Here is a 44,328-nt window from a genome sequence, read left to right as displayed (position 1 = left end):
ATGGACGTTTATTGTTTGTGATGTATGGATTTTCAAGGTTTTATAATTATTTGTTACGGTTGTTGTTACGTTAGCCCTCTAAAAAGCTTACAAATTCATCTGGAGTTTGTTTTTCTTCCTCTTCCATTATGTGGGAGTAGATTTCTAGGGTTATGGTTGGGTCGGCGTGGCCTAGTCTTTCTTGAATATACTTTATCGATTTGCCCATTCTTAAAAGTATGGTTGCGTGGGTGTGGCGGAAGCCGTGGACTGTGATTTTGTGTAGGTTGTTTTTTTCTATTATTCTATTTAATATTTTTAGTGGGTAGGATCTTGTTATCATTTTACCGCTTCTTTCGAAGATATATTTTTTGTTTGTTTTCTTTAATTTTATTAGGGTATCGGTTGTTTCTCTATCTAAGGTTATTTTTCTTGTGTTTCCTGTTTTGGTGGTTGAAATTATTTGTTTGCCATCTTTGTCTCTTGAGATAGATTTGCTTATGGTTAGGGTATTGGTTTTGGTGTTTAGGTCTGTCCATTCTAGGGCTAGGGCTTCTCCTAGTCTCATGCCTGTGTGGGATAGGAGTCTAAAGAAGGCGTAGGTTTGGGGTTGTTGGGTTTCTTTGGTGATTTCTAGGAAGGTTTTGAGTTCTTCGGGTGTGTAGTAGTTTCTGTTTTCTATGGTTTTGATTTCTCTTTTTTGTTTTGGAATTTTGATTTTTGCAAAGGGGTTGGTTTCTATGGCATGGAGGTCTTTGGCGTAGTTTAAGACCGCTTTGGTGTATATATTTATACTGCTTATATTCTTGTATCTTTTAGAGGCGTCGATTATAAAGGTTTGGGCCTGTAGCTGGGTAAATTCTTTTAGGAGAATATCTCCGATATAGGGGGTTATCTGATTTTTAAATAATGATTTTATTTTATATACACTTTGGTCTTTGACGGTGGTTTGCCATGTTTCAAGCCATATTTCATAGGCATCATTAAATGTTTTTATTTTGATTTCTGGTTTGGTTGGAGTTTGGGTTCTTAGTTTTAGATAGGCGTTTTCGGCTTGTTTTTTGCTTTTAAAGCCCTGACGATTGGTTCTGATTTCTTTGCCTGTGAGAGGGTCTTTTCCTAGGTAAATGTTGAATTTGTAGTAGGTTTTACCATCTTTTGTATAGCTATAGATTTTCATGCTTGCTCCTTTCTTTTGATTATGGTACTCTTAAAGAGGACGGGGCTATTAATAAATCATTAAATGTCGTGTCTATAGGTTTTATAAAGCACCAGGGTTAGTCGCCTGGTGCTTTTTGTGTCAACAATTTTGTTACTTATTTAATCTTAATTAAATGCGTATTTGTCGTTTAAATATAAAAAATTTTTGCCGTCTTTTTTCTTTTTGTTAATAAAATAGCTTCTGTTTAAAATCCGGGTTAATGTCGTACTATCAATTTTTTCATTTAATTCTTTTCTAGCTTTTGTTTGTTCAACCCCCATATTATTGGAGATATATTCTATTACAGCATACATATTTTCAGGATAATGTTCTATCATATTCTTGATTCTTAACTCTAATTCTGGGCAATTATCATATACTCCTAAGCACTTTAAGTCTTCATAAAGTTTTTTGGCCTCTTTAACTTTGTTACACCTCATTAAAATATCAATGGTTTCTGATCTAATAGGCACGTTAGGAGGTATACTTTGATTAACTCTTTCCCAATACTTTAATACACCTTTTAATCCTTTAAAATTATCTTTAGAATTTTCTATATACAAGTTAATTTGATCAGCAGATGGATTTGTTTTTCTAAATTCTCTCATTCTATTAATTGAATCATAGTACAAGTTTAACGCTTCATTTTCTTCTTTGTTTGGGTAAAAGTCAGGATTCCACTCGTATAATTCTTCTGCCGATATGGTATATGATGGTTGCGACTCAACTATTTCTTCTTTAGAGCTAGACGAAACTTTTTTAGTTGTTGATGTGTTAAAAATATCCCGTATAGATGTTGTAGTTTCATGATAAACCTTGTTGTATGCAGCTTTCTCGGGATTTTTTAATATCCCCATTCCTTTCTTGCCATATCCTGGCTTTATAGCTTTATTTAAAGACCTTTTCATTTTGCCTGTTGTTTTGGCTTTTATCTTTCTTTTAAGGCTTGGCTTCCTGATTCCAAATTTCATATTTTCCTCCTATATGTTATAGTTGTAGTGTGTGAAGGCAGTCTATATATGTAGGCTGCTTTTTTATATTTTTCTTCTAATTTCTTTTACAACTCCCAAAATCCTTACTGGGTCGTCTCCTGGACCATAGGTCCTTGGAGCATAGTTGGCATTTATGGGCTTTAGGGTTATAGTGCCATTTTCATTTTTTATTACAGTTTTCAGAGTTGCCTCATAGCCATTTACATAAACGGCTGCGTCTGTTCCGCTTTCACAGTCGGGAGTTTTTTCTATTATTACGGTGTCGCCGTCTAAATATTTTGGATACATGGAGTCTCCGTCGACTCTTAGGCCTAGGTAGGTTTTGTTTTTGTCGTATTCTTTTAGGGATAGGTCTTCGGTATCGGATATGTCTTCTATAGCTTCTATGGGGATACCAGCAGGGATAGAGCCGTAGATGTTGATTGTGATGTAGTCCTTATTTTGGATTGGTTCTTTTTTTTCGGGCTCTCCTGTCAGCTCTGATATGCTAATACCATATATGCTTGCTAGCATTTTTAGTTTGGAATATGGAGGTTCATTTCTTCCTTGTTCATATGAACCATAGGCAGATGTTTTTATATTTAATTTTGGTGCTATTGTTTCTTGAGTGTACCCATTTAGTTTTCGGTAATATTTTAAGTTTTCGGTTAAATTTGTCATATTAATTACTTCCTTTTTTTGTATTTTACTACTTACAATGGTGTAATACCACCATTTAAAATGGTAATATATAAAGAAATACATTTAAAATACAAAAAAAGATTTGACAAATACCATTATAAATGGTATTATATAATTAACAAAACAAGAAAGGAGGATAACAAGTGAAGAAAAAGGAAAATAAAAAAGATGATATCTTAGTAAAAAGATTAGCCGTTGTAGCCACAACACTAACAATAATCGATAAATTACTAGATATCACCTTGAAAATATTAGATAGGTTAGGGCTTTAAGCCTTAACTGTCTATCACTTGTTTATTATATATGAAAGATTATGAGAAAGCAATAGAAAAGTTATTGAAGATTCTAATAATTGTTATAAGCTTGGATATAGTTTATAAGGTTATTGATATTTTTTTAAGATTTTTTTAAGAAGAAAGGAGGAAACGATGAGTAAAGAAGACAATAAAAAAGATGACCAACTCATAAAGTTAGCTCTTATAACTGCAGTAATCAGCTTGGTAGAAAAACTAATAGAGTTAGTCATCAAAATCATAGATATAGTTAGGGCTTAGCCCTACTATATCATAACTATACTCATCATAAGTAAATATGAAAGATGATAGAAAGAAAATTGAGCTTGTACTTAAGGCTATAATTGGATTGAATGTTATAAGTATTTTGTTAAGTTTGATTAATTTGTTTAGGTAAGGAGGTTGTATGAAGGCGGAAGATATTAAAAAATTCCTTGAATTCAGAAAAAAATTCACAAAAAGAGAGTGGTTTGAACTAAACAAAGCTGTCGGTGAACAAGAGAATAAAAGAGCCAACCAGATAATCTTGGATGGCTCTGATGTTAATGAGATTCTTGATAGACTTAATCGACACACAGACAATTCTATAAATATTAATATCAAAGAAGAAAAACTTTCTTCAGATGATAAAAATCTCATTTCAAATACAATTGATAATGTTATTCACTCAAAGAAATACCGATGATTTGGTCGTAAAAAATACTTATTATTGGTAAATTTATTTTGTTGCCAGATGTTATTATTTCAGCATTTTTAAGCGTTAAAAAGATGCTGATTTCACTATCAGGCTTCTCTTCGTCAAAGCTTTTTTTGATTGATTCATCCATTGATATAAAAACGGATTGTAAAGTAGTAGGATTTTCGTTGGAGTTATCAATTAAGTCACCTACAACTAAACCAAAAGATGTTAGAACAGCAATTCTATTATTTTTGAATATATCAATATCAGTTTTAAACATATTTACAAAAGCTTGGACTGTAAGAGATTTATCATCATTAAACATAAGAACACCTCCTTTCTTGCTATTATAATAATATTATACCACATATAGGGGGTGAGAAAGATATGGAAACTAGATATAGTATGTTGAAAGATTTGAGGAAGAAATATAAGCTTACTCAAAAGTTTATAGCTGAGCTTTTAGAAATAAGGACTAATGTTTATCAAGGATACGAGTATGGAGAAAGAGAGCTACCAGTTAAACACGCTAAGAGATTGGGAAGATTCTTTCAGTTTGATTGGTGGGAGCTTTATGAGGATTAGAAGGGGGTGATTGTTATAGCAGATAATAATATAAGAGTCCTTAGGGCTATGAAGAATGTTAGTCAGAAAGAATTAGCAAAGGCGGTAGGGGTTAGCCAGCAGACTATAAGTACTGCTGAAAATACTTCTAGGATGAGCCTTACTACTGCGAAGAAAATAGCTGATTACTTTGACGTAAAAATTGATGATATTTTTTTAAATAAAAATACCATTTTAAATGTTAATAACTAAGACACAACGTTTTAAATGCGATTATAAATGTTATTAGGAGGATTAATGAATGAATTAGCAAGCCTTAATCAGATTGTAGCTGAGATTAAATTTTTTGAAAATCAGGAATTCAATGAGAGAAAGGAAGAAATATGAATAAATGTTATTACATTGTAACTATAAAAATTAAAAAATATGAAAATAGGTTCGTAAGTAATAGGAAAACTATGTATTTAATTGATTTACAAGGGAGTATGTCTAAATCAATTGAAGATGCTATTTTGTTTTCAAATGATAGCTTAGCAGAAAATATTGCAGGCAAGATTGAGAAGTCCATAGAGGAAAACTCAGATTATATCTGTGCCTGCAATGTAGAAAAAGTAAGTATATTTGAAGCGGCTAATTTAGATATGATTTAGAACATTTTTATAGAAAGGAAGAGTGAATGAAAAGATTCTTAGAAAAGATAGAGGTTGATAAATTAATTGAAGATAATTTCAATTCTGTAGCTGAATTTTGTAGAGAACTTAATATTTCTAGATCACACTTTGATGGAATGATGAAAAGAGAAATAGCTTGTGGTAGAAAAACTCAAAATAAGTTAAAGAATTTGGTTGAAAGCTATGGAATTGATATTGAAGATTTGCTTGAACCTTTACCTATTATTATTGGAGATAAAAAGGTTAAGGAAATTATAATTTCTGATAATAAAAATAGGTTAATAGTTTCAATTAATTCTAATAGTGAGATAAGTGATGAAAATTACAGAGTAGAGTATATCCCATTTTCTTAATCTAAATTGTTATTTTTAGATTTATCAGGATTGGAAACAGGTGTTTCTATACCATTTATCAAACGAACATGATAATTTTCGTAATTGCCAGCTTTTATAGATCTAACGAAGTCTTGTCTTGTCATATATCTACCAGACTTTGTGTCTTTAAAGTTTAAATTTCTTCCGGTTGAAGATTGGTTTGTGGTTATTACTCTTTTCAATTGGCACCTCCTTTCTGGATAAAATGTTTAACAAATTAAGAGATATACTCTACTAGGAAAATTTTACCATCTTTGACTATAAAAAGCAATATATATAGTTATTATAATTTTATAACATACTATATATTGTGGTTTTTAAATTTATAAAGAAAGGAAAAATGAATGAAAGATTTAAAAATATTTGATAATGAAGAGTTTGGACAAGTAAGAACATCGATTATTGATGATGAACCGTATTTTGCACTCAATGATGTTTGTAGGGTACTGGAAATTGCTAATCCAAGAAACGTGAAGGCAAGATTGAATGGAGATGGCGTCCATACTATGGACGGTGTCGATTCTCTAGGAAGAAGAACAGATGTAACAATGATTAGCGAGTCAAACCTATACAAACTAGTCTTCCAAAGTAGAAAGCCAGAGGCAGAAAGATTTGCAGACTGGGTAACAAGCGAAGTCCTACCATCCATAAGAAAGCATGGGGCATATATGACGGACGGAGTAATAGAAAGAACTCTTACAGATCCTGACTATTTAATAATGCTAGCGACTAACCTCAAGGAAGAAAAAGCAAAGAGAGCATTAGCTGAGGCACAAATTGAAAGAAATAAGCCTAAGGTCCTATTTGCCGATACTGTATCTGCTTCTTCTAGGTCTTGCTTGATGGGCGAACTTGCTAAGATGATTAGTCAAGAAGCTATAAGGCAAGGCAGAATTAACGAAAAGATTGGGCAGAACAAGCTATTCTCCTGGATGAGAAACAACGGCTATTTATGTAAGTCAGGAGAAAGAAAAAATCAACCGTTACAGCAGTATGTAGAGCAAGGATTGTTTGAGATGAAGAAAGGTTCTTATGTTGATAGCAAGGGAGCTAATGTGATTACTACAACTACTAAAGTTACAGGAAAAGGACAAATATACTTTATAAACAAGTTTTTGGGATAGGAGGCAATATGAAAGTTTCAATAGCCGAGAGGGATTTTCTTAATAAGACGGAGATGGCGGCTTGGCTTGATATGAGTGTGAATACGCTCGATAAGATGGTAGAAGAGGGATTGCCTATATATAGGTGGTCTAGGAAAGTTTATTTTTTAAAAGATGATGTGAAAGAGTTTTTTAGAAAGAATTACATGCATGTTAACGAAATATAGGAGGAGTTTATGACACTAAGAATATTCGGGAGAAAGAAGACAAGTAAGAGAGCAAAAAGAGCAGATCTAAGAGTTATAGAGGGGGTGGATTTAAGAAGTCGTAAGAAGGAGCATAAGAAAATCTTAGGCTATAGAAGAGAAATGCTAATAAGTATTGATCCAGACAATAAAAAAGCCCTTAGCGTGAATTAAGGGACAAATTAAATAAGCTATACGAGGACTATACCTTATAGCTAATAAGGAGTAAAGATGAATTTTAAAAGAAGATGTGAGTTTACAAGAACTTTGAAGACTATAAAGTTAAATGATTTGAAATTTTTAAGAGATTGGCTAAAAAGCAAAGAAAGTGAAGCAGACCGAGAGGATAAGATGGAGCTTTTAGATATAGAGATACAAGGAAGAGAGAGTCTTTTGAGGAGGGCTGAGAGTTTATGAGAGTTAAGTTTACAAGGATCCTATATGTGGAGGATGAAGTTGATATCCCACTTCAAACAATCGAAGAAAATCATGATGGAGATATAGAGGGAGCTTTAAAGGCGAAATATATCGTTTCAGATAATTGCAAGATAAAGGATATCATCTTTGAGGATATCGAAGAGGGAAAGCTTGATGAAGATGACAAGGCTTACCTTAAAATGAGAGATGATGAAGCTAAGGAAGATGAGAGAATTTTAAAAGAGCAGTATTATAGGGGGCTTATGTAATGGAGAAGCTTGCTAATGTTTCGAAGCTTAGTCGTGAAGAATGGCTTGAGCTTAGGAAGAAAGGGATAGGCGGTTCTGATGCGGCGGCTGCTTGTGGGCTTAATAAGTGGAAGTCTAAAGCCCAGCTGTATTTTGAAAAGACAGGTCAAGTCGAAAAGGATATAGATAATGAGATTTTAAGGCAAGGAAGAGATCTAGAAGATTATGTGGCTAAGAGATTTACCGAAGCTACAGGTAAGAAGGTTAGAAGAAATAATTTTATGATGGTAGATACAGACCATCCTTATCTACTAGCTGATATAGATAGGGAGGTAGTCGGAGAGAATGCTATCCTAGAGTGCAAGACAACTAGTCCTTATGCTAAAGATAAGTGGGCGGATGGAGCTATTCCTATTAATTATGAGCTACAATGCCACCACTACATGATGGTAACTGGAGCAGAAAAGTGTTATATAGCATGCTTGATATTCTCAACAGACTTTATCATAAGAGAAATTCCAAGAGATGAAGAAGTTATCGAGATGTTAAAATCCCAAGAGGTTGATTTTTGGGAGAATTATGTGCTAAAGGGAGAGATCCCAGCACCAGATGGGACAAGTGAGTATGACCAAGCCCTAAAAGATAGGTTTAAGGGCGGTCTTGAGGAAGAGGTAAGCCTTGAAGTAGATAAGACAGACTATGAGGCTTATAAGGAGAGAAAAGACCTTATAAAGACACTAGAAGCCGATAATAAGGAGTTTGAGCAAAAAATAAAGCTCCAGTTAAAGGATAACAATTTTGGGGCTAATGACTTTTTGTCTGTATCATATAAGCCTTATACAAGTAACAGATTTGACAGTAATAAATTTAAGATAGATGAACCTGATTTATACGGAAAATATACAAAACAGTCAGAGTCTAGGAGATTTTATTTGAAGGAGATTGTGAAATGAAGATAGATTCATTAAAAATTAAGATGTTAATGCTACAAAAAGGCTTTAATATTTGCGGATTAGCCGAGGAAATGAAATCATCAAGGCAATGGTTGGGCGTGGTCTTAGAGCGTGGACACGCCACATTAAACTATATAAGCAAATTAGCCAAAGCCCTAGATGTAGACCCTAAAGAGATTGTAAAGTTGGAGGATTAAATGACTAACGCAAAGAACGCACTAAAGAAAAATACACAAAATAAGCCAGCTTTAAGCAAGCAGGATACTGTTAGAGGGCTTTTAATGAGCATGAAGGGGGAGATCCAAAACGCCCTACCAAGTTATTTGCCAGTTGAAAAGTTTGTTAGGACTGCCTTAACTGCAATTAATTCTAATCCTAAGCTTGCAAATTGTACTCAACAAAGCTTACTTGCAGCTATTATGAATTCTGCTCAATTGGGATTGGAATTTAACACTCCATTGGGTGAGGCTTATTTGATCCCTTACGGGTCTACTGTGAACTTTCAAATCGGGTACAAAGGACTTTTAAAATTAGCTTATAATACTGGGCAATTTAAGAGAATTACAGCAAGAGAAGTGAGAGGAAATGAAGACTTCGCTATAGATTACGGAACTGGCGAGATAAGCCACAAACCTTGCTTGACTGGTGATAGTGGAGAGGTTATAGGCTACTATGCTATTTATCAGACCAAGGACGGTGGTCAAGATGTATTTTATATGTCAAAGGCTGATGCAGAAAGATACGGCAAGACCTATTCTAAGAGTTTTTACTCAGGCCCATGGAAGACAGACTTCGACTCCATGGCCAAGAAGTCCTGCTTGATCCAAGTTCTTAAGTATGCTCCTAAGGCTATTGAGTCTCAAGGACTTATCCAAGCTATGAGCTTTGATAATGCTAATTTTACTGGTAGTCAAAAAACAGTTGACAACCACTATGATTTTGATGTGAATTATGAGGTCGTAGCAGAAGAGGAGCAAGAAGAGGCTCCAGCTAATGTTGACAAGGATCCAGGAGAGATTATCGAGGAGAAGAAAGACAGCAAGCAGGATGATTTTTTCGGAGATGATTTTGAGCCAGTCAAGGAGGTCTGATTGAGTGATAATAAGAGGTATTATTGGCTGAAATTGCCAGAAGATTTTTATGATGATGACACGATCCAATGGATAGAGGACCAGGAGAATGGAGCGGCTTATGTAAATTTTTACTTAAAGCTACTCCTAAAGAGCCTATCAGATGATGGTAGGCTTATAAGATATGTCGGTCAAAGGCTTATGCCTTATGATGTGAAGTCTCTTGCAAGATTGACTAATACTGATACTGATACTGTTAGGGTCGCCCTTGAGCTTTTTGTGAAGATTGGTCTTGTAGAAAGGCTTGAGACGGGGGAGCTTTATATGAATCAGATTGAGGAGATGATAGGCAAGGAAACAGAAGCGGCTAGAAGAAAGCGTAAATATAGAGCAAGAAGAGCTATCGAGGGCAATAAAAAAGCCTTACCTAATGGGACAATGTCCCAAGAATACAGGACACCGTCCAATCAATGTCCCACAGATAATAGAGATAAGATACAAGATACAGAGTTAGAGAAAGAGAATAGAGACTATAATAATAAGCCGGATTTTGGAAAAAATGAAAATCTAGTTATTGATTATTATTATAATTCGGTAAAAAACAACACCAATAAAAAGGATTTGAAGGAGATAGTCGAGGCAATAGAGACCTTTGGTTGGAGAAAGGTTTTTTACACTCTTATTTATTTGAAAGAAGACCAAAAATCTAATATAAGCGGTTTTAATTATGTGAAAACTGTACTTGAAAGCAAGAAATATGAAGATGATTTTGTAATTGATTATGTTGTTAATAGAGAGATTAAGAAAATGAGGAAAGGAATATGAATAAGGTTTTATTGATTGGCAGGCTTACTAAAGATCCTGACCTAAGATATACGACCAGCAATATGGCGACTTGTTCTTTTACTTTGGCAGTTGATAAGGGACTAAGCAGAGAGAAAAGAGAGGAGGCGGAGGCGAACAATCGCCCTACCGCTGATTTTCCAAGAATAGTAGTTTGGGGAAAGTTAGCTGAAAATGCTAGTGCATACCTAAGCAAAGGTAGTAAGTGTGCTATCGAGGGAAGGATCCAGACGGGTTCTTATCAAGATAGGGAAACAGGCAAGACTGTGTACACGACAGATATTATTGCAGATAAGGTTGAGTTCATAGATAGTCAAAATCGCACGCAGGGTAATGCAGGAGCGACAGAAAGAGATAATAGGGGCAATTACACCAGCAAGGGTGGAAATTATCATAGAGGGCAAAATGAGGACGATTTCTTTGGTGATGATTTTCAAGAGGTGCAAGATGATGGGAGGATATATGAATTTAGTTGTTAGTTTTGTTAATGGTCGAGAAAAGTATTTTAAGGTTGACGATTATTGTTTTGATGAAGAAATGGGGTACTTGGAATTAATTAGATGTGAGAAAACTGCTGGAATGATTAGTCTCAATCAAATTATTTGCTGGTATGTGGAGGATTGATGGCTTATAACAAGTACAAGAACAAGAAAACTATTGTCGACGGTATACCATTTGACAGCCTCAAGGAAGCCAGGAGATATCAGGAACTTAAGCTTTTAGTTAGGGGCGGAGTGATTAAGGATTTGGAATTGCAGCCAGTTTTCGAGCTGGTTCCAAGTCAAATTTATAGAGGTAAGACCATGAGGAAGGTTAGCTATATTGCTGATTTTATGTATAAGGACATTAAAAGGGATGTTACGGTGGTGGAAGATGTAAAAGGCTTCAAGACAGATGTATATAAAATCAAAATGAAGTTATTTTTGTATAAATATCCCGATTATGAGTTTAAGGAGATCAGATGAGAAAGCAAGTTATGCCAGTTTTGGAGATTGGGAAGTTTTATAAGATTCGTTTCAAGGATGTTAAGGCGAATAGTAAGTATAAGAAGGCAGATGAAGGAAGGCTAGTTTATCTTGATGATAGGTTGGCAGTTTTTGATAATGGCAGATATAGGGATTGTCAGATGGTTAAGAATTATAAGTGTGATTGGGAGGTGATGAGGGGATGACACCTCAAATGACAGAAACTTTGTTTTATTTTATGATAGCGTTTGTGTTTAAAATGGGTTTTGAAGATACTGATATGGAAAGAGTCAAAAATATATCAAAAGCTGTTGTTGCAGCGATTGCTTTTAAATTTATATATTTGGTATATTGGCAATGGCAATATCTAGGATAAGTGTTGAGTACAGTTGAGTAAAGTTGAGAAGGAGTTGAGAAGATGACTGAATTTTATTATGTGACAATATCATGCGAAGCTCAAGATTACTATGAAGTGATGGCTGATAGCGAAGAAGAAGCGAAAGAAAAAGCTTGGAAAATAGCTTTAAAAGCAATACCTAATGCAGACCACCCGATTATACACGCTGAAAGTCAATCAGAGAGAAGACAACAAGAGGAATTTCAAGAGTTTTTGGAACGGAAGAAAAACGAAGAAAGGGATTAAAAGATGTTAGAAAATGATTATTGTCCATATTGCAAGGCTGAACTAGAACCAGAAGATGTAGTGGAAGTTTGTGATATTACAGGAAACAAACAAGTGGAGTGTCCCAATTGTGGGAAGCATATAAGAGCGAGTTTTGAACCGAGATTATGTATGTCACTAACAAGCGAAGAATACTATCTAAGGCAATTAGAGCGTGAAAAAGAAAGCTATAAAAAAAGACTCAAATCAGAAGATGATCAAGAAGGTAAAGATTTTTATGAAATGATGATCAAGGAAGTAGACGAAAAAATAGCAGAAGCAAAAGCAAATATAGAAGAAAATAAAAATCAAGAATAGGAGAACAACAAATGATAAAAGAATTAGAAAAGAGAAATTTAACATTGAAAGACTTTAAAGAATTAGTGGAAAAATCAGATAACAAAAAAGCTAAAAGATTATTACCTTACATGTTAAGTGATGATTGTTCGGAAGAACAACTTAATAAGTTGGTAGAGTCATTTTTCAAATTAGAAGAAGAATCAAATTAAAGCTATCGAAAGCGATTGTGAAGCAGGGAGGCAGGAGAATTTATGAAGACTAAGGAATTTATAAAAAGAGTTGAAGAGTTAGGGTTTGAAGTTGAATCTATTGGACTGTTTTACCGAATTAAAAATAAAAACGATTTAGTAATCGCTGCAATATGCAAAAATGTATTGCTACAAATTAATACAAATTATCTTGGATGGGAGTTTGTTGATGAAGAGGATAAGACAAAACTGTTTAACCTGTTTTTCGATTATGCAAAGACGCCTATTGGGAATAGGGGGGAGAAAAAGTTTTATTTTGATTTGGCTAATTTTAAATTAGTGGAGGTGGAAGAATGAATTTTAGACCAGACCCAGCAGAATGGGAAAATAAAAAAATGACTGAACCATCGGTAGGTGGAGATTTTAGTCTAAAGACACTAGACGGTCTTAATTTAATAAATATGTATAGAGGTTATGATGTATTTTATGCTCATTGGATAGCTACTAATAGGCTGGGGAAATTAGAGGATGCCTTGACACTTAAAAAACAAGAAGATTGGCACGAAGATTATGGAGATTGTATTTGGTTTAGGAAAAATAAAGGATGTTTTGAACCTGTATATATAGGGGGTTGTCTTGATGATGATTTTCCAAAAGCTTATGCAGAATTTTTTATACAAGTACCTATTTTATTTGATGAGGATTTGGTGAAGGTAAAGGATGAGTAAAGGTCGAAAAACCAAGCTTAATTTTAAAGTATGGGACTCAAAATTTGACATTTGGGCTCATTTTATGATTATCGACAATATGCTTTTTGTGATGGAACCATTTACAGGCGTTTGGATTAGAGATGACGAACAGAAAAGATTTAAACTAAAACGTGCTAAAAAAGAGGTGGAAGAATGAAAATCACACTTTATTATGATGATTGTAGACACTATTCTGATGTTGATTATCCTTGTAAAACATTAACTGTTAAAGATTATGAAGAGCTTGGATTCCTTTTTTCTAATAAGTCAGAATATATAAGATGTGATAATGAAGGTGGACATCAAGTGTTATTGAAGAAAGATAGAATAATTGAAATTTGGATAGGAGAAGAGAATGAAGGATAAGAAATATCAAATCAACTTGACGGAAAAGCAACTTGTAATGATAAATGAACTAATCGAGGATAAATTTCAATTTGCTAGCGATATGAATGAGGTAGTAGAAGATGGAGTGGAACTTATGTCTTTAGCAGCCCATCTTAATTTTGAATTAGGTTTTAATCAAGGTTATGCAAAATCATTAGAGGTGGAAGAATGACCAAAAACAAAAGAGGCAGAATCTTAAAACTTGTAGAAAGAATTACTAAAAAGATAAACAGTTTAGGTTATGCGACACCTGGAGATGCTTGCGAGATTGTAGAAATGCTTGATAAATTAGAAGACTATTTAATGAATTATAAAGCTTATAATACAAAATTTAAGGAAGATATTAGGTATTTACGTTATCTAGCATGGTCTATTGCCGCCGCAGGAGCTGATAGGCAAAAATACTATGATGAAGAAACTATAAAAGATTTAGGCATTTTAAAAGACAAATTGTACGAATGGACTTCAAAAGAAATGGACGTAGAAGAATGAAAATAAGACTACTTAATCCGTACTACGAGGAAGAAATCGAAGTTGAAGAGAGTTTAGTTTATTTCAAGTGCTGTTATAGGAATGTTGAATTAGGAATTGTAGACTCCATAAAACTAACGCAAACAAAATGTTATGACAGCATGGGAGCAGAAAGGTCTTGTGGTACAAGAATGATATTAATAAGCCCTAAACTTTGGGCAAAGGTGGAGGTTATAGATGAGATATAATGCTATAGATTTTAAAGAGACATACGAAGATATCAAAGATAACATAGGAGGCGGTTTTAGAAATGGCAAACATAAGAATGCTACAAAGTACATTCTTGACTAGTACCCCACTTATAAAGGTTATTAGCGAAGGTGAAGAGCAAAGTCACATAGTAGGTAGCAATCCACACGATCAGTTTATACTAGGTAGAAACGGAGGCTTGCACTACTACAACCTACAGTGTTGCGAAAGTACAGAAGAATATGGTTGCTATAAATTTGACTTGAAAGAACCGGAAAATGATTATGAAGAAATAACATTTGACAAAGTCGACTTTATAGAACTAATGGATATAGATGCAAAAAGATTTGGTCTTAAAGATGATTCAAGATACATTTTACTTAAAAAGGAAATAGAAAAGTTATTTGAGTGTGCTATAGAAGATAGAGAAAATGAGAAACAGGAAATATTATATAAGGTTTTAAGCGAAGTTATCAAAGACTCAAAGGAAGTCGGATGAGATACTTATATGCAATGAAATTAAGGCCTTACTATTAGAGGGATATGAATATGGAAATTCAAGATAATCAACCTAGACTAACAAGTGGATATAAAAAGAGACTTAATAGAGATAAGATTGGTAACGTGTTACAGATTATAAAATTCTTAGATAGGTATGACTTGAGTCTAACAGTAACTGCGGAAGGAACATTAGTAGTATTTGATAAAGATATAGATGATGTATTAAGAATTGACTCATACGAAGATCAGTTTATAAGAGAAATGCTAGGAATGGGTGAAATGTGTTGGAGTGAGGAATGATTTATAAAGTATTAAAATCAGAATTATTTATAGCAGAAACAAAACTTTTAGGAAAATATCAGCTATGGGAAAATAAGGCACTGCATCCAACTCATATTTGCCATTCTAAAGCTTTTGGCACAAAAGAAGATATTGAATATGCAACGAGTAATCATTTTTGGTGTGGATTTAACGTTGAAAATCATGAGTTAAGGATTGAATGTAGTTCTTATGGTGGTATGTGCGGATTTGAATTTACTAAAGATACTTTGAAGGAAGAAGGTCTATCTAAGATAGATAGGGATTGTATAGAATATACTTTTAAATTTATCAACACCTTAAAAGAAAAAGGGATTATATGTGAAAATGAGTTATGAGATTGTAGAATCCGGAAGCTATACAATAAGAAAGGTTGTAGAAGCGAAAAGTAAAAAAGAAGCTAAACAGATAGTTGAGAATTGGAAATATGGAGATCAATTCCCTGATGAATTTAAGTTTGAAGAATGTTTTGGTACGATAAAGAAATTAGGAAATGAAGGTTATAGATGATTAATCAAAGAAATGTAGAAAGATTATATCAATTAATTATAGAAGATGATGAGCGGTTATGTGGGAGTCAATGGGAAGATTTGGTTGTATGTGAGTATGACACACCGCAAAGTATACTTAATCAGTTTATAAATATATTTTTAAACAATACTTTTAGAGAATTTGATGAAGATATTGATGCATTTGTTTCAGTTGCTAACCGAGAAGAAAGAAAAGAAGCTTTGATTAAGTTTTTTGAAACTGTTGTTAAGGATTTGAAAGAGGATAAGGAATGAATTTTGAACAATTACAAGATAAGGTTTTAAGCTGGGCAGATGATAAGGACTTGCTTCATGCTGAAAATGCAGAAAAACAATTTATGAAATTTATAGAAGAGGTGTTTGAGTTTAAGACGGAGTTTGATTATTTGGTGAGGATAGGTGAAGACCCATCAGAGTGTTATTCTGATTATGAGCAGATAGAAACCCAAGAAAATATGAAACTTGAAATGGGAGATATTTTTGTTACCCTCATTATCCTTTGTGAACAGCTTGGGATTGACCCTGTGGATTGTTTAGGGATAGGCTGGTTAAGAAGATTGATTGTATTAATGCAGATTATGTGCAGCGGTTGGATATTAAGGGTAATTTCAAGATGATTGAGAAGTGAAGGGGGGTGGTTGTTTTGGATTATGATAAGTTAAGGTCGGCTAATAAGGATAAGGAGAGGATTTATATCGTTAAGTCAAGACTCAGGAATTATGGGCAAGATTTAGCAATTAAGGAGGCTATAGAGGCTAAGATTTCAATGTTAGAGGATAGCTTGTCAATTGGTGCTTCTTGGTCTTCTTCCGATGCGGTTAAGGGCGGAGGAAGCAAGCAAGAGGATAAGATGGTGGGCGTTTTTGATGATGTGGTGAGTCTTAGACGCACTCTTATGCAGATTGATTTGGATACTAGGGCTATTTCTTTTGCGATAAAAGGTCTTTCTAAGGAGGAGTTGTTTATTGTTAAGAATATGTGGATGACGGAGAGTAAGGCGGAGGCTATGAGTTTTCAGGAGGTGGCGGATAGGCTCCATTATAGCAAGAGTACGGTCAGAAGAATGAGTGATAGGGCATTGCTCTACATATATAAGAGGTTGTATTTAATTGAGGGGCCTGATGTAGATGTGAGGTAGGCTGGCACGATTTTGGCACGATTCTGGCACACTTGAAGCCTTTATATATGGTATTATAGTAGTGTGTTTAATTGGGGGACACCTCTGATTTATTTGTTTTACATAAAAGGGCAGGCTATAAGGCTTGCCTTTTTGTGTATAAAGCTTTTATCTAAGCTGCCATGCAAATCCTTTCGTATAACTTCATAGTTCTTTCTTTAATTTTATATTTCTACGGCGTGATGATTGTTCTCACGTGCATGGCGGTTTGGATAAGGGTTTTAAGTAAATGTTTTGAAAGCGAGGTGATGTGCTTTGAAGAAATTGACAATTAAACAGAAGAAGTTTGCTGATGAGTACATCAAGACTGGGAATGCTACCGAGGCATATAAGAAAGCTGGTTATAAGTATAGTAGCGATAATATGGCTAGCGTTGAGGCTCATAAATTACTAAGAAATCCTAAGGTAAAAGCTTATATTGATAAAAAATTATCAGAGTTAGAAGCTGAGACCATTGCTGAATCAAAAGAGGTCCTGCAGTACCTAACTGCTGTTTTAAGAGGTGAAACCCACGATGAGGTTTATTATAAGACTGAGTTTGGAGGAGAAGCCCTGGGACAAGTAAAGGTTCAGAACAAAGATAGGCTAAAAGCAGCTGAACTTCTTATGAGAAGATTTGGGCTTAATGCTTCTGACCTAGAAAAAGAAAAACAACAAACTCAAATCGAGAAAACTAAAACTGAAATACAGATTATGAAAGGTATATCAGAAGAAATTGAGGACCTTGAAGATATAGATAGGATGATTTATGGAGACGATTAAGAAAAGAAGGACAATTCCCTTCAGGTTTTCCAAAAAACATGTTGACTATATCAGAAGTTGTAAAAATAATACTTATAACATCGCAGAAGGGGCTGTAAGAGCTGGTAAGACTGTTGATAATGTTTATGCCTTCAGCCATGAATTAAGGACGACCAAGGACAGGTTGCATCTTGCTACAGGGTCAACTGCTGCAAATGCCAAGTTAAATATTGGAGATGCCAATGGTTTTGGTCTTGAATATATTTTCCGTGGTCAATGCAGATGGGGGAAACATAAGGGTAATGAAGCCTTAATTATCAAAGGTCCTTATACAAAATTTAGAGAGAGGATAGTCATATTTGCTGGTGCTGCCAAAGCTGATTCCTATAAAAAGATACGTGGTAATTCCTTCGGTATGTGGATAGCTACAGAGATAAACTTACACCACAAGGATTCAATCAAGGAAGCCTTTAACCGTACAGCAGCAGCTAAAAGACGTAAGTTCTTTTGGGATTTAAACCCTTCAAGTCCTAATCATTTTATTTATGCCGATCACATAGATAAGTACCAGAATATGATTGATGAGGGAATAGATTTTGGTGGATATAATTATAAGCACTTTACTATTGATGATAATATCAATATTTCCGACCAAAGAAAGAAGGAGATAAAACTCCAGTATGATCCTAATTCAGTTTGGTACAAAAGAGATATACTAGGTCTTAGGGTAGTTGCTGAGGGTCTTATTTATAAGCAATTTGCTGATAATCCAGACGATTATTTAATAAAAGAAAAACCTCACGAATTACAGATGATACAGATTGGAGTGGACTTTGGTGGTAATAATTCAAAGCACGCTTTTATTTGTTGCGGTATTAGTCGAGGTTTTAAAAAGGTCTATGCTTTAAGGTCTGAGAGATTAGAACCTGATAAGCCAACAGACTTATATAATCAACTTATAGACTTTGTAAGGGTTATCCAATCTACTTATGGAAACGTCGACCTCATATATGCAGATAGTGCTGAACAAGTTTTAATTAAGGGTATGCAAAAAGCCCTACTTGATGCAAATTTAAATATAAAGATTAAGAACTCTATCAAGAATCCAATCAATGACAGGATAAGGCTTGTCAATACTTTGATTGCCTCTGATAGATTTTTTTATACCAAAGATTGTAAGAGCCTTGGAGAGGCTTTATCTACTGCAGTATGGAAGGAAGAGGAAATGGAAGATATAAGGCTTGATGATGGGACAAGTGATATTGATACCCTAGATGCCTTTGAATATTCTATTGAAAAATTTATAAAGGTGCTTATGAATGTATAGGAGTTAAAATGCTAGATAGAGAAATTAGAGAAAGGCTGGGTAGTCTTGCCAATAATATTGATAATAATTATAAGATTTGGTTGGATTGTTATCATGGCGAGCCTTATTGGTTAAAAAATGATTATGATATTGATAAGTCTCAATCTTTAAATTTGTGTGCAGCTATAACAAGTGAGCTTGCAAGACTTGTAACAATGGAACTTGAAACAAAAGTTGATGATGAAAATATTGATTTGATTTATCAAAGATTTGTAAGACACATTAGAAAGTTTGCTGAATATGGATTAGCTTTAGGTGGAATTGTTATAAAACCATATGTAGAAGACTATTCAAGAAAGCTTATTGATATTGATATAGTACCTGCTAATAAGTTTATAATCTTAGGGTTTACAAGCTTTGGAGATATTAATCATATTGTTTTTATAGACAGGATTAAGAAAAAGGATAAGAAAGATAAGGATATATATTTTACAAGACTAGAAGAACACGAGATAGGCGATAAATATTTGATAAGTAATACTGCTTATATGTCTAATAATGCTGAAACTTTGGGTGATAAAGTAAATTTAAATTTAATAGATGAGTGGGCAGATATGGCAGATGAAATGATTGTAGAATCGGATAGACCTTTATTTTCATATTTCAAAAATCCTCAGGCTAATAATTTAGATCTAGATTCTAACGAGGGTATATCTTGTTTTGCTAGGGCTATATCATTAATCCAAGATGCAGACGAGCAATATCAAAGGATAATGTGGGAGTATGAGGGAAGTGAGCTTGCAATAGATGCAGATATAACAGCCTTAAAGAATACTGACACACTACCAGTTGGAAAAGAAAGATTATTTAGAAACTTAGGTTTAGATATGGGTTCAGGTAACAAGGATTTCTATAATGTGTTTAGTCCTGCAATTAGGGATTCATCTCTTTTTAATGGTTTAAATGGAATTATAAGAAAGATTGAATTTCTTTGCGGACTTGCCTATGGAACTTTGTCTGATATGGAGTTTACCGCAAAGACAGCGACAGAAATTAATACATCACAGCAAAGGTCTTATTCTACTGTAAAAGATATTCAAAATGAATTGGCGAGGTGCCTTGAAGATTTTGTGGAGATATTAAAATATTGGTTTAAGGAATTATCAATTCCATTTAATGATAATTGCCAAGTATCCTTTGACTTTGATGATAGTCTTGTAGTTGACTCTGAAACAGAACAAAAGATAAGGCTCCAAGAAGTGGCAGCAGGTATCTTAAAGCCAGAAGCTTATCTAAAATGGAGATATGGCGTAACTGATGATGAGTTAATCGACATACAGGCAGGAGTAGCTGAAAAAAGAGAAGATGTAGCTGAGGAAGAATAATGCTTAGTCCAGAATATATGGAAAGAGTAACCGACCACCTAATAGAACTATATCAAGGCTTAGAAGATGCCATACTTGAAGATATAGCAAAGAGGATAAATAAGAACGGATATTTAACTGCAACGGGAGAAAGACAAGCGGAGGTCTTGATTGAAAATGGATATACAAGTGAGGAAATAGGAAGCCTTTTAAAACCATACTTGGATGATATAGACGAAGAAATTCACGACATAATCAATAGGTCTAGTCTAAAACATTATGAAGATGAAATGAAAGCATACAGGTCTGTTAATAAAAGCTTAGTTGATTTGCGTAAAAACAACCATGTAAACAATACGATTGCTAGTGCTATGGATAGACTTATAGAGGGAAATAGCAATATAACAAAATCTCTTGGAGTAGTTTATAATGGCGAGAATATAAAATTAAATGATTTCTATATGAAGTCCCTCAATCAAGCAGCTTTTCAAGTTGCAAGTGGGGCTTTTTCTAGGCAACAAGTAGTTAGAAATTTAGTAAACAATCTATCTGACTCTGGAATAAGAGTAATTAACTATCAGAATTCAGGAAGAAATTATACTGTAGAATCAGCATCAAAAATGCTTGTAAGGACTACTGTTAATCAAATGACTAGTGAAATATCTTTACTAAATGCTAAAGATATGGAACAAGATTTGATGGAAATATCCGCTCATGCTGGAGCTAGACCAAGTCATGCTGAATGGCAGGGGCAAATAGTTTCATTATCAGGTGATAACACCAAATACCTAAGTCTTGACGATATAGGCTACGGAGATGTTGGTGGATTTCTAGGAGCAAATTGCAGGCATAATTGGTATCCTTTTTTTGAAGGAATATCAGAGAGGAACTGGACTAAAGAAACGCTTGAAGATATAGACCCAGAGCCTTTTGATTTTGAAGATAAGGAATACACCTTCTACGAGGCAACCCAAAAACAAAGACAAATAGAAAGAACTATAAGAAAATACAAGCATAGAGTTATGATGTATGACAAGGTTGGAGATGATGAAAGCAAGCTTATCGCACAGGTAAGATTACAAAGGCAAAGACAGTTATATAAAGACTTTAATAAGGCTGGCAATCTTCGTCCAACTACTGTAAATACCAATGTTTATGGGTATAATAGAAGTAAGGCAAGTGAGGAAGTTTGGGCTAATAGAAAAGCACAAAAGAGAGCAAACATTCTTTACGATTTAGGTTCTGATAAGCTTAACTTAGATATTTATTTAAGAGATGAAAAACTAAGAAAAGCTATCAGAAATGATTTCAATCTCAACATAAACCAAGGTAGACAAGATAAACATATACAAGGCACAAATAATTATAATCAAGAATTGGCACAAGGTAGATACAAAAGTTATTTACTAGAAGGCGTAGATCCACAAGATTTAGTTAATAAGTATGCTGGAACAGGAGAATTAAGAAGAGTTGAAAATATAGGCAAATGGATTAATAAAGAATTTATTGAAGCTGATAAGGACATAGGATATTGGATAGATATTAAAACTGGAGATGAAGTAATCACAAACAGATTTTCAATATCATATAGTAAAGGAAAAGGAGTTCATATTGTACCAGCGAAACCAAAACATTATAGGAGATGATTCTATGACATTATTAGACATGATGTATAATTCTGAAGGTAAAAATATAAAAGTATTTTTCAAGGATGGAACAGTAAAAGAATTGTATTGTGAAGAATATGTACAAGCCGAAGACGAATGGGACGAACCGATGCTTTTTTATGGGGGCAATGGTGCGATTCTAAAATCACAAATTGAGAAAATAGAAATATTAGACTAAGCACACTAGCAATTGTTAGATGTGCTTTTTTAGTACGAATTTATCTATTATTTAATTATTTCCTTGACTGATTGAATGATTGAATGTATAATTCAAAACAGGAGGTCAAGATGAAAACAATTACGGTAAGGCTTGATGATGAATTGCACAAAAAATTTAAGCTATATGCTTTAGAAAACAATAAAAGCATGCAAGAGATCATTGAAGAGTATATAAAAAAAATAACAAAAGAAAGTAAAAAATAAAAAAATATTTTTAATTTACCCTTGACAAGTAACGAGTAACATAATATAATCGTTGTAACGAGTTACAAAAAGGGGGTGAATTAAATGAGTAGAGCAGAATATATGAAAGAAATACGAAAGAACAAAAAAGCTTTCAGTGTTCTACTTGAAAAAGAAAGATTTAAAATCATTGATGATTACTTAAAGAATGAAAATATGAGTAAAAAAGAATGGTTAGAATCTAAAATAGATGAGATAGAAAGACAAAAAAAATAAAGGTAGTGTTGACGTTCAAACAAAACTACCTTTAAATTCAACGATAAGGAAATCCTCATCTCAAATATATTATAACTCATTAAGGGTTTCCTTTCAATTAAAAAGGAGCTAAAATGAATAGTATAACAATTAATAATAACAGTATTGAGAGAAAATTATACAACAATCAACCAGTAGTAACTTTCAAGGATATAGACTTAGTACATGAAAGAGTATCTGGGACAGCTAGAAGAAACTTTTATAAGAATCAAAAACATTTTATAGAAAATGAAGATTATTATCTTGTAACCGTTGAAAATGCTAAATGTACGAATTTCGTACATTCAAATCTACCACCTAAAGGTCAATATCTTTTCACAGAAAGCGGATACCTAATGTTAGTAAAATCTTTTACTGATGATTTGGCTTGGGAAGTTCAAAGACAACTTGTTAATTCTTATTTTAGATTAAAAGAGGAAACTTATGAGCAACTAGAAATAGAACCACACAAGCTAGAAAAGAAAACCTACAAGGGTAAGCCTGTTATGACTGTTAGGGATATAGTTTATTTAACTGGACAAACTAGAGATTCTTTAAACTGGGCAATTAAAAGAGACGGCTTGGGTTTGTTGCTACAAGGTAGATCACTTGAAGATTTTAGAGAAGAAAATAGTTTTGTTTTAGGAGCTACAAGAAGGTTGAATATTCTCTTTAATGAAGATGTTTATAGATTGACAAAAAATCAAAATATACCTGGAGAAAAGAGAATTAGAATTAATGAGTATTTCAATAATTCATCTATTCCTAGAGAGGAAAAGAGTATAAAAGTAAAGGATGTTGAAATATTACAAAAAGTAGAAAATTTAAATGCCTTATATTTTCTAATACAAAGATTTGGCATTGATGAAAAAATGAAAGGTGATATAACTGAAATAATTTCAGAGAAATATGTTGAACTAGGATTTCTAGACCATAAATGCAGAGATTTGCGTGTGCATACTCTTGAAGGTTGGAACTTGGGTTGTAAATTTCAAAATTATAAAATGATGATTATAAACAATTAAATAGTATTAAATTAGGAAGCTTTCGGGCTTCCTTTTTTTATGGGAAGATACCGAAGTGGAAAACGGGACGGTCTGTAAAACCGTTGGCTTAGCCTTCGTGGGTTCGAATCCCATTCTTCCCACCATGGTCAAAGCAGACCTAAAATGCTGGAATGTTACTAGTCTAAAGTCATAGCGACGACTTAAAAAGCTTAGGAATAGGAGATTTTATGAAGACAGAAGAACTCAAAGAAATAGGGCTAAATGATGAGCAAATAGCGGCGGTTTTTAAGTTAAGAGGTCAAGAAGTAGAAGATTATAACAATCTAAAAAAAGAGTATGAGACCTTAAAGACTGAAAACGAAAACTATAAGTCCCAAGTAGCAAGTGCAAATGAGCAAATAGAAGCCTTTAAAGATATGGATATAGACTCCATAAAAGCGAGTGCAGAGGAATACAAAAACAAATATGAACAAGCACAAATCAAAGCTAAAGAAGATATCGAAAGAATTAATCTTAATAATGCCATTGATTTAGGCTTAGTTAATGCTGGAAGTAGAAATTTAAAAGCGGCAAAAGCTTTGCTTGATATCGATAGTCTAAAGGATTCTAAGAATTTAAATGATGATTTAAAGGCACAAATTGAGGGGCTAAAAGAAAGCGACTCATACCTATTTAAAATTGAGGGAGAACCAAAGCAAAAAGGCATAGGTAAGTCAGGTTCTATAGGTGATAAGGAACTTAAAGATATGACTTACGAGGAAATGCTTCAAGCTAATAAGAAAGGTATTTTATAGGAGGTTATAATGCCTAAATTATTTGACAAAACATATTTTAATGCGGAAGTATTTGAAAAATACGTTGATACAATCGAGAGAGAAAGAACAAACGAACTACTAACATCATCTGCTATTGTAGAAAGGGCAGACCTAAAAACTAGAATGGACGAGCAAGTAGGCGGTAATATTATTGTTACTCCAATTGCTGGTATCCTATCAGGACAAGCTGACAATTACGATGGATTAACAGATATCAAGTCTGATTCTACAAATACTTTTTATCAAAAAAGAGTGGTTATTGGTAGAGCTCATAGCTGGACTGAAAAGGACTTTGTTTTTGATATAACAGGCGGTCACGACCCTATGAGAACTGTCGCTAATCAATTATTAGATTGGTGGGCAGACTTAAAGCAAGATTCGCTTCTTGCAATCCTTGAAGGTATCTTCTCAATGACCAAGGCAGAGGATAAAAAATTTGTAGACGCTCATACTTATAAAGATAGGGTATTTGGACAAGTAACTTTAAATAACGCACTACAACAAGCCTTCGGAGCAAGAAAGAAAAACTTTGCAGCAGCTATTATGAACTCAGCTGTAGCAACTCAACTTGAAAACCTAAATTTAATTCAATATGCAAAATACACAGATAGCAGAGGAATAGAAAGACCAATGGCTCTTGCAAATCTAAATGGTAGACCAATTATTATTGATGATTCTTTACCAGTTAGCAAAGAGGGAGAATATACAACATATATCTTTGGTCAAGGTGCTTTTGAATATACAAAAGCAGGTGCTAAAGTTCCTTATGAAACTGACAGAAACCCAATGAAAAATGGTGGAGAAGATACCCTATACACTAGAGATAGGTTCTGCTATGCTCCAAGAGGTATTTCATTTACTGAGGCTTCTATGGCTTCATTATCACCAACAGATGATGAATTGAGAAAGGGAGCCAACTGGGAAGTAGTTAAAAATGCAGATGGAACATTCCCACTTAACCAAATTCCAATTGCTAGAGTCCTAACTAAACTTGAAGCGTTAAAACCAGCTGATGGAGAAACAGCTAACCCAGCAGCTTAATTTAGAAAGGGGTTAATTAATGTTAACCTATAGTGAATTTAAAGAAAAAAGCCCTAATGTAGATATAACTGAGGGGCTTTTTCTCTCCCTACAAAGGAGGATTAGAAGGCGTATAGATTGTTTGACCTTTGAAAGAATAAGTGATGGAGATAAAACTTTACAAAAAAGGATTGATGATGTAACGCAAGATATTATAAATACACTCTATTTTAACTCTAGAGAGCTTTTAAATAATATCGAGGGCAATTCATCACAAAATATAAAATCGGAGTCTGTAGGTCAATATAAGGTGGAATATGCACAAGCTAATAGTATATCTGTTAATGAAAAAGATAGATTCACCAAAAACGTGATTGATGAAATGATAAGAGAAGCGTTTATCCATACTGGGCTGATGTATAGGGGGATAGATGATAACTAATGCAAAAGTAACGATACTTAAGAAAAAAATAGTCAATCGAGAAAATAAATACGTTGTATTAGGGACTTACCCTTGCCATTGGGAAGAAACTAGGGGGATAAATACTAATCGTACTGCTAGAAATAGGGACGATATAGACAAGATAACTTGTTTTATACCTAATGAGCTCTTAAGAGAAATAGATGTTGAGGACTTAATAATCAGAAATGACGAAGATAAAGAAATAGAACAGTTAAAAACAGCTAAAGATTATGAGAAAAAGTACAAGGCGAAGATTGTAACTGTTTCAGATGTTTTTGATTTTGGTTCTAAAGATATGCAGCATACAAGAATAGGGGCGAATTAATGATTTTTTTTGATAAGTTCGATTTCGACAAAGTTAAAGCCCTAAAGAAAAGAGACCTAGATACAGGTGGAGAGGTGCAGAAGTTTATCGACAGCGAATGTATAAGAAGAATGGACCCCTATACTCCTAAAGATGTGGGAACTCTTATAGGGTCAGCAACTAGTCAGACGAGCATAGGAAGTGGAAGGATAGTACAGCAAACACCATACGCTAAGAGGTGGTATTATGAGCCTGCTAACTTCCAAGGAGCACCTATGAGGGGAAACAGGTGGTTTGAGAGAATGAAGTCAAGCCATAAAGACTCAATCTTAAGAGGTGCAGCCAGCATAGCAGGAGCTAAGGCAAAATGAAGTCGATAATAGAAAGTATAAGGGAATATTTTCTTGATTGTGATTTGTTAGATAGTGAGGCAAGGCTAAATGTTGATTTTTTAGGAGACCAACCTATAGAATATGGCATTTATACCGAGCCTATAACGCCGTTAATTAAAAAATATGTAGATGGTGATGAGTTGAAACAATTTGGATTCATCTTTACTACAAGAAATTATATGGACGGTGATACAGTTACACAATTAGAAAATAGTGCTTTCTTTGATAAATTAGTTAATTGGATTGAAGAAAGAAATTATAAGAAAATATTTCCTAAATTAGATGGGGATAAATACCCTTTAAAGTTAGAAATAGTAACGAATGGATACTTGTCTAGTGCTGAAACAGGTTCTGGTCAGTATCAAATACAAATGAGATTAGTTTATATGGAGGTAAACAATGGCTGAAGCTACAACATTACAAAATTTAAAAGAATTTAAAGGTCTAGTATTAAGGGCTGATGTGGTCTCCTTTATGGAAGTAGAGGGAAAATACTACAGAATGAAAGGTTTTACAGACCTTCCAACATCTAAAGAAACCGAAGAATATTCAAGAAAATACGTTGATGAGAAATCAGAAAGAACTGCAGTAACTGGTATGACTTCAACAACTGACTTTACTCTAGATAGATATAAGGGTAACCCAGTTCACGAAAGAATTCAAGAAGTTTTTGATAAAGAGCAACTAGCCGATGACGCTACAGTTAATATAGTGGTAGTTGATTTTGCAAAAGAAATTGAAGGACAAACTGGAAAATATTATGCCATTAAAAGAAATCATACAATCGTTCCGGATTCTGCTGGAGATGGTACAGACGCTTATCAATATTCTGGAAGCTTCAAAGCTAATGGAGCCCCAGTTGAAGGATATGCAGAGTTAGGCGATGGCGATACTGAATGGTTAACAATTAAATTTACAGAAGGTACTGCAAAAAAAGCGTCTGAAGGAACATCAGGAAGAACTGCTTAATTAAAATATTATGGGAGCTTTATGCTCCCTTTTTTATTTAGAAATAATTAAAAATAAAGGAGAATTTCATGGCATTTAAAAGACAAAAAAGACAATTAATTAAGTTTGAATTTGAATTTCAAGATATTAATGGTGATACACAATCATTAAATTATGAAATTGAGCATGATACAGATTTAGCTAAGAAACTAACTGAAATAGGAAAGCTAGACTTCAATACAATGTCTTCTACCGAGGCTAAACAAGCTCTTAGAAAGGCTTATGATACAATCTTAGGCTTTGGTGCAATGGATAATATCCAAGAAAAGGTATTTGGAGGAGATGAGCTCTTGCTTACTGATTATTTAGCTATTGGAAATTATCTAGTAGAGGAAGTGGATAAGGCAAATAAGGAGCTTGAAAAGCTTACAAATACATTTAAATTTGGAGAAAAAGGTCCTGCTCTTGATGGGATTATAGTTGATGAAAAGTGAATAACCTTATAAAAGGACTACCAAAAACTATTACCGTTAATGGCAAAGAAATTGCTATAAATACGGATTTTAGGATTTGGATTAGATACGAAGAAATAATGCTTGATGAAGATAAAGAAGCAGAAAAACAAATTATGGAGGTCTTAGATACTTGCTTAGTAGATGAGTTTACTATGACAAGACTAGATGATTTAGAAAAATTATTCGATGAATTGATGTGCTTCTATGGTTTAGGTGAGAAGATAAAAAACGAAAAAAAGGCGGAAGAAGATGAGGAAAAAGATTCGGATTTTAGCGAAAAAAATAAGATATACTCTTATGAATATGACTGGTCCTATATATATTCAGCCTTTATGGAATGTTATAATATAAACCTTTTTACCGTTAATCTTCATTGGTGGGAATTTAAAGCTCTTTTTAATAGCTTAAATGACAAGTGTCTTTTCTCAAAAATAATGTCTTTTAGATCTATGAAAATTACATCTAAGATGAGCAAAGAAGAAAAGAAATATTATAGAGAAATGAAAAAAATATATGCTTTGCCAGATGAGAGGACGGAGGAAGAAAAAGAAAAAGCCTTTGCTAGGTCTATGATGGCAAGCATGCAAATATAAAGAAAGTGGGGTGAATTATGGCAAGTGATGGTAAATTGCTATTTGATACCAAGCTAGACACCTCAGGATTTAAAAGTGGGCTTGCTTCTCTATCAACGATGGCAAGTGCAGCTGGTAAGAGTATAGAAGGCGTTACAAGTAGGGCAATAAATGGAATCAAGACAGGATTTAAGGTCGCAGGATTAGCTGTTGGTGCCTTTGGTGCTTATTCTGTAAAGGCTGGTACTGATTTTGACGCTGCAATGAGCGAAGTTGAAGCGATATCAGGAGCGAGAGGAAAAGACCTACAAGCCTTAAGAGATAAAGCTAAAGAAATGGGAGCTACTACCAAGTTTTCAGCTACTCAATCAGCAGAAGCCCTTAAGTACATGGGTATGGCAGGCTGGAAGAGTCAAGAAATGCTTGATGGTCTACCTGGAGTTATGAACCTTGCAGCGGCGTCTGGTGAAGATTTAGGGCGTACGTCTGATATTGTAACAGACGCTTTGACCGCCTTTGGTCTGAGTACTAAAGATACAAACGAATTTGTCGATGTATTAGCGGCAACCTCAACTAATTCTAATACCAATGTATCTATGCTAGGCGAATCCTTTAAGTATGTAGCCCCTGTAGCTGGAGCATTAGGATATAAGGTACAAGATGTATCCGTTGCTTTAGGATTGATGGCCAATCAAGGCATTAAAGGGTTAAAATTGTGGCCCGCTTATTAAGAAATTAATAAGAAAAATAACTATGTGAATTCGGGGAATGCTAAGTTAATAAATTAAAATATATAATGGATAACGTCGGAACAAAGAGTATAATAAACTATATGAAAGGCGTTATGAATGAAGAAATTAAGTCAAAAAGAAGTTCAGAATAGGATTGATAAAGCACATGGAAAAGGTGAATTTATCTTATTGGGAAAATATATAAATAGAAGAACTAAAACATTAGTTAAACATATAAAATGTGGTTATGTTTGGAAAGCTAATACAGAAACTTTGATTAATGGATTTGGTTGTCCTAATTGTGCTAACAATCAGCAAAAAAGTCATGATGAATTTGTTAATGAAGTCAGACAATTGACTAATGGAGAGTATGAAGTTTTAAGCAGATATAAGTCGAATAAAGAATATGTTAGATTTAAACATAATAAATGTGGACATGAATTTAATATGACCCCTAAAGCTTTTTTAAAAGGTCAGAGGTGTCCTAAGGAAAGATATAAAAAATCTGCAAAATCAAATTCTATGACTTCAAAAGAAGCAAATAAAAGAATGAAGATTTCTACAAATAATGAGTATGAAATTGTTGGGGATTATGTTAGTGCATCAAGAAAGGCACGAATAAAGCATAACGAATGTGGCAATATTTTTATGGCAAGTCCTACTAGGATATTTAACTTATCTTCAGGGTGTCCAATATGCAAAAGTTCGCACGGAGAAACATATATTAAAAATTTCTTGGACGAAAACAATATAAATTATAAAACTCAATTTAGATTAGATGAATGTAGAAATATAAGACCTTTACCTTTTGACTTTGCTATCTTTAATACAGACGGGACTTTACAGTGCCTTATAGAGTTTGATGGGGAACAACACATTAAACCTAAGTTTGGAATTAAAGAATTTGAACGAACTAAAAAGAATGACTTAATTAAAAATGAATTTTGCTTAAGTAATAATATTAAATTGATAAGAATACCTTATAAAAGAGCAAATTCGAAAAAAACGAAGTTGTATATATATAATATTTTATTTAATAAGTTAATCCCGAGCCAAGCCTAATAGAAATATTAGGAAGGTGTAACGACTAGAGTGATTAGACTAAGTATAAGCACAGTATCTACTGTGTTTTTTATATGTCAAAAACTCCACGAGCGCATAGCAACGTAACATTAAGTTGACGTTGAAGATATAGTCTGAACTTATAAGAAATTATAAGAGGTAAAAGATAAAGAACTTTTACGATAACATAAGCACAAGCTGGAACTTCCTTAAAAACATCTCTAGCTAGATTGGCGAGCCCTACAGGCAAAGTTAAGTCGGAGATGCAGGCTTTAGGTATATCAATAACTGACTCCAGCGGACAGATGAAGCCTTTTAGTCAATTAATGGTCGAGATGAGGAACTCCTTTAAGGGATTAAGCGAGTCTCAAAAAGTACAAGCCGCTTCCACCTTATTTGGTAAAGAAGCGATGGCAGGTATGCTTGCGATTTTAAATGCGAGCGATGAAGATTTTAATAAATTAACTAACTCTATCAATAACTCCACAGGTGCTGCAGAGAAAATGGCTAAGACCATGAATGATAACCTTAAGGGCGATTTAACTATATTAAAGTCTGCCTTAGAGGGGCTAGGAATAGCTTTATTCGAGAATGTAGATACGCCTTTTAGAGAGGTTGTACAATCTGTTACCAAGCAAGTAGATAGACTTAATAAAGTGGTATCAACAGATATAGGACAACTGCCAAAAGTATTAGGAGATATGATAGCAGAAGGAGCGGTAGCGATAGCTGGTAAGGCTCCTAAGTTCATTGAAGCAGGAAAAACTATAATTTTAAGCTTTCTAGATGGATTACAAAATAATTCGTCTAAATTAGCAAGTAGTGCAGCAAAGATAATTACAAGCCTTGTATCGGCTTTTATGGAAGTAGGGGCTAAATTATTTGATGTAGGCGGAGATATTTTAGTTAAACTTGCGGAAGGTTTAACAGCTAATGCTCATATCTTAGTGCCTAAAGCTATAGAAATTATAGGAAAACTAGCAGAAAGCTTTAATAGAAATGCTGTAAAACTTTTAAAAGTCGGTCTTGACCTACTTAAAGCCATAGCAAGAGGAATCGCTGAAAATCCAGATGTAATTATAAAGGCGGTACCTCAAATATTGATGGCTTTATCTATAGCCTTTGCAGCCTTTAAAGGACCAGCAGTAGCTAAAAAAATGATGTCGTCTTTAGCTAAAGGTTTATTAGGTGAAAAGCTAGCTGTTAGCAAGTCGGCTGATGGTGTAATTAGTAGTTTAATACAGTCTTTTAATAATAAGGGCTTAAAATTAAATACTGCAGGTGGAAAGCTTGTAGATAATATTGCTAAAGGGATTGCTAGCAAGGCTTCAAATTTAAAAGCGTCTGGATCAAAATTGATTAGTCCTTTAATCGAAGGTTTAAAAACAGGTTCTGGTAGGCTTTCTAGCATTGGAAGTAGTATCGTAACAGCTTTATCAAGCGGAATAAATAAAGTTGGAGGTAGCAAATTTGCTGCAATCGGTAAGGGATTAATGACTACTTTAGGCGGCGGTATTTCTAAAGGATTTACCCTTATATCTGGATTAGCAGCCAAGATAATACCTTTAATTGCAGGAGTCTTATCTAATCCTGTTGGACTAGTGGCGGTTGGAGCGATATTAGTTGCATTTTTGATAAAGGGATTTAATCTAGACTTACCTAAGATAGCAAATTCTGCTGGTAAAATTGTAGGGTCTATAGCAAGTAAGATAAAGCAAGGAGCGAGTGCTCTTGTAAACGTTGGGAAATCATTAGTAAATAAAATAGGTGATGGTATTAATGCGGCTAAAGGATTTTTTGCAGATGTCCAAGCTAAAGGGTTGATATCAGTTTTAGGTAGTAAGTTAAAAGCTGGAGTAGGAAAGCTTAAAGAAATAGGAAAATCCTTTATAGATGGCATAAAGCAAGGCTGGAACGAAAATGAAAATCAAGTTTCAGATGAAGCTAAAAACCTACCTAAAAAAGTTAATGAGTCTATAGATGGTGCCGAGACTAAGCCAACTGGTGAGAATATGGTAAAGGGCGTAGTTGATGGTCTAAGAGATGGAACTACAGATATATCAACAGCCTATAAAGACCTAATCCAAGGCGGAGTATCGGACTCAGACGCTAGGGCTCTTATAAGGCAAGAAGGAAAGGCAAGCGTAGAAGAATATGCCCAAGCTATATACGAAGGGTCTGGAAGCGTAAGGAGTGCTTATACTGCTATAAGGACATCTGGACTTGAAACTATGGAAGCGGCTGAAAAATTCTTTGAGATTGCAGGTCTAAATATCGATGGATACGTCAATGGTACAGAACAAGGCGGACAAACTTACCGAGAAATGCTCAAACAATTTATGGAGGATGGTTTTAGCGAAATTGAAGCTGTAGAAAAAACCACCGAGATTGCTAGAAAGAACATGGAAGGCTATCAAACAGGGACAGCCGAGGGTAAGGAAAGTATTTTAAATGAATATAAGACCATGATGGATATGGGACTTACTGAACTAGAAGCCTTTGATGAAATGTATTCCAAAGGTCAAATAAATGTCGACGCTTTCGGTCAAGGTTCACAATCGGCTAGTGAAGCGGCTTTAGGAGTGTACAGACAGCTTATAGACTCTGGGCTAACCTCTTTACAAGCTATAGAAGCAATGAACCAAGCTGGACTCTTGAACATGGAAGGCTTTGGAGCAGGAACTAATGCAGGTAAAGCAACAGCGGAGCAAGCTTATATAGCCCTTAGAAATATGGGGTTAAATGAAGCTAATATTCAAGAAGCCTTAAGACAATTAGGATATCAAAATGCAAGTGCATATGGTGAAGGCGTATCTAGTGGTGAAATGAATGTTTCTTCCGCTTATCAAAATACCTTTGCTAATCCTCTTGAAGCTAGGTCTTCTTTACTCTTTAATGACGCTCAACAATCGGGATTAAATACTGGAACTAATTTTGCTGAAGGTATAGGGCGTTCAACTATGGACGTTACGACAAGGTCTCAAATGCTGGGTCAAAGTGCAACTGAAAAATTAAATGCAAGCAGTCAAGAAGCACAAGCTAAAGGAACAGAATTAGGAAATAAATTTGCAAGCGGTATTGACTCATCTAAACCTAGTGTAGAAGCGTCTACAGAAGCCGTAGGTCAAGGAGCAGTAAGTTCTTTAGATAGTAAGGTATCAGGATTTGAAAGTGCAGGACGTACATCTATGGATGGCTATAGTGCCGCTATAAGCTCTGGAGCTAATAAAGTTGTATCTGATGTTAATTCTATGGGTAATAAAATCCAATCAAGCCTAAATGCTACTTCTAGTCGAGCAAGTGCAAGTGCTAATTCGATGATGAATAGCATAACGTCAAGCGTTAGTAGCGGAGCTAATAGGGTACAAAGTGCTTTTAGCAGTTTACAATCTAGAATAAATTCAACCTTTAGTAGCCTAAGCTCTAATATTTCAAATCAATCTAGAAGCATGATGAATAACTTTACCTCTACCGTTACAAATGGAGCTAACAAGGTCAAGAATCAATTTAACAGCATGAGTAACAATATAAACTCAAAGATGATAAGCACAGCAAATCAAGTAAGGTCTAACGCTACATCTATGATGAATGGACTTGTAAATGCTATAAATAGCGGAGCAAATAGGGCTAAGTCGACTGTATCCTCAATGTGTTCTAGTATGGCAAGTACTATCAACGGATATAGGGGTTCTTTCTCTTCTGCTGGATATAATTTAATGTCTGGACTAGCTGGTGGTATATATGGCGGTAGGTCTGGAGTAATATCGGCGGCAGTATCAGTTATGCAAGCTGCAGTATGGGCAGCTAAAAGAGCAGCCGCTATCCACTCACCTTCAAGAGTGATGAGGGACGAAGTCGGTCGAATGCTTACCAAAGGTTTAGGAATTGGTATCGAAGATGAAGAAGGTTTTGTAGTAAATAAAATCAAAAACACAATGGAAGCTATAAGAAATAAGGCTAAAAATGCAGTTCTATTTGATAATAAGCAGTTAGGAGCTAATTTAGCTTATAGTTTTGCAGGTGGAGCAATACAAAATAAACAAGAAGTCGAAGTCCAAGTTACCAATGGCGATGTTACAAGTGTAATCAATCTTGATTCAAGAGAAATCGGAAGAGCGGTTACTCCTATAGTTAGCCAAGAAATCAGTAAAGAAAAGAGGCGTAGAGGGTGATAGCGTTTAATTTAATTAAAGATTTAAGACCATATAATGCTCATGTTTTGGCATATCCTATAATTGGGAATACCGAAGTCGTTAGAGATGAGTTTAAAACTGATAATGGTCTAGTTTTTTATAGTAAAAAAAGGACAGCTTTCGCCCCTGTCTCTTTTACTATAGAATTTAAAGGAACTAAAGAAGAGATAAGAAAAAACAGAAATAAAGTATCAAGTATTTTAGAATATGCAAAGATAACCTTTGATAATGAAATATTTTATCAAGGTAGATTTTTAGAAGAAGGAATCGAAACAAGATACTTTTATCAAAATATCACCTATAAAGGCAAAGCAATAGCGATGTTAAATACTCAGATAAACGAAATCCCTATAGGTGAAATTGTTAGAATTTATAATAACGGAAATCTTCCAACGCCTTGCAGAATAAGGCTGGAGGGGAAAACTCCTTATAAAGTTACAATCAAGGGATTTGATGATGATATGAGTATTCGTGGAATAGATGGCAGTGCTATTATAGACTCAGAAAAGGGACTATATAAAACTGATGGTATAGATCAGTTAGAATTAACTAGCTTTCCTTATATCACAGACTATGTGGATATACTGGTGGAAGGTAAAGAAGGCTTTAGATGTTTTTTAGAGTTTGAAGGGAGGGTTTTATGTTAGTCTATAAAAATGATGTAGACGAGCAGTTTGTTTTCTCTTACTATAGAAATCTATATTTTGATGTAGGGATAAACGAATTAATAAGCCCAGTCTTTGAAATCCCAAAGGAATATAGGCACCTTTTTGAGGTGGAAAGTCAAATAATCGAAGATGGACAGCTATATGATATAAAGAACATTGAACCTTTTTATGACGGATATAAGGTCGAATGCAGACAAGCAGTCTACACTTTACAAGCCCAATTTAATAAGAGCTTAAACTTCCCATATCAGACTTTCGAAAATATTTTAAAAAGAATTTTACCACAGGGTTGGTCTTATAAGATTGTCGGAAATCTCAAAGAGAGAAGGACAATTACAGCGGATCACAAAGATAGTTGGCAGGTCTTTAATGAAGCTATAAAGAAGTTTAACTATGAGTACAAAATTAATTCAAGCAAACAAGAAATTATTGTAGGAAAAGAGTTAGGCACCGACAGAGGGGCTTACTTCATGGACGACTTTAATATTGATGATAAAGATATCACAGAAGAATCGTTTGAATTTGCCACCAGAATTATTCCAGAAGGTATGAATGGCCTTAAAATTAATCAGATAAACGAAGGTAAAGATTATTTAGAAGATAAGTCCTATTCGTGGAAGACTATAACTTATCATTGGAAAGATGAAAGATATACAAACATCGAGAACCTTAAAGAAGCGGCAGCAGAAAAGCTTAAAGCTTTATCTAGACCAAGAATGACGATAAAGCTTAAGGTTAAAGATTTATCCGAAGCAGTAGGCGTTTATGCTCAAAAATATGAGGTTGGAGATTTTGTTTATCTGATAGATAAAGATAGGAAAACAAAGGAACGATTTAGGATAACAGCTGGAAGATTTTATCCATCTAAGCCTTTTGAAAATGAAATCAGCCTTACAAATCGACCAGTAGACATAGTTGATGATGTAAAAGAGACTATAGAACTTACAAAAGAAATGTGGGAAGAGACTAGGATAAAGTTTGAAACTACCGAAGAAGCAATTAAAAGCTCAGTGGAAACAGCAAGAAGACATACTGATGAGAGTTTTAAAATTTACAAAACCGAAAGAGAAGAAACTGATAGTAAGATATATGAGTCTATAACAGAATCTACAACTTATGTAGACCCTAAGACGGGGCAAACAAAGCCCATCGTTGAAAAGCAGTTTGAAATGGTAAAGACTATCGATGGAATTAATGTATCGATAAGCGATATGGGTAAAGAACTTTCCGAACTATCTGTAAAAGGCGATAAAATATCAGCTACTGTATCAGATAATTATAAAAGTTTAGAAAGTGAAATTAGCGTACAAGCTGATAGCATATCTAAAAAAGTATCTAAAGGCAAGATTATATCAGAGATAAACCAGTCACCAGAGCAAGTCAAAATTAAAGCCAGCAAGATTGACTTAATGGGTAACGTTAGCGTTAGGGGAGATTTTACCACTTATGATAGCTCGGATAATGTGGGTATTGAATTAAAATATAACGACATTAGGTGGAGGGATAATCGTTGGGAGAATAAAACTTTTGGAGTAATTAACGTATCTGAAAAAGTGTTGAGACGAGGCGAATATAGTTTTATGATAGGGCACTATCCTACATCTCAATTAAGCATTTCTTACTATGATAATAACTATGCAGGATACTTTCCATATATAACTTTTGATAGGTGGAATTACACAGGAGATGGAGGGCGTGAACACCCAATAGTCTTAAATGAAGGCGTATATATGGATGAATTTCACAAATTATTTTTAGGTGATATCGTCTTTGAAACGAATATTGATGGAGAATTAAAAATCCACCATAAAAGCAGGAATGCGGGAGTTAAAATAGATTCAATTGCAATTTATGCTTATTATGCTTCTGGTGGTCGAGATGTAAATAAAGAGATTGCAAGATTTTAGGAGGAAGAATGGATCCATTAATACAAATATATATTGATAGATTAGCTCAGTGCGATTACGATAATGCAAAGCTAATCTTAGAAAATAAAAATCTACAAAAAGAAAATGAGGAACTAAAAAAAGAACTTGCTGAGCTTAAAGAAAGCAAGAAAGAAGGTGATTAGATGGATACTACTAATCTAAGGCAAATTGAGGGCGGTACTGTTATCAAGCAGGCGGATAGGTCGTCAATCTTATCTTTTATCCTGCAAGATGCAAAAGGCAGGGAGGTAAAGCTTGATGGACAGGCAGCACAGGTAGCCTTATATACAAATATCGGTAAATATTGGGAGACGACTAGCACGGTAAAAGGTGCGGAAGTCTCTTTTTCATTGCCCGGTAATCTTGCGGTAGATGATTATTTGCTTGATATAAGTGTAGGGGGATATGTTTTTCCAAGCGACAGGGATTTAATTATAAAAGTTACCCAAGGATTTAGGAACTTGCCAGATAAGGAGACAGCTGAAAGGTCAGAAAGAACCCTTGAAGAAATTACAGCAGACGTACAAAAACAAGCTGACGAAAAGCTCAAACAAACTATAACTATAATCACAAAGAAAAAGGACACATTTACTTCTTATGTCGACACAAAGACTAGTGAAGTATCAAGTACAGGGGATAAGTACCTAAAGGATATAGAAGCGACTACAAGCCAAGCTAAGACTGGTATAATCGAAGTTGCTAAGCTAGAAGGAGATAAGCTTACGGCTAGCAGTACAGAAGCTATAAGCCTTATAGGAAGTAAGAAAGACCAAGCCCTTAAAGAGATAGGCTCTAAGGCTAAGACCATAGCGGATACAGTAAAGTCGGACGTGGCTAGTCTACTTAAAGACTATGTAGGCAAAGAGCCTGGTAAGGGACTTAGTGATAATAACTTTTCTGATAGGTATAAGTCTAAGCTTGATAACCTTGATACTGATATAGATAAAAAACTAGAGCCTAAAGCTGATAAGACCATGTTAGATGATGATGTCCAAAAGCTTAAAGACCTTATTTTTGACAGTGAAACTAAGTACCAAGGTGATATGATTTACACTTTGGATAGTGTGATAGAAAATGGAGAAGTTAAGGTCAAGGCAAAGGAGATAGGAAAGCTAGTAGCTAATGACTTTTTGAGGGTCAATGTCGACTCAGATAAGTACAAGTTTAGAATCAAGTCCACAAGTCAAGGAGTTATCCTTTTTTATAGTATGACTGACGACGCTTTAAGATATGCTATACACGTCTTTCCACAAATCAAGGACTATGAAATTGACTTTGGCAAGAAAGTTACAGGCGAGATGATTTTCACTTCTGTTACAATGCCAGAGGATAAGGTATCAGTTATTAGAGAGGAGGGGCTATGATAATAAGAGATAATTTATATGAAGGAGACCAAATTTTAAGCTATCCTAAAGCCAGAGGTATGTATAACTTTATTACAATTTTAAGTAAATCAGAAATCGATAATTTAGAAGAAAATAAAAAGTATACAATATCTTTAAATTTAAATCAGACAGAAAACGGTTCAGGATATGTTAATTTTGGTAGAGTAATAGGTTCTAGTTTACAAGATTTTAAGAAGAATAGTGTTAAAGATAGGCTAGAATTAACTTTTGATAAAACAGAGAATACGCGTATTCTTTGTTATACAGATTTAGCAGGCAAAACCGATGATGTGGGGTTGAAAGCTTTTAATATTAAATTAGAGTTTGGAGATGCAGCAACTCAATATATACCACACAAAAGCAAAGTGAAAGCTGAAAATCAAGCCATTTTCCCAATCGGGGGGGGGTATCACGAAGTCTACCCTCTATAGTGGATATAAGGGGGTTAATTTATGTTAATTAATCCTAATTTAATTAGTAAAAAAGATTTAAGTAATGATTATACAAAATCAGATGATAGGGCTTGGAAACATTGGAGATACGTGTTGCCTAGTGGATTAATTGATGGAGAGACATATACTGTTTCTTGTAAATTAAAACAAGGAAAAAATGGCTCTGGTTATGCAACTATACTTACTGCCAATGTTGGAATAGACGATAATAACGTGCTGTACGCAAAAAAAGTGCCAGTAAATGATTTTAAAGCTAGCTTTGTATATGATTCAAGCAAAATGAACTGCATAGGGATTTATGTAGACGAAGGAGGTAAGACAAATTACAAAACAGCAGAAAGGTCAGAACTCAAGCTAGAGAAAGGAGAGGTCAGAACGTTATTTATTCCAAATGAAAAAGATATAGAAACGGCTAAACGTCAATATTTTATCGGGGGGGGTACTTCAAGGAAGTATATCCTATCTCATAGATTTATTGAGCAATCTTCTTTTAGGAAGGAGGTTGCAGCGTGAGAATTAATGAAAATTTATATCAAGGTAAAGACGTTATAATCGATGCAGCTGATGATATATATAATTCAAAAACTATAAAAATTCCTCAAAATTTAGAAGAGGGTCAAGAGTATACAATAAGTTTTTTTGTGGAGCAATCACTAAATGGTAGTGGTAAGTTAAATGTTGTAGTAAAAGATTCTACAAATACATCTAATATTGCTTGGTGGTTTGCTAAAGGAAATTCAAAGTTTGAAAAAAGTTTTATATTCCAGAAAGACCAAACAGCGTTGATAATGTTATTTTCAGATGTGGTAGGAAAAACGAATAATATAGCAGCTTCATTTAAAAAAATAAAACTAGAAAAAGGAGATACAGAAACTCAATATATATCAAACAAAAGCAGTCTAGAACCTAGTAAACAAGCCATTTTCCTAGCGGGGGGGGTATTCCAAGAGGTGTATCCACTCTAGATTTAAAACTAGTCGATTTCGACCAGTTAAGATTGGGGGTGGGTTATGTTAGTTAAGCACAACCTATGGGCACAAAAGCCTTATTGGAAGCGAGATAAAATTGATAATAATTATAATAGTTTAAAAATAAAGATAGACCAAACAAATTTAGTGGAGGGAAAAAATTATATATTTTCTGGCATAACCAAACAAACCTCTAAAGGAACTGGACGATTTTCAATTGGAATAGGAGATGAAGAAGATGTAGGTTGGTACATGTTTCCTACAACAACTAATGTTAGAGAATTTACTTATAAATTTAAATATGTAAAAAATAAAATGGCATATTTTTATGTTTACACAAACGTATATGAAGCATGTGCAAATATAGGTATAGAGCTATTTAATCCAACAATATACGAAGAAAATAACATGAGTGAAGTTTATTTGCCAAATGTAAATAACTTATCAGTTACAAATAAGTCTTTATTACCACCCGAAGGAGAATATCAAGAAATAAGACCAAATAATTAAGAGAGTTTAGACTCTCTTTTTTATATAAAATTTTAAGGAGGTACACATGTACAGAATACAAAAATCATATTACACTGGCACAGATGAGACTAAGGTAAGACTCACACTACAAGAGCCTTACAGGGATTTTGTCGTATCTTTTAGCGGAGATTTGACAAATGTCGAAGATGATATCTTAGAGCAAAGAGCGATTGGTAAGCTAGCGAGAGAGTTTAGCCCATCAAAGGCTTTAGAAGATTTAGCAAAAAGACAAGAAGAGCAAGAACAATCAATTAAGTCTATACTAAAGACAATCACACTTGCTAAAGACTTGTCGAAAGACCAAAAGGAAGAAATCTTATCTAGATACGACGAGTATAAGGTAGGTAAAGAGTATAAAGAAAAAGATAAATTTATCTTTGATGGAAAAATTTATGAAGTTATCCAAGAGCATAGAAGCCAAACTACATGGATACCATCATCAACACCTTCCCTATATACCGAGTTTTTAAACGTAACGATAAAAGATGAAGCAGGAAACACAAGTGAAGTGGTGGCAGAATTTAGACAACCTACTGGAGCTCATGACGCTTATAACAAGGGGGACAAGGTAAGTTTTGAAGGGGGAATATATGAGTCAACCGTAGATAGCAATACCTTTAGTCCTAGCCAATATCCTGAAGGTTGGAAGAAGATAGGATAAAATTAATTACTCATAAAAGGTAGGTGATAAAATGACACTTAATTGGCTAGCAGCAGCTATTGTTAAAAATGGACCATTAGTGATAATAGCAGCTATTTTTTTAAAAACATATATAGATGATACTAATACGAAAAGAGAAGAGAGGAAGGAGGATAGACAACTACAAAAAGAAAATAACCAAAAACTAATTGATCTTACTGAAAAGTTTGCGGTAAGTACTAATGGAACTAATAGCAAACTAGGCGGATTGTCAGAGAAACTAGAGGTACACTCTACTTCTTCTGGAGCTTCCCTTGCTGAGATTAAGCAAGGGGTCAAGAAAATACAAGAGGATGTTACTGTTTTAAATACTAAAGTTGATAATATTATAATTGATAATGAGAAGGACAATGAGGGCTAGCGAAAGTTAGTCCTTTTTAAGAACATATAAGGAGGTAAATATGGGAAGTGTAAAAGCAATGATAGACTATGCAAAAAGTAGATGGCATGTACCTGAATACGTTATGGGTGGAGGAAGAATCGGAAAGGAAGCAAGCTATAACAGTGCTACAGACGACTGTTCATCTTTTGTTTATAAGTGTCTTAAGAAAGGTAAATTTATACCTGAAACAATGTGGAATGGATCCACAGAAGACTTGTTCAGATTAGCTAGAGAAGGCAAATATCTCAAGGAAATCTCTTATAATGAAGTAAGAGAAGGAGATATCTTTGTAAAAGGTGTAGAAGGCGGAAGCGGTGGAGAGTATGGCCATACTGGAATATTCCTAAGAAAAGGAGAGATTATCCACTGTAACGCTGGGCTTAATTGGACAGTAACAACAAATAACGAGAATGAGGGATACTGGTATTACCTAGATGATTCATATTATCCTGTAAGATACTTTAGACCAATAGGAGCAGTAGAAGAATCTAAGCCTAAGCAAAAAACTACTTCATCTACTAAATGGCACAAGGTTAAAGATGAAGATTGGCACGGATTTACCACTACTGTATGTAATGTAAGGGCTTATCCAAGTACGGATGCACCAATAGTCGCACAGTACGGAGCGTGGGAAAATATCTACTACGATTCTGTATATGAAGAAAACGGATATAGATGGATCTCATATATTGGTGATGAATCAGGAGAAAGAAGATATGTAGCTTATAGATGTACTAGTGGAGATACTACTCCATGGATACTTTTTTAGCTTGACAAATGATACTATATATGGTACTATAATAGCAGGAGGTGAAAAGTATTTGACTAAAAAAGATAAGCTTATCAAGAAGATGAAGACCAACCCCAATAACATTAGTCCGGACGAAATTGAAAAAGTGTTAGAATGGGAAGGATTTGAAAGAAGAAAATCCAACGCTGGTAGTCATAAAGTTTTCAAAAGAAAGTCAGACGGTAAAGTTTTTAACTTAGTATTAGCTAGAAATCCAGTAAAAAAATATCAAGTTGAAGACCTACTGAAAATACTAGATGGGGAGGATTAGCTCCCCTAAGACTAGTCAAATACATTTTTATGAAAGAGTTAAACTATTATTTATCTTTACCATGGAATGTAAAAATTCATAAAGTTAAAGATGAGGATGGCGACTATTACTTTGGGCAAGTTCAAGAAATACCTGAAGTAAGGGCAGATGGGGATACCCTTGAAGAATGCTACAATTTAGCAATGGAAATGCTAGCAAGCAACTTGGAAGTAATGATTGAAGATAAAGAAAAAATTCCAGAACCAGTTGATAAGACATATTCAGGCAAATTTAATTTAAGATTGCCTAAATCATTGCATAAAAAACTTGCGGAAGAAGCAGAGGATGAGGGGATTTCGTTAAATCAATTAGCTTTATATAAATTAAGCATGTAAGAATTAAGCGATTACTTTTGTAGTCGCTTTTTTAGTACAGAAATTTAGGAGGAAAAAATGATTTTTAAGAACGACAAAACTTACGATACTTTAAAAACTATATCGCTAATAGCAATACCAGTGAGTACCTTTATAATTGCGATACTGGGAGCTTATAACTACGGACATGTGGAAAGAGTTACTGCGGTACTAGCGGCGGTTAATGCACTTTTGGGAGCACTAGTTAAGATATCAAGTGAGGCGTACAAAAAAGACCAGGAATAGAAAAAACTAAGACCATCTTTAATTAGGTGGTCTTTTTTTGTGCTTATTTTTAAAAAGTATTGACATAATTTACTATCGATAGTATAATATAAATATAGAAAGGAGGTAAGCAATGGATATTATTGAAAAAATAATAAGCCTTGCAACTGCGATAGTAACATTAACAACCGCTATCGTACAGTACAAGGCTAGCAAGAAGGATAATTAATTATCCTTCCCCCTTACGGGGTCGATAATATAATACTTTATCCATTGTTAAAAGCAAATGACTATAAGAGTTATAACACTGATTATATCTATAATGGCCTTAATAATTTCTTTAAAGGCTTATAGCAATTCTAAAAAAAGCTAGAGGAGAAAAAATGAATAAAAGTAGTGGACAAACAGAAGCGAATAAAAAATGGCAAGATAAAAATAGAGAATACACAAGATATTTAAATGCCAGGAGTGCAGCTAGGGGCTTTATAAGAAATAGGGCTACATTAGAAGATTTAGAAGAATTGAAGAATATGATAGAAGAAAAAGAGAAGGAATTAACTTTTCTAAGGTATTAACATACGCACTTGAAAAAGAACTAATTAAAGAATAAAATGATATAAATGGGTTATCCTAGGCCGTCTATTGAAGGCGGTCTTTTTTTGTGCGTAAATTTAAAAAAGTGCTAAAATTTGAATTTATAAGCTAAATATTATCACAATAATTAAAATATCCTAAATATCTTCATTTATAATTAATATTAGTATACCTATGGTATGGCTAAAGATTTTAAAACGCTTATAAGGGCTTCTAGGAGCTAGGCTAGTGTTTACAAGGGGTGTAGAGGGGGTATAAGATAATTTCTAAAAAACTTATTGCATAAAAAAAGAGACCATCAGCCTCTCATTTTTCGTCGTAACTAATTCGATATTTGTTACGAAAATTGTTACGATATTTTGATTTTTTTTGACGTTTATAGAACTTCGGGTTTTTATAAAATAGTGATTTAAAGCCTCTTGACGTTTCTTGATTTA

77 protein-coding genes, 1 tRNA gene and 1 pseudogene are annotated in these 44,328 nt (G+C 34.1%); 74 read left to right on the top strand and 5 right to left on the bottom strand.

The window, feature by feature from the left end; all coding sequences use genetic code 11:
- Positions 1-70 precede the first annotated feature (70 nt).
- The 3 genes from HMPREF0077_RS01745 to HMPREF0077_RS01735 all read right to left on the bottom strand — a co-directional run bounded on the left by HMPREF0077_RS01745 (position 71) and on the right by HMPREF0077_RS01735 (position 2,832).
- Positions 71-1,159 (bottom strand): tyrosine-type recombinase/integrase, encoded by a 1,089-nt coding sequence (locus tag HMPREF0077_RS01745; RefSeq protein ID WP_004836153.1) that lies wholly within the window; start codon positions 1,157-1,159, stop codon positions 71-73.
- 146 nt (positions 1,160-1,305) lie between these two features.
- Positions 1,306-2,151 (bottom strand): hypothetical protein, encoded by an 846-nt coding sequence (locus HMPREF0077_RS10920; RefSeq protein WP_004836152.1) that lies wholly within the window; start codon positions 2,149-2,151, stop codon positions 1,306-1,308.
- Between the two features lie 63 nt (positions 2,152-2,214).
- Positions 2,215-2,832, bottom strand: a complete 618-nt coding sequence (locus tag HMPREF0077_RS01735) for a LexA family protein (protein WP_040349231.1) — start codon at positions 2,830-2,832, stop codon at positions 2,215-2,217.
- A 164-nt stretch (positions 2,833-2,996) separates the two neighbouring features.
- Between HMPREF0077_RS01735 and HMPREF0077_RS11080 the strand changes: the two genes are divergently transcribed.
- The 3 genes from HMPREF0077_RS11080 to HMPREF0077_RS01730 all read left to right on the top strand — a co-directional run bounded on the left by HMPREF0077_RS11080 (position 2,997) and on the right by HMPREF0077_RS01730 (position 3,831).
- A complete protein-coding gene (locus HMPREF0077_RS11080) occupies positions 2,997-3,125 on the top strand; it encodes a hypothetical protein (RefSeq protein ID WP_004836149.1) in 129 nt (42 codons plus the stop codon).
- A gap of 156 nt (positions 3,126-3,281) precedes the next feature.
- Positions 3,282-3,407, top strand: coding sequence for a hypothetical protein (locus HMPREF0077_RS11075; protein WP_004836148.1), 126 nt, complete (start codon positions 3,282-3,284; stop codon positions 3,405-3,407).
- Positions 3,408-3,552: 145 nt separating this feature from the next.
- Positions 3,553-3,831 carry a hypothetical protein gene (locus HMPREF0077_RS01730; protein ID WP_004836147.1) on the top strand — a complete coding sequence of 93 codons (279 nt, stop codon included), beginning with the start codon at positions 3,553-3,555 and terminating at the stop codon, positions 3,829-3,831.
- On the opposite strand, the gene HMPREF0077_RS01725 is transcribed toward HMPREF0077_RS01730, so the two are convergent.
- Positions 3,806-4,150, bottom strand: a complete 345-nt coding sequence (locus HMPREF0077_RS01725) for a hypothetical protein (RefSeq protein WP_004836146.1) — start codon at positions 4,148-4,150, stop codon at positions 3,806-3,808. The genes HMPREF0077_RS01730 and HMPREF0077_RS01725 overlap by 26 nt on opposite strands.
- A gap of 62 nt (positions 4,151-4,212) precedes the next feature.
- Between HMPREF0077_RS01725 and HMPREF0077_RS01720 the strand changes: the two genes are divergently transcribed.
- The 4 genes from HMPREF0077_RS01720 to HMPREF0077_RS01705 all read left to right on the top strand — a co-directional run bounded on the left by HMPREF0077_RS01720 (position 4,213) and on the right by HMPREF0077_RS01705 (position 5,413).
- The gene (locus HMPREF0077_RS01720) at positions 4,213-4,410 is read left to right on the top strand and encodes a helix-turn-helix transcriptional regulator (protein ID WP_004836145.1); all 198 of its coding nucleotides are present in this window, start codon (positions 4,213-4,215) and stop codon (positions 4,408-4,410) included.
- Positions 4,411-4,416: 6 nt separating this feature from the next.
- On the top strand, positions 4,417-4,641 hold the full coding sequence (locus HMPREF0077_RS01715; RefSeq protein ID WP_004836144.1) for a helix-turn-helix transcriptional regulator: 225 nt from the start codon (positions 4,417-4,419) through the stop codon (positions 4,639-4,641).
- 131 nt (positions 4,642-4,772) lie between these two features.
- On the top strand, positions 4,773-5,039 hold the full coding sequence (locus HMPREF0077_RS01710) for a hypothetical protein (RefSeq protein ID WP_004836142.1): 267 nt from the start codon (positions 4,773-4,775) through the stop codon (positions 5,037-5,039).
- A gap of 26 nt (positions 5,040-5,065) precedes the next feature.
- Positions 5,066-5,413, top strand: coding sequence for a hypothetical protein (locus HMPREF0077_RS01705; RefSeq protein WP_004836141.1), 348 nt, complete (start codon positions 5,066-5,068; stop codon positions 5,411-5,413).
- Here the strand turns inward: HMPREF0077_RS01705 and HMPREF0077_RS01700 are convergent.
- Positions 5,410-5,616 (bottom strand): hypothetical protein, encoded by a 207-nt coding sequence (locus HMPREF0077_RS01700; RefSeq protein ID WP_040349230.1) that lies wholly within the window; start codon positions 5,614-5,616, stop codon positions 5,410-5,412. The genes HMPREF0077_RS01705 and HMPREF0077_RS01700 overlap by 4 nt on opposite strands.
- Before the next feature lie 162 nt (positions 5,617-5,778).
- Here HMPREF0077_RS01700 and HMPREF0077_RS01695 point away from each other — a divergent pair, with 162 nt between their 5' ends.
- The 67 genes and pseudogenes from HMPREF0077_RS01695 to HMPREF0077_RS01390 all read left to right on the top strand — a co-directional run bounded on the left by HMPREF0077_RS01695 (position 5,779) and on the right by HMPREF0077_RS01390 (position 43,872).
- A complete protein-coding gene (locus tag HMPREF0077_RS01695) occupies positions 5,779-6,558 on the top strand; it encodes a phage antirepressor Ant (RefSeq protein WP_004836137.1) in 780 nt (259 codons plus the stop codon).
- 8 nt (positions 6,559-6,566) lie between these two features.
- Positions 6,567-6,764 (top strand): MerR family transcriptional regulator, encoded by a 198-nt coding sequence (locus HMPREF0077_RS01690; protein WP_004836135.1) that lies wholly within the window; start codon positions 6,567-6,569, stop codon positions 6,762-6,764.
- Positions 6,765-6,773: 9 nt separating this feature from the next.
- Positions 6,774-6,956 carry a hypothetical protein gene (locus tag HMPREF0077_RS01685; protein ID WP_004836133.1) on the top strand — a complete coding sequence of 61 codons (183 nt, stop codon included), beginning with the start codon at positions 6,774-6,776 and terminating at the stop codon, positions 6,954-6,956.
- A 57-nt stretch (positions 6,957-7,013) separates the two neighbouring features.
- Complete coding sequence (locus tag HMPREF0077_RS01680) at positions 7,014-7,199, top strand: hypothetical protein (RefSeq protein WP_004836131.1); 186 nt, start codon at positions 7,014-7,016, stop codon at positions 7,197-7,199.
- Positions 7,196-7,468: a hypothetical protein gene (locus HMPREF0077_RS01675; RefSeq protein ID WP_004836128.1), complete on the top strand. Its 273-nt coding sequence runs from the start codon at positions 7,196-7,198 to the stop codon at positions 7,466-7,468. Before HMPREF0077_RS01680 ends, HMPREF0077_RS01675 begins: the two co-directional genes overlap by 4 nt.
- Positions 7,468-8,400: a YqaJ viral recombinase family nuclease gene (locus HMPREF0077_RS01670; protein WP_004836127.1), complete on the top strand. Its 933-nt coding sequence runs from the start codon at positions 7,468-7,470 to the stop codon at positions 8,398-8,400. The genes HMPREF0077_RS01675 and HMPREF0077_RS01670 overlap by 1 nt, the downstream gene beginning before the upstream one ends.
- A complete protein-coding gene (locus HMPREF0077_RS01665) occupies positions 8,397-8,597 on the top strand; it encodes a helix-turn-helix domain-containing protein (RefSeq protein ID WP_004836125.1) in 201 nt (66 codons plus the stop codon). The genes HMPREF0077_RS01670 and HMPREF0077_RS01665 overlap by 4 nt, the downstream gene beginning before the upstream one ends.
- Positions 8,598-9,491: a recombinase RecT gene (locus tag HMPREF0077_RS01660; RefSeq protein ID WP_004836124.1), complete on the top strand. Its 894-nt coding sequence runs from the start codon at positions 8,598-8,600 to the stop codon at positions 9,489-9,491. It abuts the gene before it with no gap.
- Positions 9,492-10,295, top strand: a complete 804-nt coding sequence (locus tag HMPREF0077_RS10345) for a phage replisome organizer N-terminal domain-containing protein (protein ID WP_004836122.1) — start codon at positions 9,492-9,494, stop codon at positions 10,293-10,295.
- Entirely contained in the window at positions 10,292-10,792 is a 501-nt protein-coding gene (locus HMPREF0077_RS01650; RefSeq protein ID WP_004836121.1) for a single-stranded DNA-binding protein, read from the top strand. Before HMPREF0077_RS10345 ends, HMPREF0077_RS01650 begins: the two co-directional genes overlap by 4 nt.
- A complete protein-coding gene (locus HMPREF0077_RS10615) occupies positions 10,776-10,937 on the top strand; it encodes a hypothetical protein (RefSeq protein ID WP_004836120.1) in 162 nt (53 codons plus the stop codon). Before HMPREF0077_RS01650 ends, HMPREF0077_RS10615 begins: the two co-directional genes overlap by 17 nt.
- A complete protein-coding gene (locus HMPREF0077_RS01645) occupies positions 10,937-11,278 on the top strand; it encodes a DUF1064 domain-containing protein (RefSeq protein WP_004836118.1) in 342 nt (113 codons plus the stop codon). The genes HMPREF0077_RS10615 and HMPREF0077_RS01645 overlap by 1 nt, the downstream gene beginning before the upstream one ends.
- The gene (locus HMPREF0077_RS01640; RefSeq protein ID WP_004836117.1) at positions 11,275-11,484 is read left to right on the top strand and encodes a hypothetical protein; all 210 of its coding nucleotides are present in this window, start codon (positions 11,275-11,277) and stop codon (positions 11,482-11,484) included. Before HMPREF0077_RS01645 ends, HMPREF0077_RS01640 begins: the two co-directional genes overlap by 4 nt.
- On the top strand, positions 11,481-11,654 hold the full coding sequence (locus HMPREF0077_RS10610; RefSeq protein ID WP_004836115.1) for a hypothetical protein: 174 nt from the start codon (positions 11,481-11,483) through the stop codon (positions 11,652-11,654). Before HMPREF0077_RS01640 ends, HMPREF0077_RS10610 begins: the two co-directional genes overlap by 4 nt.
- A 42-nt stretch (positions 11,655-11,696) precedes the next feature.
- Positions 11,697-11,921, top strand: coding sequence for a hypothetical protein (locus HMPREF0077_RS01635; RefSeq protein ID WP_004836114.1), 225 nt, complete (start codon positions 11,697-11,699; stop codon positions 11,919-11,921).
- A gap of 3 nt (positions 11,922-11,924) precedes the next feature.
- Positions 11,925-12,257: a hypothetical protein gene (locus HMPREF0077_RS01630; protein ID WP_004836112.1), complete on the top strand. Its 333-nt coding sequence runs from the start codon at positions 11,925-11,927 to the stop codon at positions 12,255-12,257.
- 11 nt (positions 12,258-12,268) lie between these two features.
- Positions 12,269-12,448 carry a hypothetical protein gene (locus HMPREF0077_RS01625; RefSeq protein ID WP_004836110.1) on the top strand — a complete coding sequence of 60 codons (180 nt, stop codon included), beginning with the start codon at positions 12,269-12,271 and terminating at the stop codon, positions 12,446-12,448.
- 42 nt (positions 12,449-12,490) lie between these two features.
- Entirely contained in the window at positions 12,491-12,784 is a 294-nt protein-coding gene (locus HMPREF0077_RS01620; protein WP_004836109.1) for a hypothetical protein, read from the top strand.
- Complete coding sequence (locus HMPREF0077_RS01615; protein WP_004836107.1) at positions 12,781-13,155, top strand: hypothetical protein; 375 nt, start codon at positions 12,781-12,783, stop codon at positions 13,153-13,155. The genes HMPREF0077_RS01620 and HMPREF0077_RS01615 overlap by 4 nt, the downstream gene beginning before the upstream one ends.
- Positions 13,148-13,333, top strand: a complete 186-nt coding sequence (locus HMPREF0077_RS01610) for a hypothetical protein (protein ID WP_004836106.1) — start codon at positions 13,148-13,150, stop codon at positions 13,331-13,333. Before HMPREF0077_RS01615 ends, HMPREF0077_RS01610 begins: the two co-directional genes overlap by 8 nt.
- The gene (locus tag HMPREF0077_RS01605) at positions 13,330-13,542 is read left to right on the top strand and encodes a hypothetical protein (RefSeq protein ID WP_004836105.1); all 213 of its coding nucleotides are present in this window, start codon (positions 13,330-13,332) and stop codon (positions 13,540-13,542) included. Before HMPREF0077_RS01610 ends, HMPREF0077_RS01605 begins: the two co-directional genes overlap by 4 nt.
- Positions 13,532-13,735, top strand: coding sequence for a hypothetical protein (locus HMPREF0077_RS01600; protein ID WP_004836104.1), 204 nt, complete (start codon positions 13,532-13,534; stop codon positions 13,733-13,735). The genes HMPREF0077_RS01605 and HMPREF0077_RS01600 overlap by 11 nt, the downstream gene beginning before the upstream one ends.
- The gene (locus HMPREF0077_RS01595) at positions 13,732-14,055 is read left to right on the top strand and encodes a hypothetical protein (protein WP_004836103.1); all 324 of its coding nucleotides are present in this window, start codon (positions 13,732-13,734) and stop codon (positions 14,053-14,055) included. The genes HMPREF0077_RS01600 and HMPREF0077_RS01595 overlap by 4 nt, the downstream gene beginning before the upstream one ends.
- Complete coding sequence (locus tag HMPREF0077_RS01590) at positions 14,052-14,282, top strand: hypothetical protein (protein ID WP_004836102.1); 231 nt, start codon at positions 14,052-14,054, stop codon at positions 14,280-14,282. Before HMPREF0077_RS01595 ends, HMPREF0077_RS01590 begins: the two co-directional genes overlap by 4 nt.
- A gap of 62 nt (positions 14,283-14,344) precedes the next feature.
- Positions 14,345-14,782 carry a hypothetical protein gene (locus HMPREF0077_RS01585; RefSeq protein ID WP_004836101.1) on the top strand — a complete coding sequence of 146 codons (438 nt, stop codon included), beginning with the start codon at positions 14,345-14,347 and terminating at the stop codon, positions 14,780-14,782.
- A 50-nt stretch (positions 14,783-14,832) separates the two neighbouring features.
- Positions 14,833-15,084 (top strand): hypothetical protein, encoded by a 252-nt coding sequence (locus HMPREF0077_RS01580; RefSeq protein WP_155811716.1) that lies wholly within the window; start codon positions 14,833-14,835, stop codon positions 15,082-15,084.
- A complete protein-coding gene (locus HMPREF0077_RS01575; protein WP_004836099.1) occupies positions 15,081-15,440 on the top strand; it encodes a hypothetical protein in 360 nt (119 codons plus the stop codon). The genes HMPREF0077_RS01580 and HMPREF0077_RS01575 overlap by 4 nt, the downstream gene beginning before the upstream one ends.
- Positions 15,430-15,612, top strand: coding sequence for a hypothetical protein (locus HMPREF0077_RS01570; protein ID WP_004836098.1), 183 nt, complete (start codon positions 15,430-15,432; stop codon positions 15,610-15,612). Before HMPREF0077_RS01575 ends, HMPREF0077_RS01570 begins: the two co-directional genes overlap by 11 nt.
- Positions 15,609-15,887, top strand: coding sequence for a hypothetical protein (locus HMPREF0077_RS01565; RefSeq protein WP_004836097.1), 279 nt, complete (start codon positions 15,609-15,611; stop codon positions 15,885-15,887). The genes HMPREF0077_RS01570 and HMPREF0077_RS01565 overlap by 4 nt, the downstream gene beginning before the upstream one ends.
- A complete protein-coding gene (locus tag HMPREF0077_RS01560; RefSeq protein ID WP_004836096.1) occupies positions 15,884-16,249 on the top strand; it encodes a MazG-like family protein in 366 nt (121 codons plus the stop codon). The genes HMPREF0077_RS01565 and HMPREF0077_RS01560 overlap by 4 nt, the downstream gene beginning before the upstream one ends.
- A gap of 17 nt (positions 16,250-16,266) precedes the next feature.
- Positions 16,267-16,770 carry a hypothetical protein gene (locus HMPREF0077_RS01555; protein WP_004836095.1) on the top strand — a complete coding sequence of 168 codons (504 nt, stop codon included), beginning with the start codon at positions 16,267-16,269 and terminating at the stop codon, positions 16,768-16,770.
- 294 nt (positions 16,771-17,064) lie between these two features.
- Positions 17,065-17,571 (top strand): terminase small subunit, encoded by a 507-nt coding sequence (locus HMPREF0077_RS01550; protein ID WP_004836094.1) that lies wholly within the window; start codon positions 17,065-17,067, stop codon positions 17,569-17,571.
- Positions 17,558-18,877: a PBSX family phage terminase large subunit gene (locus tag HMPREF0077_RS01545; protein ID WP_004836092.1), complete on the top strand. Its 1,320-nt coding sequence runs from the start codon at positions 17,558-17,560 to the stop codon at positions 18,875-18,877. Before HMPREF0077_RS01550 ends, HMPREF0077_RS01545 begins: the two co-directional genes overlap by 14 nt.
- 8 nt (positions 18,878-18,885) lie before the next feature.
- The gene (locus HMPREF0077_RS01540) at positions 18,886-20,241 is read left to right on the top strand and encodes a phage portal protein (RefSeq protein WP_004836091.1); all 1,356 of its coding nucleotides are present in this window, start codon (positions 18,886-18,888) and stop codon (positions 20,239-20,241) included.
- Positions 20,241-21,866: a phage minor capsid protein gene (locus HMPREF0077_RS01535; protein ID WP_004836090.1), complete on the top strand. Its 1,626-nt coding sequence runs from the start codon at positions 20,241-20,243 to the stop codon at positions 21,864-21,866. The genes HMPREF0077_RS01540 and HMPREF0077_RS01535 overlap by 1 nt, the downstream gene beginning before the upstream one ends.
- Positions 21,867-21,870: 4 nt before the next feature.
- A complete protein-coding gene (locus tag HMPREF0077_RS01530; protein WP_004836088.1) occupies positions 21,871-22,065 on the top strand; it encodes a hypothetical protein in 195 nt (64 codons plus the stop codon).
- Positions 22,066-22,175: 110 nt separating this feature from the next.
- Positions 22,176-22,310, top strand: coding sequence for a DUF6364 family protein (locus HMPREF0077_RS10605; protein ID WP_169304251.1), 135 nt, complete (start codon positions 22,176-22,178; stop codon positions 22,308-22,310).
- A gap of 84 nt (positions 22,311-22,394) precedes the next feature.
- Positions 22,395-22,565: a hypothetical protein gene (locus HMPREF0077_RS10600; protein ID WP_004836085.1), complete on the top strand. Its 171-nt coding sequence runs from the start codon at positions 22,395-22,397 to the stop codon at positions 22,563-22,565.
- Positions 22,566-22,678: 113 nt separating this feature from the next.
- Positions 22,679-23,608, top strand: a complete 930-nt coding sequence (locus tag HMPREF0077_RS10340; RefSeq protein ID WP_004836084.1) for an ORF6N domain-containing protein — start codon at positions 22,679-22,681, stop codon at positions 23,606-23,608.
- Positions 23,609-23,649: 41 nt separating this feature from the next.
- Positions 23,650-23,733 (top strand) — tRNA-Tyr (locus tag HMPREF0077_RS01520).
- Positions 23,734-23,817: 84 nt separating this feature from the next.
- A complete protein-coding gene (locus HMPREF0077_RS01515) occupies positions 23,818-24,384 on the top strand; it encodes a phage scaffolding protein (RefSeq protein WP_004836082.1) in 567 nt (188 codons plus the stop codon).
- Between the two features lie 9 nt (positions 24,385-24,393).
- Positions 24,394-25,446 carry a hypothetical protein gene (locus tag HMPREF0077_RS01510; RefSeq protein ID WP_004836081.1) on the top strand — a complete coding sequence of 351 codons (1,053 nt, stop codon included), beginning with the start codon at positions 24,394-24,396 and terminating at the stop codon, positions 25,444-25,446.
- A 19-nt stretch (positions 25,447-25,465) separates the two neighbouring features.
- Positions 25,466-25,867 carry a head-tail connector protein gene (locus HMPREF0077_RS01505; protein WP_004836079.1) on the top strand — a complete coding sequence of 134 codons (402 nt, stop codon included), beginning with the start codon at positions 25,466-25,468 and terminating at the stop codon, positions 25,865-25,867.
- Positions 25,857-26,213, top strand: a complete 357-nt coding sequence (locus HMPREF0077_RS01500; protein WP_004836078.1) for a hypothetical protein — start codon at positions 25,857-25,859, stop codon at positions 26,211-26,213. Before HMPREF0077_RS01505 ends, HMPREF0077_RS01500 begins: the two co-directional genes overlap by 11 nt.
- On the top strand, positions 26,213-26,563 hold the full coding sequence (locus tag HMPREF0077_RS01495; RefSeq protein WP_004836077.1) for a minor capsid protein: 351 nt from the start codon (positions 26,213-26,215) through the stop codon (positions 26,561-26,563). Before HMPREF0077_RS01500 ends, HMPREF0077_RS01495 begins: the two co-directional genes overlap by 1 nt.
- On the top strand, positions 26,560-26,991 hold the full coding sequence (locus HMPREF0077_RS01490; protein ID WP_004836076.1) for a hypothetical protein: 432 nt from the start codon (positions 26,560-26,562) through the stop codon (positions 26,989-26,991). Before HMPREF0077_RS01495 ends, HMPREF0077_RS01490 begins: the two co-directional genes overlap by 4 nt.
- Entirely contained in the window at positions 26,984-27,553 is a 570-nt protein-coding gene (locus HMPREF0077_RS01485; RefSeq protein ID WP_004836075.1) for a phage tail tube protein, read from the top strand. Before HMPREF0077_RS01490 ends, HMPREF0077_RS01485 begins: the two co-directional genes overlap by 8 nt.
- A 68-nt stretch (positions 27,554-27,621) precedes the next feature.
- Positions 27,622-28,026, top strand: a complete 405-nt coding sequence (locus tag HMPREF0077_RS01480) for a hypothetical protein (RefSeq protein WP_004836074.1) — start codon at positions 27,622-27,624, stop codon at positions 28,024-28,026.
- Complete coding sequence (locus HMPREF0077_RS01475; protein ID WP_004836073.1) at positions 28,023-28,640, top strand: Gp15 family bacteriophage protein; 618 nt, start codon at positions 28,023-28,025, stop codon at positions 28,638-28,640. Before HMPREF0077_RS01480 ends, HMPREF0077_RS01475 begins: the two co-directional genes overlap by 4 nt.
- A gap of 17 nt (positions 28,641-28,657) precedes the next feature.
- On the top strand, positions 28,658-29,350 hold the full coding sequence (locus tag HMPREF0077_RS01470; protein ID WP_004836072.1) for a phage tail tape measure protein: 693 nt from the start codon (positions 28,658-28,660) through the stop codon (positions 29,348-29,350).
- Between the two features lie 117 nt (positions 29,351-29,467).
- Positions 29,468-30,412, top strand: a complete 945-nt coding sequence (locus tag HMPREF0077_RS01465) for a PDDEXK family nuclease (RefSeq protein WP_052588090.1) — start codon at positions 29,468-29,470, stop codon at positions 30,410-30,412.
- 206 nt (positions 30,413-30,618) lie between these two features.
- Positions 30,619-34,584: pseudogene (locus HMPREF0077_RS01460) on the top strand (phage tail tape measure protein); the annotation flags it as partial.
- Positions 34,581-35,252: a hypothetical protein gene (locus HMPREF0077_RS01455; RefSeq protein ID WP_004836070.1), complete on the top strand. Its 672-nt coding sequence runs from the start codon at positions 34,581-34,583 to the stop codon at positions 35,250-35,252. The pseudogene HMPREF0077_RS01460 and the gene HMPREF0077_RS01455, both read left to right, overlap by 4 nt.
- Positions 35,246-37,180: a phage tail protein gene (locus tag HMPREF0077_RS01450; protein ID WP_004836069.1), complete on the top strand. Its 1,935-nt coding sequence runs from the start codon at positions 35,246-35,248 to the stop codon at positions 37,178-37,180. Before HMPREF0077_RS01455 ends, HMPREF0077_RS01450 begins: the two co-directional genes overlap by 7 nt.
- A gap of 8 nt (positions 37,181-37,188) precedes the next feature.
- A complete protein-coding gene (locus HMPREF0077_RS10740; RefSeq protein WP_004836068.1) occupies positions 37,189-37,344 on the top strand; it encodes a hypothetical protein in 156 nt (51 codons plus the stop codon).
- Complete coding sequence (locus tag HMPREF0077_RS01445; protein ID WP_004836067.1) at positions 37,345-38,565, top strand: hypothetical protein; 1,221 nt, start codon at positions 37,345-37,347, stop codon at positions 38,563-38,565.
- Positions 38,562-39,017, top strand: a complete 456-nt coding sequence (locus HMPREF0077_RS01440) for a hypothetical protein (protein WP_004836066.1) — start codon at positions 38,562-38,564, stop codon at positions 39,015-39,017. The genes HMPREF0077_RS01445 and HMPREF0077_RS01440 overlap by 4 nt, the downstream gene beginning before the upstream one ends.
- Before the next feature lie 21 nt (positions 39,018-39,038).
- Positions 39,039-39,551 carry a hypothetical protein gene (locus tag HMPREF0077_RS01435; protein ID WP_004836065.1) on the top strand — a complete coding sequence of 171 codons (513 nt, stop codon included), beginning with the start codon at positions 39,039-39,041 and terminating at the stop codon, positions 39,549-39,551.
- On the top strand, positions 39,548-40,003 hold the full coding sequence (locus HMPREF0077_RS01430) for a hypothetical protein (RefSeq protein WP_004836064.1): 456 nt from the start codon (positions 39,548-39,550) through the stop codon (positions 40,001-40,003). Before HMPREF0077_RS01435 ends, HMPREF0077_RS01430 begins: the two co-directional genes overlap by 4 nt.
- A 45-nt stretch (positions 40,004-40,048) precedes the next feature.
- Positions 40,049-40,516 carry a hypothetical protein gene (locus HMPREF0077_RS01425; protein ID WP_004836063.1) on the top strand — a complete coding sequence of 156 codons (468 nt, stop codon included), beginning with the start codon at positions 40,049-40,051 and terminating at the stop codon, positions 40,514-40,516.
- A gap of 46 nt (positions 40,517-40,562) precedes the next feature.
- The gene (locus tag HMPREF0077_RS01420; RefSeq protein ID WP_004836062.1) at positions 40,563-41,198 is read left to right on the top strand and encodes a carbohydrate-binding protein; all 636 of its coding nucleotides are present in this window, start codon (positions 40,563-40,565) and stop codon (positions 41,196-41,198) included.
- A gap of 31 nt (positions 41,199-41,229) precedes the next feature.
- Positions 41,230-41,598 carry a hypothetical protein gene (locus HMPREF0077_RS01415; RefSeq protein ID WP_004836061.1) on the top strand — a complete coding sequence of 123 codons (369 nt, stop codon included), beginning with the start codon at positions 41,230-41,232 and terminating at the stop codon, positions 41,596-41,598.
- A 40-nt stretch (positions 41,599-41,638) separates the two neighbouring features.
- Positions 41,639-42,388: a peptidoglycan amidohydrolase family protein gene (locus HMPREF0077_RS01410; RefSeq protein ID WP_004836060.1), complete on the top strand. Its 750-nt coding sequence runs from the start codon at positions 41,639-41,641 to the stop codon at positions 42,386-42,388.
- Between the two features lie 52 nt (positions 42,389-42,440).
- Entirely contained in the window at positions 42,441-42,680 is a 240-nt protein-coding gene (locus tag HMPREF0077_RS01405; protein WP_155811715.1) for a type II toxin-antitoxin system HicA family toxin, read from the top strand.
- 29 nt (positions 42,681-42,709) lie between these two features.
- Positions 42,710-43,054: a type II toxin-antitoxin system HicB family antitoxin gene (locus tag HMPREF0077_RS01400; RefSeq protein WP_004836058.1), complete on the top strand. Its 345-nt coding sequence runs from the start codon at positions 42,710-42,712 to the stop codon at positions 43,052-43,054.
- A gap of 57 nt (positions 43,055-43,111) precedes the next feature.
- The gene (locus HMPREF0077_RS01395) at positions 43,112-43,318 is read left to right on the top strand and encodes a phage holin (RefSeq protein ID WP_004836057.1); all 207 of its coding nucleotides are present in this window, start codon (positions 43,112-43,114) and stop codon (positions 43,316-43,318) included.
- 362 nt (positions 43,319-43,680) lie between these two features.
- Positions 43,681-43,872 (top strand): hypothetical protein, encoded by a 192-nt coding sequence (locus tag HMPREF0077_RS01390; RefSeq protein ID WP_004836056.1) that lies wholly within the window; start codon positions 43,681-43,683, stop codon positions 43,870-43,872.
- The last annotated feature ends 456 nt before the right edge of the window (positions 43,873-44,328 follow it).

The organism is Anaerococcus tetradius ATCC 35098 (assembly GCF_000159095.1).
Lineage (GTDB): Bacteria > Bacillota > Clostridia > Tissierellales > Peptoniphilaceae > Anaerococcus > Anaerococcus tetradius.
Note: the sequence above shows the minus strand (reverse complement) of the source record. Positions and strands in the feature narration are given on the sequence as shown.

Coding starts and splice junctions, on each gene's coding strand:
- HMPREF0077_RS01745 (WP_004836153.1), bottom strand. CDS start 1,159: ATGAAAATCTATAGCTATACAAAAGATGGTAAAACCTACTACAAATTC.
- HMPREF0077_RS10920 (WP_004836152.1), bottom strand. CDS start 2,151: ATGAAATTTGGAATCAGGAAGCCAAGCCTTAAAAGAAAGATAAAAGCC.
- HMPREF0077_RS01735 (WP_040349231.1), bottom strand. CDS start 2,832: ATGACAAATTTAACCGAAAACTTAAAATATTACCGAAAACTAAATGGG.
- HMPREF0077_RS11075 (WP_004836148.1), top strand. CDS start 3,282: ATGAGTAAAGAAGACAATAAAAAAGATGACCAACTCATAAAGTTAGCT.
- HMPREF0077_RS01730 (WP_004836147.1), top strand. CDS start 3,553: ATGAAGGCGGAAGATATTAAAAAATTCCTTGAATTCAGAAAAAAATTC.
- HMPREF0077_RS01725 (WP_004836146.1), bottom strand. CDS start 4,150: ATGTTTAATGATGATAAATCTCTTACAGTCCAAGCTTTTGTAAATATG.
- HMPREF0077_RS01720 (WP_004836145.1), top strand. CDS start 4,213: ATGGAAACTAGATATAGTATGTTGAAAGATTTGAGGAAGAAATATAAG.
- HMPREF0077_RS01710 (WP_004836142.1), top strand. CDS start 4,773: ATGAATAAATGTTATTACATTGTAACTATAAAAATTAAAAAATATGAA.
- HMPREF0077_RS01705 (WP_004836141.1), top strand. CDS start 5,066: ATGAAAAGATTCTTAGAAAAGATAGAGGTTGATAAATTAATTGAAGAT.
- HMPREF0077_RS01695 (WP_004836137.1), top strand. CDS start 5,779: ATGAAAGATTTAAAAATATTTGATAATGAAGAGTTTGGACAAGTAAGA.
- HMPREF0077_RS01690 (WP_004836135.1), top strand. CDS start 6,567: ATGAAAGTTTCAATAGCCGAGAGGGATTTTCTTAATAAGACGGAGATG.
- HMPREF0077_RS01685 (WP_004836133.1), top strand. CDS start 6,774: ATGACACTAAGAATATTCGGGAGAAAGAAGACAAGTAAGAGAGCAAAA.
- HMPREF0077_RS01680 (WP_004836131.1), top strand. CDS start 7,014: ATGAATTTTAAAAGAAGATGTGAGTTTACAAGAACTTTGAAGACTATA.
- HMPREF0077_RS01675 (WP_004836128.1), top strand. CDS start 7,196: ATGAGAGTTAAGTTTACAAGGATCCTATATGTGGAGGATGAAGTTGAT.
- HMPREF0077_RS01670 (WP_004836127.1), top strand. CDS start 7,468: ATGGAGAAGCTTGCTAATGTTTCGAAGCTTAGTCGTGAAGAATGGCTT.
- HMPREF0077_RS01665 (WP_004836125.1), top strand. CDS start 8,397: ATGAAGATAGATTCATTAAAAATTAAGATGTTAATGCTACAAAAAGGC.
- HMPREF0077_RS01660 (WP_004836124.1), top strand. CDS start 8,598: ATGACTAACGCAAAGAACGCACTAAAGAAAAATACACAAAATAAGCCA.
- HMPREF0077_RS01650 (WP_004836121.1), top strand. CDS start 10,292: ATGAATAAGGTTTTATTGATTGGCAGGCTTACTAAAGATCCTGACCTA.
- HMPREF0077_RS10615 (WP_004836120.1), top strand. CDS start 10,776: ATGAATTTAGTTGTTAGTTTTGTTAATGGTCGAGAAAAGTATTTTAAG.
- HMPREF0077_RS01645 (WP_004836118.1), top strand. CDS start 10,937: ATGGCTTATAACAAGTACAAGAACAAGAAAACTATTGTCGACGGTATA.
- HMPREF0077_RS01640 (WP_004836117.1), top strand. CDS start 11,275: ATGAGAAAGCAAGTTATGCCAGTTTTGGAGATTGGGAAGTTTTATAAG.
- HMPREF0077_RS10610 (WP_004836115.1), top strand. CDS start 11,481: ATGACACCTCAAATGACAGAAACTTTGTTTTATTTTATGATAGCGTTT.
- HMPREF0077_RS01635 (WP_004836114.1), top strand. CDS start 11,697: ATGACTGAATTTTATTATGTGACAATATCATGCGAAGCTCAAGATTAC.
- HMPREF0077_RS01630 (WP_004836112.1), top strand. CDS start 11,925: ATGTTAGAAAATGATTATTGTCCATATTGCAAGGCTGAACTAGAACCA.
- HMPREF0077_RS01625 (WP_004836110.1), top strand. CDS start 12,269: ATGATAAAAGAATTAGAAAAGAGAAATTTAACATTGAAAGACTTTAAA.
- HMPREF0077_RS01620 (WP_004836109.1), top strand. CDS start 12,491: ATGAAGACTAAGGAATTTATAAAAAGAGTTGAAGAGTTAGGGTTTGAA.
- HMPREF0077_RS01615 (WP_004836107.1), top strand. CDS start 12,781: ATGAATTTTAGACCAGACCCAGCAGAATGGGAAAATAAAAAAATGACT.
- HMPREF0077_RS01610 (WP_004836106.1), top strand. CDS start 13,148: ATGAGTAAAGGTCGAAAAACCAAGCTTAATTTTAAAGTATGGGACTCA.
- HMPREF0077_RS01605 (WP_004836105.1), top strand. CDS start 13,330: ATGAAAATCACACTTTATTATGATGATTGTAGACACTATTCTGATGTT.
- HMPREF0077_RS01600 (WP_004836104.1), top strand. CDS start 13,532: ATGAAGGATAAGAAATATCAAATCAACTTGACGGAAAAGCAACTTGTA.
- HMPREF0077_RS01595 (WP_004836103.1), top strand. CDS start 13,732: ATGACCAAAAACAAAAGAGGCAGAATCTTAAAACTTGTAGAAAGAATT.
- HMPREF0077_RS01590 (WP_004836102.1), top strand. CDS start 14,052: ATGAAAATAAGACTACTTAATCCGTACTACGAGGAAGAAATCGAAGTT.
- HMPREF0077_RS01585 (WP_004836101.1), top strand. CDS start 14,345: ATGGCAAACATAAGAATGCTACAAAGTACATTCTTGACTAGTACCCCA.
- HMPREF0077_RS01580 (WP_155811716.1), top strand. CDS start 14,833: ATGGAAATTCAAGATAATCAACCTAGACTAACAAGTGGATATAAAAAG.
- HMPREF0077_RS01575 (WP_004836099.1), top strand. CDS start 15,081: ATGATTTATAAAGTATTAAAATCAGAATTATTTATAGCAGAAACAAAA.
- HMPREF0077_RS01570 (WP_004836098.1), top strand. CDS start 15,430: ATGAGTTATGAGATTGTAGAATCCGGAAGCTATACAATAAGAAAGGTT.
- HMPREF0077_RS01565 (WP_004836097.1), top strand. CDS start 15,609: ATGATTAATCAAAGAAATGTAGAAAGATTATATCAATTAATTATAGAA.
- HMPREF0077_RS01560 (WP_004836096.1), top strand. CDS start 15,884: ATGAATTTTGAACAATTACAAGATAAGGTTTTAAGCTGGGCAGATGAT.
- HMPREF0077_RS01545 (WP_004836092.1), top strand. CDS start 17,558: ATGGAGACGATTAAGAAAAGAAGGACAATTCCCTTCAGGTTTTCCAAA.
- HMPREF0077_RS01540 (WP_004836091.1), top strand. CDS start 18,886: ATGCTAGATAGAGAAATTAGAGAAAGGCTGGGTAGTCTTGCCAATAAT.
- HMPREF0077_RS01535 (WP_004836090.1), top strand. CDS start 20,241: ATGCTTAGTCCAGAATATATGGAAAGAGTAACCGACCACCTAATAGAA.
- HMPREF0077_RS01530 (WP_004836088.1), top strand. CDS start 21,871: ATGACATTATTAGACATGATGTATAATTCTGAAGGTAAAAATATAAAA.
- HMPREF0077_RS10605 (WP_169304251.1), top strand. CDS start 22,176: ATGAAAACAATTACGGTAAGGCTTGATGATGAATTGCACAAAAAATTT.
- HMPREF0077_RS10600 (WP_004836085.1), top strand. CDS start 22,395: ATGAGTAGAGCAGAATATATGAAAGAAATACGAAAGAACAAAAAAGCT.
- HMPREF0077_RS10340 (WP_004836084.1), top strand. CDS start 22,679: ATGAATAGTATAACAATTAATAATAACAGTATTGAGAGAAAATTATAC.
- HMPREF0077_RS01515 (WP_004836082.1), top strand. CDS start 23,818: ATGAAGACAGAAGAACTCAAAGAAATAGGGCTAAATGATGAGCAAATA.
- HMPREF0077_RS01510 (WP_004836081.1), top strand. CDS start 24,394: ATGCCTAAATTATTTGACAAAACATATTTTAATGCGGAAGTATTTGAA.
- HMPREF0077_RS01505 (WP_004836079.1), top strand. CDS start 25,466: ATGTTAACCTATAGTGAATTTAAAGAAAAAAGCCCTAATGTAGATATA.
- HMPREF0077_RS01500 (WP_004836078.1), top strand. CDS start 25,857: ATGATAACTAATGCAAAAGTAACGATACTTAAGAAAAAAATAGTCAAT.
- HMPREF0077_RS01495 (WP_004836077.1), top strand. CDS start 26,213: ATGATTTTTTTTGATAAGTTCGATTTCGACAAAGTTAAAGCCCTAAAG.
- HMPREF0077_RS01490 (WP_004836076.1), top strand. CDS start 26,560: ATGAAGTCGATAATAGAAAGTATAAGGGAATATTTTCTTGATTGTGAT.
- HMPREF0077_RS01485 (WP_004836075.1), top strand. CDS start 26,984: ATGGCTGAAGCTACAACATTACAAAATTTAAAAGAATTTAAAGGTCTA.
- HMPREF0077_RS01480 (WP_004836074.1), top strand. CDS start 27,622: ATGGCATTTAAAAGACAAAAAAGACAATTAATTAAGTTTGAATTTGAA.
- HMPREF0077_RS01470 (WP_004836072.1), top strand. CDS start 28,658: ATGGCAAGTGATGGTAAATTGCTATTTGATACCAAGCTAGACACCTCA.
- HMPREF0077_RS01465 (WP_052588090.1), top strand. CDS start 29,468: ATGAAGAAATTAAGTCAAAAAGAAGTTCAGAATAGGATTGATAAAGCA.
- HMPREF0077_RS01450 (WP_004836069.1), top strand. CDS start 35,246: ATGTTAGTCTATAAAAATGATGTAGACGAGCAGTTTGTTTTCTCTTAC.
- HMPREF0077_RS10740 (WP_004836068.1), top strand. CDS start 37,189: ATGGATCCATTAATACAAATATATATTGATAGATTAGCTCAGTGCGAT.
- HMPREF0077_RS01445 (WP_004836067.1), top strand. CDS start 37,345: ATGGATACTACTAATCTAAGGCAAATTGAGGGCGGTACTGTTATCAAG.
- HMPREF0077_RS01440 (WP_004836066.1), top strand. CDS start 38,562: ATGATAATAAGAGATAATTTATATGAAGGAGACCAAATTTTAAGCTAT.
- HMPREF0077_RS01435 (WP_004836065.1), top strand. CDS start 39,039: ATGTTAATTAATCCTAATTTAATTAGTAAAAAAGATTTAAGTAATGAT.
- HMPREF0077_RS01425 (WP_004836063.1), top strand. CDS start 40,049: ATGTTAGTTAAGCACAACCTATGGGCACAAAAGCCTTATTGGAAGCGA.
- HMPREF0077_RS01420 (WP_004836062.1), top strand. CDS start 40,563: ATGTACAGAATACAAAAATCATATTACACTGGCACAGATGAGACTAAG.
- HMPREF0077_RS01415 (WP_004836061.1), top strand. CDS start 41,230: ATGACACTTAATTGGCTAGCAGCAGCTATTGTTAAAAATGGACCATTA.
- HMPREF0077_RS01410 (WP_004836060.1), top strand. CDS start 41,639: ATGGGAAGTGTAAAAGCAATGATAGACTATGCAAAAAGTAGATGGCAT.
- HMPREF0077_RS01400 (WP_004836058.1), top strand. CDS start 42,710: ATGAAAGAGTTAAACTATTATTTATCTTTACCATGGAATGTAAAAATT.
- HMPREF0077_RS01395 (WP_004836057.1), top strand. CDS start 43,112: ATGATTTTTAAGAACGACAAAACTTACGATACTTTAAAAACTATATCG.
- HMPREF0077_RS01390 (WP_004836056.1), top strand. CDS start 43,681: ATGAATAAAAGTAGTGGACAAACAGAAGCGAATAAAAAATGGCAAGAT.